The following is a 56396-nucleotide window of genomic DNA, read 5'->3' as shown; positions in this document are numbered from 1 at the left end:
ACATCATGGTCTGCAACGCGCCCTGAGCGCCGGCGGCGCGTGGCCGCTCGCTCGGCGACAAGGGCGGGTCTCGGGGGTATGCTCCGCGGATGAGTACCATCGAGCTCAGCGCGGAGAATTTCGAGAAGACGGTCGAGTCGAACGGCATCGTCCTCGTCGACTGGTGGGCGCCCTGGTGCGGCCCCTGCCGTGTCTTCGGGCCCGTCTTCGAGAAGGCCTCCGAGAAGCACGCGGACATCGTGTTCGGGAAGATCAACACGGACGACCAGAAGGACCTGGCGCAGGCTTTCAACATCCGCTCCATCCCGACGCTCTTCATCTTCCGCGAGAAGGTCCTCCTGTTCGCGGAGGCGGGCTCGCTGCCCGCTTCAGCGCTCGATCAGGTGATCGAGAAGGTGCGCTCGCTCGACATGGACGAGGTGCGGGCGAAGATCGCCGAGGAGGAAGCGAAGGAGGCCGCCGGCGGAGACAGCGCCGGCGAAGGCCCCTGAGGAGAGCGCGGCCCCCGGGGCGGCCCTCCGGCGGGGCGCCCTGCCAGCGCGGGTGAGCCGCTGCTCGGCTGCTCATGACCGCCGACAGCCGTCCGCTCGGCGACGTCGGGTCAGCTCTGGCTGCCGGCCTTGTCCCCGCGATAGTCGGTGGCCCCCTGGATGGCGGGCAGCCAGGGCACGCGGTTCACGGTCCAGAGCTGGAAGGTAGGCGGAGGCACGTCGCCGGGTCGGTCCATCGTGCCGAGGAAGATGTCGAGTTCCCGCGCCCCGTCACGGCGCCAGAACAGCGACGATCCGCAGGTCGCGCAGAACTGGCGGACCGCGGAGCTCGATGAGCGATAGGTCGCGGGCGCGCCGGAGAGCAGCTCGAACTGCTCGTCAGAAAAGGACGCGAACGCCGGCATCGGCGCGCCGGTCTGGCGCCGGCACTGGCTGCAGTAGCAGACATTGACGCTCACCGGCGCGCCGCGCGCTCGGTAGCGGATCGCGCCGCACAAACAGCCGCCGTTGTGGTGAGCCTCGGACATGGCCGTCGCCTCCTGGTTCCTGGATCTCGCGATCGCCAGCCTGGCTCCTCGCGGCGTTTGCCGCAACCGGCGCGCGCGCTCGGCGCGGCGCGGGCCTCATGCGGAGGCCCGGAGCGGCCGGCAGAGCCCATAACCCAGGACGCATCCGAGGCCATACAGCGCGAAGTCCGCCGGATCGAAGCCGCCGTTCGCGCCGAGCAGGAGCCGCCCCGGGGTGGTGCTGCGCGCGGCCCACAGCCACGGGGCCTCGCTCAGCTGGAGCAGCTCGATCCCACACGTCGCGGCGAAGACCGCGAGCGCCAGCCGGTGCGTGCGCGCGGAGATCCACGCGATCTGCGCCGCGGCGATCCACACGACCTCATAGAGCACCGCGCCGGCGCCGTTGCGCAGCCAGGCTGGGCCGCCGTGGAACCGGGTGATCAAGCCGACCGGGATGACCGCGACGATCAGGAGGGCCAGCGCGAGGCGCTTGCGAGCGGCTTCCGCCATGCGGAGAGCCTACAGCGGTTTCCGCCCACCTCTGCACCATGCAGAGCAGAGCGGCGGTCACCCGCACAGGAGACGGGCCCAGATCGGCGTTTTCGGCGCGCAGGCGCACTCCGGTGCGCTGAGCACCGAAAACGCCGAGGTGGGCCCGTATCCGAAGCGGGTGACCGTCGCTCTAGCCGCGCGCAGGGCGGAGCGCTAGCGGCGCGGTGCCGGTGAGCAGCCCCGCCGCGAGGGCGACCACGCCGCCGAAGCCGACGCAGGCGCAGCCGAGCGCGCCCGTCAGGGCGGCGACGCCGCACGCCGAGGCCCAGGACGCCCCGAGCCGCTCCGACCGGCGCAGCACCCGCGAGAGCAGCACGCCGGCGGCGACCCCGCCCGCCAGGCAGGCAGGGACGCAGATGGATACGCACCCTTCCGGGGTGCACAGGTGACCGTAAATGCGCGCCGCGTGCGCCGCTGCGAAGGGCACGAGGCCCGCGGCGACGCCCGGGAGCACGCCTCGCCCGAGCTGCTGCCCGCGCCACGAGAGCAGCGCCGCCGCGACGTAGAGCGCCGCGCCGAGGATCGCGGTGGTGACCGGACGGTCGCTCATCAGCGCCGCCACGAGCGCCACGGCGATCGTCGGCGCCGCTGCCCAGGCGGCCCTCCTCGCCCTCCCCCGCTCGTACGCGCGATAGGCCCTCTCCTTCAGGCTCAGGCCCGCAAGCGCCTCACGTTCCATAGATCCTCCTCCACGCCTCCCGCAGGCGCGCAAACGCGCGCTCGCGGCGCTTGCGCAGCGCCGCGCTCGACACCGACGGATCGCGATCGACCTCCAGCAGGGTCGCCCTCAGCGTCTCGCGATCCGCCTCGGCCAGCGTGCCGAGCACCTCGCGCGCCGCGTCGTCCAGATCCCGGGCGATCGCCGCCTCCTCCGGCGTGGGCACGTCGGCCGCGATCGACGGGACATGCTCGTCCGGAGCCTCCCTCGACCGGGACCGCCGCCGCCGCGTCGTGCGGCACTCCCACGTCGCGATGGCGAGCGCCCAGGTCAGCGCGTCCCCGTCGGGATCGAACGAGCTGGCGCGGTCGAACACCTTGAGCAGCGCCTGCTGGGCCGCGTCCTCCGCGTCCGCGCCGCCCCCGAGCATGCGGCGGCAGAACGCGCCGATCGCCGGCCAGAGGGCGGCATAGACAGGCTCGAACGCCGCGCGATCGCCGTCGGCGAGGCGTCTCATCGACGCGTTGAGCAGCGATCGCGCGCGCGGTTCCAAGGGCGCTGGGTGCTCAGCCGCAGGGGCAGTCCGGACACGGGCAATCCGCGCACGGACAGCCGCCCGTGAGCTGCGTCCCAGCATAGGCCACCGCCGGGATTCCGAGGACGGCCGCGATCAGGGTCACCTTGAGCCAACGACGCATGGGATCTCTCCTTGTCTTCTCTGGCCGGCTGTCCTCGCCGGCCTTCCTCGGCTCTAGGCGCGAGCGGGCCGAGCGTGACACCCCCGGCGATCGAAATCCGGCGGCCAGGCGCCATCGCCGCAGATCGCCGCACGAGCGACGATCTCCGCTCCGCTCGCGGCGCAGGCGCCTTCGTCCAGCCTGGCGCGTCGTTCCGCCGGCCGGGCTCGACGTGCTAGGGTCCCGTGCCTATGTCTGGCCGCTCGTGGTTCGCTGCCCTCGGCGCCCTCTGGCTCGGGTGCACGCCGTCGCGGCAAGACGCCGGCTCGCGCGCTGACGCGGCCGGGAGCGCGGGCGTGGCGGTCGCGGAGCCCTCGCCCTCCAGCGCGCCCTCCGCGCGCTCCAGCGCGCCGGAGCCGCCGCCGGAGGCGCTGGCCGCCTCGGCTCCGGCCGCGCCGGTCCCGGAGGTGGAGGCGGCGCGGGCGCGATCCGCGCGCGTGTACTCCAAGGGCCGCGAGGTGTGGATCCGGTCCGCGCCGCGGCCCAAGGCCCAGTGGATCGGCATGCTCTCGATCGGCGGCTCGGTCCGCCTGAAGAGCGTCGAGCCCATCCGCGGCGCCGGCGGCTGCCCGGCGTTCTACGCGGTGGAGCCGCGCGGTTACGTGTGCGTCGACGGCGAGCGCGCCACCCTGGACACCGCCGATCCCGTGCGCCAGGCGCTGATCCCCCATGCCCCGCGCGCCGATCTGCCGCTCCCGTACCGCTACGGCGAGTCGCTCGGGCTCAAGCGCCTCCTCCGCGTGGACGGCATCGACGCGCCGGCGTGGCCCGAGGGGCTCCACGATCTGCGGCACATGCAGGTCCGCCCGCGCTCGTCGGTCGCCTGGACCGAGGAGGTCGAGGCCGGCGGGGCGACATGGCTCTGGGCATCGGATCTGACGTTCATACCGAAGGACAAGGTCAAGCCCTACGAGCCCGCCACCTTCGAGGGGGTGTACCTCGGCGCCGAGGCGCGCCTGCCGATGGCCTTCTTTCGCCGCAAGGCGCGCTCGAAGTACCGCCTCACGGAGGGAGGCCCGCCCGCGAAGACGGACGCCGTGTGGGAGCGCCTCGCCCGGGTCGGGCTGACGGGCCGATCGAAGCGGGTCGGCGAGCTGATGTATCTCGAGACCCGGGACGACGGGCACTGGGTGCTCGAGCGAGACGCGGTGGTCGTCCGGCCGCGGAAGGCGCGGAACCCGTGGGGCCGCCCGATCCAGCTCGGCGGCGAGCCGCCCTCGGCGCCGGCGGACGGGCGCAGGAACACGTGGGTCGAGATCGCCGCCCTCGACGGCTGGCTCATCGCCTACGAGGACGACCGCCCCGTGTTCGCGACGCTGATCTCGGCCGGGCGCAACGGGGCCGAGGAGCCGGAGAAGGCCGAGCCGTTCGTGCCGCCTTCGACGACCCCGCTCGGCCAGTACAGCATCGGCCGCAAATGGGTGACGAAGACGCTCATCACGCCCCACGTCGACGCGGACGACTGGATCGAGGCGGAGGTGCCGTGGAGCCAGCACTTCTTCAGCAAGTACCTCCTTCACGCCGCCTACTGGCACGACCGCTGGGGCGAGGGGCAGAGCGGCGGGTGCGTGAACCTCTCGCCGGTCGACGCGAAATGGCTCTTCCACTGGACCGAGCCCGCCGTGCCCGATGAGTGGTACGCGGTCCAGGCCACGCGCGACGACCCGTCCACGCGCGTCGTGATCCATCGCTGAGCCGCCGCCGCCCGGCGCGGGGGTGCGGGAGCGCGCCCGCGCCTCGCGCGCGCCTGCCGGAAGCCGCTATTTCGCCGGCGCGCCGGCCGCCTCGGCGCGCTCGCCCCCCTCGCCCGCCGCGGCCATGCGCCGCATGCAGAGCTTGAGTCCGGCGCGGAGGTTGCCGACGGTCGTGACGCCGGAGAGGTCGAGTCCGAGCGCGATCATCGTCTGCGCCACGTTCGCCCGGATCCCCGTGATGATCCCCTCCGCGCCGAGCAGGCGGATGGCCTTGATCATCTCGATGAGGTACCCGGCCGTCCGCGTGTCGACCGCGTCGACGCCGGTGAGATCGAGGATCGCGTACCGCGCGTCCTTGTTCACGATCGCCGAGAGCAGGTTGTCCATCGCCTCGGAGATCCTCAGGCTGTCCACAACGCCCACCATGGGGAGGGTCAGCACCTTGTCCCAGACCTCGATGATGGGCGTCGAGAGATCGCGGATGACCTCCTGCTGCGCCTCGATGAGCTCGATCTTCGCCCGGAGCTCCTGCTCGCGCCGCTTCGCCGCAGAGCCGTCCAGGCTGAGGGTGATCATGCCGTCGGGCTCCCCGCTGCTGTCGCGCACGGGGACGTGCCATGACTCCCACGCGGCGCCGTACGCCTCGTAGACGTTGTACGCGGCTTTGCCCGCGAGGGCCTGCCTGTTGGTCTCCAGGGTCTCCGGATCGTTCGCGAAGAGATCGAGCACGTTCGCTCCGAGGAACTGCCCCGGCTTCGCGCCGACGGCCTCGAGCCCCTTGCCGTCGTGAAACGTGAAGACGCCCGTGCGGTCATACCTGCACACGGTGATCGGAACATGGTCGAGGATGGCGCGGAGAAGCAGCTGCGCCTCACGGAGCTTCGCCTCGAGCTCCTCCCGCGTATCCGCCCCCGCCGTGCTCGACTCCGCATCTCCCTTCATGGGAGCCTTCTACGCGCACGCGCGCTGGCCGTCGAGTGGTCGTCAGCCCGTCGATGACGTTTCGCTTGGCCGGTCATGCGGACAACATCTCACCGCATTGTCGAGGCCGCGTCTCTCGTCGATCCGCCGGCACACGACGCTTCGGCTGTGGCTGTGGGAAGGGGGGGCACGGATGGGCGATGCGCGATGCGCGATGGGCGCGGGCCTCCGCTCCGCGCGCCCGCCCTCGCGCCGAGGAGCCGAGGAGCCGAGCTCCGCGGCGCTGGTTGACGTGGTGTCCGATCGACACCAAGATTCGTGTACAGATTACACGGAGGGTTGAATGTCCGTCTCCTACGAGCACCCGCGGCCGGCGTTGACGGTGGATTGTGTCGTGTTCGGCCTCGATGAGGAGGACCTCAAGGTCCTCCTCATCCGGCGGGAGCTCGAGCCGTTCCGCGGCAGGTGGGCGCTCCCGGGCGGCTTCGTGCGCGTCGACGAGGCGCTCGACGACGCCGCGCGGCGGGAGCTCGCGGAGGAGACGGGGCTCTCGGGGGTGTTCCTGGAGCAGCTCTACACGTTCGGCGCTCTCGGGCGGGACCCGCGCGAGCGCGTGGTCTCGGTGGCGTACTACGCGCTTGTGAAGCTCGGGGATCACCGGGTCAAGGCCGCGACCGACGCGCGCGAGGCGGCGTGGTTCGCGGTGGACGACACCCCGGCGCTCGCCTTCGATCACGACGAGATCCTCCCGGTCGCGCTGGAGCGGCTCAAGGGCAAGGTGCGATACCGGCCGATCGGGTTCGAGCTCCTGCCGCCGAAGTTCACGCTGTCGCAGCTCCAGCGCCTCTACGAGGCGATCCTCGAGCGCCCGCTCGACAAGCGCAATTTCCGGAAGAAGGCGCTCGGCACCGGGCTGCTCGTGGAGCTCGACGAGGTCGAGCAGGACGTCGCGCACCGCGCGGCGCGGCTCTACCGGTTCGATCGTCGGAAGTACGAGCGGCTCGAGAAGGACGGCTTCAGCTTCGAGATCTAGCCGCCTGCCGCAGCCCGGCGGCCCTCGTGCGTCCGATCCCTCCTCGCCCCTGCTCCGGGGCGGACCGAGCGCCTACCGGACGAGATCGCAGGCATGCGAGGCTCGGAGGAACCAGGGTCACGACCGCAACGAACGCCCACCGCCGCTTCATCGACTCGCCCCTCTCCCGTCGCGGGCCCACTGGACGTCGCGAATCTTACGCCCCCGGGCGCCAGCGCGCGGCGCCCGGGGGCGCTCGCGCGTCCGTCGCGGAGCGCGCTCCACCCGAGGAGGGCGGCCGGCTCGCCAGCGCCCGGGTTGACAATGTGTACCACGAACACTAAGCTTGGTGTGTAGTACACACGAACGATCGGGTGCTCGCCGGGTGCGGGCGCTGACGGTCGGCGTTGACCGCCGAGCGGACGGTGGAGCTCCGGCGCCGGGAGGACCGCGCGCCCCGGCCTCCGTCTGCCCGGGTCCGGCCGCAGCGCGCCCTCGCCGGGCGCAGAAGGGAACTCCATGCTTCGCGACGTCGCTTTCTTGGCTGACATGGGAGGGGGCTCGGCCTTCGAGGTCGCCGGAGGGACGGTGACCGGGACCGATCACCTCGTCGCGGGGCGGCCCAACCAGGACGCCTATGCCTTCCGGGCCGAGGGCGGCTCTCTCGCCGCGGTGGTCTGCGACGGCTGCGGCAGCGGCGCGCGCAGCGAGGTGGGCGCGGCGCTCGGGGCGCGGATCGTGACCGAGCAGGTACTCGGCGCGCTCCGGCGCGGCGGAGACATCGATTCGCCCGCGACGTGGGAAGAGGTGCGGCGCGGGGCGCTCGCGCCGCTCCGCGACGTGGCCGCCGGGATGGGCGGCAGCTTCACCGAGGTCGTGTCGACCTTCTTCCTCTTCACCGTGGTCGGCCTCGCGATCTCCGGCGACAGCGCGTGCGCGTTCTCCCTCGGCGACGGCCTCATCGCGCTCGGCGACGAGCTCCTGCGGCTCGGCCCCTTCCCGAGGGACGAGCCCCCGTACCTCGCGTATGGCCTGCTCGATCGGCCGCCCGGCGGCGAGGCGCCGCGCTTCACCGTGCACCGCGCCTTCCCGTCGAGCGCGCTCCGGACTGCCCTGCTCGGGACCGACGGCGCGATCGATCTGCTGGAGTCGTCGTCACGGCAGATCCCGGGGGGCGGCGAGGTCGGCCCGCTGTCGAGGTTCTGGGAAGATGACCGGTATTTCCGGAACCCCGACGCGGTGAGGCGGCGACTCGCGCTCATCAACCGATCGGTGGCGCGACCCGTGTGGAAGGAAGAGCGGATGGAGCGCGAAGGCGGGCTGCTCCGCGACGACACGACGGTGGTCGTCGTGCGGAGGGCGCAGGGCGCCCGCGATTGAGGCGCGGCCCTGCGCGGAGGCGCAGGAGTCGCGGAGGGAAACGACAAGGGCGTCTGCGCTTGATTGCGCTTGATTGGGTTCGATTGCGTCCGGAGGAGGCGACCGTGGACGTTTATCTTGGTTCAAAGCGGGTTCGGCTCGACCCTCGGGCCTCGATCGGCAAAGGCGGGGAGGCGGACGTGTTCGACCTCGGAGACGGCCGCGCGCTCAAGGTCTGGAAGACGCCCGATCACCCGGATTACGCCGGACAGGACGCCGAGCAGCGCGCCGCCGAGGTGCGCATCGAGCGCCACCAGGACAAGCTGCGCGCGTTCCCGCCGGCGCTGCCCGAACAGGTGATCGCGCCCCTCGATCTCGCGACCGACAGGACCAGGAAGCGCGTCGTGGGCTACGCCATGCGCCTCGTGCGCGGCGCGGAGCCGCTCCTGCGCTACGGCGAGCCGTCGATGCGCCACGGCGGGCTCTCGTCGGCCGCGGTCTCCGAGGTGCTCGCGCGGCTCCACCGGGCGGTCGCGGCGATCCACGACCGGGGCGTCGTGATCGGCGACTTCAACGATCTCAACGTGCTCGTCGCCGGCGGCGAGGTGTTCGTCATCGACGCCGACAGCTTCCAGTTCGGCCCGTACCTCTGCCAGGTGTTCACCGAGCGCTTCGTGGATCCGCTGCTCTGCGACCCTTCGCTCCCCCGGCCGCTCCTGTCGAGGCCGTATTCGCAGGACTCCGACTGGTACGCGTTCGCCGTGATGGTCATGCAGAGCCTGCTCTGCGTGGGGCCTTATGGCGGCGTCTTCCGGCCGCGGTCCGCGTCGGCGCGGGTGCCCGAGAGCGCGAGGCCGCTCCGCCGCATCACCGTGTTCGACCGCGAGGTGCGGTATCCGAAGCCGGCCATCCCGTACCGCGTCCTGCCGGACGATCTCCTGGACGCGCTCTATCGCGTCTTCGTCGAGGACCGGCGCGGCGTGTTCCCGCGCCGGCTGCTCGACGCGCTCGCCTGGACGAGGTGCCCTTCGTGCGGCGTCGAGCACGCGCGCCCTGCCTGCCCGGCCTGCGCGGGCGCCGCGCCGGCCGCCGTGAAGGAGTCGACGGTCGTCCACGGCGAGGTGCTGGCGACGCGGATCCTGAGCACGCGCGGGGTGATCCTGGCCGCGGCACTCGGCCCGGGCGGGCTCTCCTACCTCGTGAACGAGGGCGGCCGCTTCGTGCGGGAGGACCGGTCCGTCGTGATGTCCGGCGCGCCGCACCCCGCGACGCGCTTCGCGGTGCACGGGAGCGCCACGTTGATCGGCCGGGGCGGCGATCTCGTGGTGCTCTCGCCGGGGGCCGCGCCCGAGCGGATCCATGTGGACTGCGTCGGGACGAGGCCCATCTTCGACGTCAACGCGCGCGCCCGCTACTGGACGCGCGGCGGGCAGCTCCTGCGCAGCGGGAGGCCGGGCGCCGCCGCGCTCTCGGGCGAGGCGGACGCCGTGCCGATGGGCGAGGTGCTCGCCGGGCAAACGCTGTTCTGGGTGGGCCAAAGCTTCGGGCTCGGCTTCTACCGCGCCGGGAACGTCTCGATAGCCTTCGTCTTCGACGCCGATCGGCCCGGCCTCAAGGACACGGTCAAGCTGCCTTTCCCGGGCGGCAAGCTCACCGCGGCGACCTGCGTCTTCGACGCCGGCCCGAGCTCGCCGTCGAACGACGGCCGCGGGCGCCCCAACGACGGCCGCGGGCGCCCCCGCGCCGGGCGCGCATGGCTGTTCCTCGCCGCCGAGCAAGCCGGCCGGACCGTGCACCGGTGCGTCGTCGTGCGCGAGGACGGCGCGGTCGAGGCGGTCGCCGACGGCGACGGGGAAGGCGGCTCGTGGCTCGGCGCGCTGACCGGCAAGTGCGCGGCTTCCGGGTTCCTGCTCTCGGCGACCGACAGCGGCGTCGTCCGCGTCGAGGTCCGCGGGGGCGCGCTCGTCGAGACGCGGCAGTTCCCCGGCACCGAGCCGTTCGTCACCCAGGCTTCCCGGCTGCTCGTCGGCCCAGAGGGCCTGTTCGTCGTCGACGCACAGGCGATCACCTTGCTTCGTATCTCATGAATCCACGCTGAGCTGACGGCCCGCGCTCGCGGGCCGATCGAGAGGAGAGAGACCATGAAATCGACAGAGCTCCCCCTGCCCGCCTTCTATGACGCCAAGAACGCCGAGCGGTGGGGCTTTCACCCCAATGAAGAGGCGCTGCACGGCGCCGCCGCCGCGTGGCGGAAGGCGCATGGCGTGAAGCCGTCGGCCGCGGACGCGCAGAACGTCCACCTCCTGCTCATCGACGTGCAGAAGGACTTCTGCTTCCCGCAGGGCTCGCTCTACGTCGCCGGCAGGAGCGGCACGGGCGCGGTCGACGACAGCCGCCGCATCGCCGAGTTCATCTACAGGAACCTCGCGTCGATCACGAACGTCACGGTCACGATGGACACCCACTTCGCTTACCAGATCTTCTTCCCGGCCTTCTGGGTGGATCGCGAGGACCGCCCGCTGACCGCGCACCGCGAGATCACGACGGCGCAGATCGACGCGGGGGAGGTGCGGCCGAACCCCGCGGTGGCGAAGTGGCTCTGCGGCGGGAGCTACCCGTGGCTCATGAAGCAGGTCCGGTATTACTGCGAGGAGCTCGAGAAGGCAGGGAAGTACAAGCTTTACCTGTGGCCGCCGCACTGCATCCTCGGGAGCGACGGCCACGCGCTCGCGGGCGTCGTGCACGAGGCGCGGATGTTCCACGCGTTCGCGCGCGGGGTGCAGTCGTGGGTCGAGGTCAAGGGCGGCAACCCGCTCACCGAGAACTACTCGGTGATGCAGCCCGAGGTGCTGACGCGGCACGACGGCCAGCCGCTCGCGCAGCGGAGCACGGGCTTCCTGAGGACGCTGCTCCACGCCGACGCGGTGATCATCGCCGGCCAGGCCGCGAGCCACTGCGTCCGCAGCTCGATCGAGGACATCTTGACGGAGATCGCGCTCACCGACCGCGCGCTCGCCAAGAAGATCTACGTGATGACCGACTGCATGTCGCCGGTCACCGTGCCCGACGGCAAGGGGGGCTTCGCCGCCGATTTCACCGCCGAGGCGGACAAGGCGCTCGCCCGCTTCGCCGCCGCCGGGATGAACCTCGTGAAGAGCACCGACCCGATTCCGTGCCTGGGCGCATGACCGTGGAGGATCCGATGAGCAAGAACAAGGAGAACAACAGCGGAACCAGCCGCGATGGCTCGCTCGACATCGAGCAGCTCTTCGAGGCAGCGCGGGACGACGGCGCGCTCTCGCCCGAGGCGATGCAGGCGCTGCACATCACCGATCTGGGCGCGCAGATCCAGGCCGGCTTCGGCGTGCAGGTGGACGACGTGGCGTCGTCGGAGGTGGTGCTGGTCACGGTGATGCCCGACGACTCGGGATCCATCAAATTCGCCGGCAACGCCCCGTCGGTGAGGGACGGGCACAACCTCGTGGTGGGCGCCCTCTCCGACTCCAGGCAGCGCGACTCGATCCTGGCGCACAACCGTTACCTGAACGGGGCGGTGCTGTATCCGTACTGCCCTATCGCCCAGGCCGTGAAGATGGACACGAAGAACTACGATCCCATGCTCGGCACGCCCCTCTACGATCAGACGGTGGTCTTGCTCGGAACGGTGATCGCGAAGGCGCAGGAGTTCGCGCTGAGCGGCGTCCCGGCGCGCACCGTCACGCTGATCATCTCGGACGGCGCCGACGCGGGCTCGACGTGGGCCAAGGCCAGGGACGTGTGCGCCCTCGTCCGTGACATGCGGCGGGCCGAGGCCCACATCGTGGCGGCGATCGGCATCGACGACGGGAACACCGATTTCCGCGCCGTCTTCCGCGACATGGGGATCGAGGACCGCTGGATCCTGACGCCGAAGAGCGACGCGGCGGACATCCGCAAGGCGTTCGCGCTGTTCTCCCAGTCGGCGGTGCGCGCCAGCCAGGGCGGCGCGTCGTTCTCGAAGACGGTCGCGGGCGGCTTCGGCGGGTGAAGCGCGCGCCCCCGGCTCGCCGCGCGCCTCCCCGCGCGGCGGCGAGCCCTCCACACCTCTCGGCTGCTTCGGCGGAGGACCCGGATCAGGCCGCGGCCTCCCAGGGGACGACGCCGTAGCGGCGGCGCAGCTCGTCGAGATCCACCGCCATGTCGGACCAGAAGTCCCAGTCGTCCATCAGGTCGATGCTCATCTTCGTTCCGCGAACGAACGATCGCACGAGCTCGTCGGCGAGCCCGGGCGTCGCGAGCATCCCCTGCTGCGACGGCGCCAGCACGGTGAGCTGGACGCCCTGCTGGAGCTGCACCAGCAGGAACACGAGGATGCCGAACGGGTTCTCGCGGCGATACCCCGCCTGAAAGGCGATCGTCATCGCCTCTCCGCGCAGATCCGTGCCGTAACCGGCGAGGATGTGGCTCAGGTCGTGCGTGAGCACGCCCTCGGGCACGCCGCGCTTCTCGCCGGGGAACGAGAAGCCGTTCTCTCGATAGAAGGTGAAGAGCGCCTTGCCGAGGGTGCCCTCTCTGTACGCCTCGAGCGAGCGGTAGCGCGCGGCGACTGGCTCGTTCTCCAGGATGCCCGCGAAGCTCGCGACGTTCCTGGCGAGCCCATAAAGGCCGCCCTCATCGAGCATGCGCCGCACGTTCTTGCCGAGCAGCGAGCTCCGGCTGATGTCGATGCGCAGGAGGAGCAGCCGCTGCTCGTGGAGGTGGTGGAGCTGGCGGACCGCGTGCGGCCGCGCCCCGAGCGCCGCGGCGAAGCGCTCGACCTCGAGCAGCTCGCGCTCGTCGACGCGCTCGCCGCACAGGGTCATCGCGCAGAGACCGCTGATGAGCTGCTCGCGCAGCGCGGGATCCTCGACGGCGCGCGCGAGCTCCTCGGGCGCTATCGGGGCGAGCGCGTCGATGTCGAGGTCGGTGTGAAGGAGGTGCCGTTGCACCGCGGCGATCGCGTCGCGCCGCGACCCGTCGAGGGGGCCGGCCGAGGTAAGGACGACCTTGATGGCACGCAGACCCGCGTGCGCCTGTTCTTGGCTCGGGATGAGGTAGGTCATGCACGAGAGCATGAGACCGAGCGCGCGTCCCGTCCTTGACCGGCGGCGCCAATGTCTTGACCGGGCGCGCCGCCTGGGCGGACGATGTGGGTTGATCATGACGGTCGTACGGTGGAAGGCATTGGAGCGGCGCGTGGTCCAGCACTCGCCGTGGCGGAGGATCGAGGACGTCACCTTCGAGCTCCCGGACGGGCAGGTCCGCACGTTCTCGCTCAAGAAAGAGGGGCGAGTCGTCTGCGTCCTCGCCATCTCCCGCGAGAAGAGGGTGATCCTGGCGCGCCAGTACAGGCCGGGGCCCGATCGGATCCTCGACGAGCTCCCAGGCGGCGGCGTCGAGCCTGGCGAGGCCCCGGAGGCGGCGGCGGCGCGCGAGCTCCTCGAGGAGACGGGGTATGTCGCCGGGCGGCTCGTGCCGCTCGGCCGCCCGCTGGAGTGCGCTTACTCGACCATCGAACGACACGCGTTCCTGGCCGTGGACTGCGCGCGCGACAGGGCGCAAGCGCTGGATGAGACGGAGTTCATCGACGTGGTAGAGAAGCCGATCGAGGACTTCGTGCAGCAGCTGAGGGAGGGCGCATGCACCGACCCGGAGGTCGGGTGGATGGGGCTTTACGAGCTGGGCTGTCTGAGAGCGAGCGCCTGAGCCTCGCCACGCGGCAGCGCGGCGGAGGCGCGCGGACGTCGGCGCCGCGATGCCCTCCGGTCGCTGGCCGCGCTAGGATGGAGCTCATGCGCAGGCACGATCACGTCCTCCTCGCTCCCGGTGCCGGCGCCTCCGGTCGCACGGTCCACGCGCCTCCGGCCGGCAGGGCGCGCCCGCACGTGCCGCACGTGGACGACCGGCTGGCGCCGCCCGAGACGCGGGTGGAGTACCTCCACGGCGTCGAGGTCTACGCCGCCCCGGCCGATCCGCCGCACGCGACGCAGCATTTCGATCTGACCTACGTCCTCGGCGCCCACGTCGCCGAGGGCTACCGGGGCGCCGTGGACATGCTGACCCGGACCGATCTCGGCAGCGACTATGCGGCCGACGCCAGCGTCTTCGCGCAGAAGCCCGACCGCGCGGGCCGGCGGCGGCTGGAGGAGCTGGCGTTCGAGGTCAGCGACAAGCAGGCCCTCGCCGTTCCGACCACCAAGGCGCGCCTGCTGATCGCTCGCGGCGTGCGGCGGGTGTTCTGCATCCTGGTGAAGCAGCGCCGGGTGATGGAGTGGTCGCGCGAGACCGACGGCTGGCGCCCGCTGCCGAAGGATGCGGTCATCGAGGATCCCTGCCTCGTGCGCCCGCTGCCGATCCAGGCGCTCCTCGAGGCCGCGTCCTCGGACGACGCCGTGGCGCGCGCGCTGCTCGACAAGCGCGTGCCCGCGCTCGAGGCAGCGCTCGCGGAAGGCGAGGCGCGCGGCGAGGCCCGCGGTGAAGCGCGCGGCGAGGCCCGCGGTGAAGCGCGCGGTGAGGCCCGCGGTGAAGCGCGCGGCGAGGCCCGCGGCGAGATCAGGATGGCGCAGGAGGCCATCCTCACGGTGCTGGAGTCGCGCGGAGTTGCCACGCCGGCCGACGTGGCCCGCGCGATCGCCGGCTGCGAGGATCTGGGCAAGCTACGGCGATGGATCAAGCGCGCGGCGACCGCGACGACCGCCGCCCAGGTCGTCGCCGGCTCCCGGCGCAAGCGCTGAGCGAGGGCCGCCGCGGCGCGGGCGCGCGCTGGACGCCCTCCCCCCGCGCCCCGTTACTCGTGATCGCCCCCGCCGCGGCGCACGTGCTTCTTCTCGCCCGTGCGCCGCTTCTCGTCGAGCCGCCGCGCCTTCGACGCACGCGTCGGCCGCGTCGGCCTTCGCTTCACCGGCACCTCGAGCGCGCGCAGGATCAGCGCGCGCAGCTTCTCGCGCGCGTCGTCCAGGTTGCGCAGCTGGTCGCGCGTCAGCTGGCTCACGATGAACAGCCGCCCCTCGGCGTCGAGCCGGCCGCGCGCCAGCTCGCGCAGCCTCGCCTTGGCGTCGTCGGCGAGCTCCGGCCACGCGCCGAAGTCGAAGCGCAGCTCCACCTTGGAGGCGACCTTGTTGACGTTCTGACCGCCGGGCCCCGACGCGCGAACGGCGCTCCAGCTGAGGAGCGCGGCCGGGGCGGTCAGCGCATCGTTGACGACGAGGGGATCGGACACGGCGGCTCTCCTGCCCTGCGGGCGGCGCGAGCGCCGCGCGGAGCGGCTGACGCCTAGCACGCGCGCGCCGCGCCCGCCGCGCTGCGCGCAGGGCGCGGCCTGCCGGCGAGGAGCGCGTGTGCGATAGAGTCGCCATGCAGGGCCCCCCTGATCACGCCGCCGCGCCGCCGGGCGCCCCTCACCGAAGCCGCCCGCCGCCTGCGCGGCTCCGCCTGCTTCGCTGCCTCGGCGTCGCCTCCGGTCCGGCCGCCGCCCTCGCGATCGCGCTCGTCCCGAGCGGGCTCCACGCCGTCCCTGGTTATGGCCACCGCCCTGCGTACGCGGCCGCGGTCGCGGCGTGGATGGCGCTGTGGTGGCTCTTCGAGGTGCTCCCCGTCGCGCTCACCGCCTGCTTGCCGCTCGTGCTCTTCCCGCTGCTCGGCGTCTTCGGCCGCGGGCTCGCGGGCGACGCGGCCCGCGCCGCCGCGCCGTTCGTCGACGCATACATCTTCCTCTTCCTCGGCGGCATGGCGATCGGGGCCGCCATGGAGCAGTGGAGCCTTCACCGCCGGGTGGCGCTCCACATCATGCGGGCCGTCGGCACGGACCCGAAGCGCCTCCTGCTCGGCATGCTGGTCGCGACGAGCTCCATCTCGCTCTGGATCTCCAACACAGCGACCGCCGTGATGATGGTCCCTATCGGGCTCGCCCTGCTCGCGCAGCTGGAGTCGGCCGCCGGGGGGCGCAGGCTCACGCACTACGGGACGGCCATCATGCTGGCGGTGGCCTACGCCTCCAACGTCGGCGGGATCGGCACGAAGATCGGCACCGGGACGAACTCCATCTTCTGCGGCTTCCTCGCCGACAAGCTCGGCCACGATCTCGGTTTTCTGCGGTACATGGCGATCGCCCTGCCGTTCGTGGTCCTCTTCGTCCCGCTGCTCTGGCTCGCCCTGTGGCGCGTCGGCAAGCGGGACGGGCTCGGCCCCGGCCGTGCGCGCGACGCGATCGACCGCGAGCTCGCGGCCATGGGCCCGATGAGCCGCGGCGAGAAGACCGTCGCCGCCATCTTCGCGGCGGCCAGCGCGCTCTGGATCCTCGGCGATCCGCTGCGCGCCGCGCTCGCGCCCCCCCTCCAGGCCGCGCTCAGGGGCCTGGGCGCCGCGCTCGGCTCGGGCGCCGCGGCCGGCTTCAAGGTGCAGGGCAAGCACTACGAGGCGACCGTGGCCGTCCTGGCGGCGCTCGGCCTGCTCGCCCTGCGCGCCCTCTCGCTCGCCTCCGTGCGCAGGATGCCCTGGGGCACGCTCGCCTTGCTCGGCGGCAGCTTCGCGATGGCGGCCGGCATCGAGGGCGGCGGGCTCTCGGCGTGGATGGCCGCGAAGCTCACGGTCGTCGCCGAGGCGCCGCTGCTCGCGCAGCTCGGGCTCGCCAGCGCCGGCACGATCGCCCTGTCGGCGCTGGCCTCCAACACCGCCACGGTGAACGTGGCGCTCAACGTGCTCCCGCAGGACCTCGGCGTGCTGTTCGCGGCCACGATCGCCGCGTCCTGCGACTTCATGCTGCCGGCGGGCACGCCGCCCAACGCCATCGTGTTCGGCAGCGGGTACGTGCGGCTCCCGGTGATGATCCGGACAGGCTTCCTGCTCAACGTGGCTGCCGCCGCGATCATCACGGTCTACGTGTACGGCTACGCGCGGCACCTTATCGGCGGCTGAGCGCAGGGGCAGCGCGGTGCAGTTTTGTGTATAAGCGCCGGCGCAGGGGATCACCGGGCGCCTCGCAAGCGGAAAGAACGCCGATGAAGGAAAAGGTCATGAACGCGACAGACGGCCTGTGGAGCGCGCCGGCGCCGGCGGCACGGACCGCGGGCACGGGAGGGCCGCGGGGATGAAGATCGCCACGTCGTCGTCGACCGCTGCGGGGGCGAGCGCCGCGTTCGCCGAGGCCATGTCGGCGCTGCGCGCGGGCCTCGGCGCGGAGCCCGATCACGTCTTCCTGAGCTACACGGCCTCCTATGACGTCGACGAGCTCGCGCGCGCCACCGCGGCGCTGCCGCCGTCGGTCCGCGTCCACGGATCGAGCTCGTGCCAGTCGGTCATGACCGCCGCCGGCGTTCATGGCGCCCCCGGCCCCGGCCTCGCCCTGCTCGGGGTCGCCGACGCGCAGGGCGCCTATGGCGTCGCGGCCGAGCGGATCGACGGCGCCCCGCGGGCCGCCGGCGCGCGCGCCGCGGCGCGTGCGATCGAGGACGCCGGGCGCTCCGGCGAGCTCCCGGCCCTGCTCTGGCTCAGCGTGCAGACCGGCGCGGAGGAGGACGTCCTGCTCGGCATCGAGGACGTCGTGGGCCCCAACGTGCCCGTGTTCGGCGGCTCCACCGCGGCGGACTCCATCGTCGGCAGGCAATCGCAGATGGAGCGCGGGCTGGCCCACGAGGGCGCGGCGCTGCTGACCGCCCTCTACCCGTCCGGGGAGATCTCCTATGCGTTCAGCAGCGGCTATGCCCCCACCGAGCACCGCTGTCGCGTGACCCGCGCCGAGGGCAGGCGCCTGCCCGAGATCGACGGGCTCCCGGCCGCCGAGGTCTACAACCGCTGGACCGGAGGCCTGATCTCCGCGCAGCTCGGCGGCGGGACGATCCTGGAGCACACGGCGCTCCACCCCCTCGGGCGGCCCTCGGGCTGGATCGGCAAGGTCCCCCAGTTCTTGCTCATCCACCCGGACACCGTGCAGCAGGACAACTCCATGACGCTCGGCGCCAACATCAACGAGGGCGACGAGCTCGTGCTCATGCAGGGATCGCGCGAGAGCGTGATCGGCCGGGTCCGCTCCGTGGTCGACGCCGCGCTGGGGGCCGCGCCGCCCTCCTTCCGCGTGCGGGGCGCGCTCGTGATCTTCTGCGCGGGGTGCATGCTCGCCGTGCGCGGCGAGCTCGATCGCGTCGTGCAGGGGGTGGCCGCGTCGCTCGGGGAGACGCCGTTCCTCGGCAGGTTCACCTTCGGCGAGCAGGGGTGCTTCACCCGGGGCAAGAACCGGCACGCGAACCTCTCCATCAGCGTCGTCCTGCTCGGAGACTGAGCTGTGATGGACGAGGCTGCCCACGAGACGATCGCCGAGCTTCGGCGCGCGCAGGAGGAGGAGCGAGCGCTCCGGCTGGAGGCCGAAGGGCTGGCGGAGGTGCTCCTGCGCTTCACGGAGCCGGGCAGCTTCACGGAGACGCTGGCGCGCGTCGTCGAGGCGACCGCGCAGCGGCTCGGGGCCGCCGCCGGGCTCGTGATCGCGTTCGATGAGGGGGCGGACGGCCGCGCCCTCGTCGCGACCGATCCGGGCCTCTCGGCGACCGAATGGGAGGCCGGGCCCGCGTTCTCGCGCGCGCTCGAGGGCCGGCCGGTCGCCAGCTTCGACCTCCGCCAGCTCGCCGAGTGGCAGCGCCAGCCGGAGCCCGTGCTCGCGCGCTACGGCTCCGCGCTCCACGCGCCGCTCCACGCCGGCCCCCTGCGGTCGCTGCTCGTGCTGGTCCATCCGGACCGCGCCTTCTTCGACGCGCGCCACGTCAGCCTCGTGCGCCGCCTCCTGCCCGCGGCGTCGCAGGCGCTCGCGCGCGCCCGCGCCGAGGAGGAGCTCGCGCGGGCGCGCGACCTCGCGTACGAGCGGGAGATCACCGAGAAGCTGACGCTCATCGAGCACCAGCGCGCCGCGATCCGGGCGCTATCCATGCCCATCATCGAGGTCTGGAGCCGGATCCTCTGCGTCCCCGTGATCGGCTTCGTCGACGAGGAGCGGTGCGCGCTCCTCATGGAGCGGCTCCTCGCCGCCGTGACGGCCAGGAGGGCGCGCGCCGTGGTCATCGATGTCACCGGGCTCGACCGGATGGAGGCGAGCGCGCTCGCGCTCTTCCTGCGCGTGGCGACGGCGGTGCGGCTGCTCGGCAGCACCTGCGTGCTCGCCGGCATCGGCCCGGACGTCGCCCGGGATCTCGTGCGGGAGGGCGTGGCGCGGGGCGACGTCGTGACGTACCGCCGCCTGCACGACGCGCTGAGGGAGCTGCTCCCGCCGTCGAGGCGGTGATCCGGTCGAGGGCGCGGCTCAGGAGACCTTGCGCCGCGCCGAATCCCACCCGCGCCGCACGGCGCTCTTCGCCTCGTCCCAGGTGCGCCCGCTCTTGAGGTCGTTCCACTCCTCCCTGAGCTTGCTCTCGACCCGATCGTCCCAGTCGGTGTGATCGTTGTAATGGCTCGCCGCGCCCCAGCCGTAGCGCAGCCCCGGCTCGACCTGGTCCCAGTCGGTGTTCGGGGCGTAGCGCGGCGGGATCGGCTGCTTGCCGAGCGCCTGCTTCACCGTATCGCCGACGTCCTGGTTGAGCTCCTGCCCCTTGGTGCTGGTGAAGTCCGCCTTGGTCTGCTCCCAGTCGCGGCGCAGCGCCTCCTTCACGCGGTCCCAGCCGGACGTCTTGTGATCATCCCACCACCTCGGATTGACTGCATGGTTCATCGGTACCTCCATCGACTCCGTTGAACGAGCGCCGGCGCGAGGGCCGAGCGCTGCCATGAGCCTGGCGATACACGAACGGTGCCGCCCCGAGCCTTTGCCGGAAACCGATGGGAATCGGGCTGTTCGCAGCGATGTGCGCCGTCCCGGAGTGACGCTCTCCGCCGCCCCCGGCGGAGGCTCGCCTGCGTCAGGCCGTCACACGTGAGACAAGGTGCCTCGGAGGGTCAACCGGGCGCGCGCACAGGAAAGCGCTCGGCCATCCACGCCTGCCACGCGGGCTCGTCGCGCGCCGCCGCGGCGGGCGCCCGGTCGCCGTACAGGTACAGCCGGATCGGCAGGAAGATCTGCCCGGCCATGGGAAGGGCGAACAGGTGGGCGATGCCCGGCGCCGGCTCCTCGAGCCGGAGGAGCAGCTCCGGGTGCTCGCTCGGACCGACGCGCTCGACAACGCCGGCGAACGGCGGCGCGCCGGCGGCGGAGCTCACCCGCTGGCCCTCCGCGGCGGAAGCGAGCCCGAGCGGGCCGATGAGCGCGCCCCATGTCGCGGCCTTGGGCTCGGATCCGGCGCCCATCAGCTGGAACGCCGCGCAGGGCTGGCCACGGAAATGGGCCAGATAGAGCCGAAGGATGCGGAAGAAGGCCGCCCAGCCGTGCATGTGGCCCTCGAACTGGTTGTCCCAGTCGTCGGTGCTCGCGAACCAGCTGTGCACAACGCGCACGACGCACGTCCCGCCGGACCGCGCCTCCACGATCCACTCCGTGGCGACCTTGGGGCCGCCGGGTCCCATGTCCTCCGGGGCCTCGGCGGTGAACCGGCGAGGCGGCTCCCAGGCCGTGATGGTCGCGACCGAATCCATGCTCGTGCCCGGGCCGAAGTGAGAGACGGTCGTGCCGCCTTCGCGCTCCTCGAGCTCGCTCGGCACGAACCACGACGAGATCCCGGGCCCGGTCGCGATGGCGCGCCACACCTCTTCGGGGCTGCCGGGGACCTCGACTTCGGCCTCGACGCTGCGACGGCCGGACGCGTCTTTTCTCACGGGCATGATGACTCCTTTCGTGGTGCTTCGTTCGGTGTGGGTGTGGGGTGAGCGACGATCACCAGGCGGTGCGATCGCCCGCCTGGCGCCGCGTCGTCGTGGTAGCGCGCGACGAGCGCCGTCACCGCGCGGGTGAGCTCGCCGGTGAAGGCGGCGCGCTCCGCCGGAGATCGGAAGCGGACCTCGGCGTCGATCGACAGCGACGCGAGGCGCTTGTCGACCTCCCGCGAGCGCCGCAGGAGCTCGCTGACCTCGCGCACGACGCGCGCGCCCAGGGCGATGAGGTAGGTCGCGGAGAGGCGGTCCGAGGCGCGCTCCGGATCCGCGGCGACAGGCCCGAGCGCGCCGGGCGACACGACGTAGGAAGCCGCGCTCGCGACCAGCAGGCGCTCCGTCAGCCCACCCCATTTGCGCGTCCCGGCCATGCGCACGAGCCCGTGCGCCTCGAGGGCGCGCAGGTGGTAGTTGATCTTCTGGCGCGCGATCCCGAGGCGCGTGGCCAGCGTCGCGGCGGACGCGGGCGCCGAGAGCTCCGAGAGCAGCCGGCTCCTGACAGGCTCGAGCGCTGCCGCAGCCGCGGCCGGATCCTCGATGACGTCGACGTCGAGCACACCGCCGTGGGTATCATTGACAATTTTTTTTGTCAATGACCGCAGGCCATACTTTCCCCGCCACGGCGAGGGGCGCGATCCCTCGCCGTCGGGCCCCGAGCCCCCGCCTACGTCACCGACCGGCGGCGGCGTCCGGGGAGAGGGCGTTCAGGTCGACGCCGCTTGCCTCGATGGCCCGGTAGCTCACCGCGAGGCGCTGGGCCCAGGCCTCCACGCCCTCGTCGCTCAGCAGGCCGTCCTGGCGGATCTCGAGGAGCACGCAGGGCAGGCCGCGGGCCTCGCCGTGCGTGGGGATCCCGTAGTCGCCGCCCTCGGTCACGCGGTAGGGCTCGTTGTCGCCGACGCAGAGCCCAGGCTCGCGCCGCAGCGCCTCGAGGAACGGCGCGGCGAGCCTGCGGTCGCGCCCGTAGAGGACGGCCGCGTGCCACGGCCGGTCCTGGCCGGGCATCGCGGGCGTGAAGCTGTGCATGCTGAGGATCGCCGTGCGCCTCCGGCCGTCCCGCCGCGCGTCGAGGAGCGCGGTGATCGCGCGGTGGTAGGGCCAGAAGCACGCGTCAGCCCGCGCGCGGGCCTCCGCGGCGTCGATGGCGTTGCCGGGGATGGACACGCCGCAGCTGATCTCGGGGATGGACGTCGGCGAGCCCAGCGGCCGGTTGCAGTCGATGACGAGCCGCGAGTAGCCGGAGAGCACGAGCGGCGCGTCGAGGAGCGCGGACAGGCGGCGCGAGAGGCGGGCCGCGCCGATGTCCCAGCCGGTGTGCTCGCGGAGCGCCTCGTGCTGCCTGCCCAGCTCGGGGAGGCTCCTCGGAACCGCGTTGGACGCGTGGTCGCAGAGCAGGACCGCGCTGGAGCGGCCCTCGGGGTTCACCACCTCGAACGCGGGCGGCTCATCGGGCGCGAGGATGCGCAAGGCTGGAGAAGGAGGGCTCATGACGTCTCGCCCAAGACATAGCAGACACCGGCGCGCCCGCGCCGCGCGCGCGCTCGCGCCGCGCGCGCTCGCGAGGGCGCGCGGCAGCACGCGCGGCGCGCTGGCTCAGTGCGGCGACGTCATGCACGCGCGCAGCGCGAGCTTCGCCCGGTGCAGGAGCACCGCGACGTGGCCGGCCGAGATGCCCAGCGCGCGCGCCACGTCCTCTCCGGGTTGCTCCTCGAGCATGCGCAGCGTCACGACGGCCTTCTGGATCTCGCAGAGCTCCTCGACGCACGCGCGCAGGCGGACGTGCTCCTCGGCGCGCGCGATCGCCTCGTCGGTCGCCGGGACGTCCCCCGCGGCCTCCGGGTGCGCGTCCACGTCGTCGTGCGGCCGGGCGCGGAAGTGACGGCGGCGCCGGTTGCGCGCGGCGTTCCGCACCGTCCCGGCGAGCACGCCCCCCCACGCGCCGACGTCCTCCGGGAGGGCGCCCCGCTGCGCGAGCGTGAGCAGCGTGCAGAGGCCCTCCTGCACGCAGTCGACCGCATCTTCTGGTGTCACCCCCTCCGCGCGCGCCAGCGCCGCGAGCGCCGAACGCTCGGAGCGCACAAGGTGCGACACATGGTTGAGGAGATCGTCCGCGTCCTTGATGGCGCCCATGGTCCAGGAGGTCAGGTGTCGAGCCGCGCCCACATTACAACGGGCGAGGGCTGTAATGGATGCCGCCCTCGAGACCTGCCAGGGCATGGAGGTTCACGCCATGTCCACGAATCCTGTCCGCGAGATCGATGAGGCGAGCTTCGACGCCGAGGTGCTGGAGGCCGGGGTGCCCGTCCTCGTCGAGCTCACCGCGCAGTGGTGCCCGCCGTGCCGCGCGCTCGCGCCCATCCTGCACAAGCTGGCGGAGGAAGGCGCAGGGCGCCTGAAGGTGGTGGCGGTCGACGGCGATCGGTGCCCGGCGATCGCCCGCCGCCTCGGCATCCGCGCGTTCCCGACCGTCGTCGCGTTCGCCGGGGGCAAGGAGGTGGCTCGTCACGTGGGGCTGACCACGAAGGACAAGCTCCTCCGGCTGATCGAAGGAGGCGGGCTCCCCGGCGGTGCGGGGAGGGACCGAGCGCCCTCGCCGTGAGGGCGGCTCGATCGCGCGCCTCCGCGGGCAGGCGGCCGCGATCGGCCCGCGATCGGCGCGTGAAGGGGCTCGGGCGCGCCCGGCGCGATCCGCCTGGGGCTTACCGCCGTGGCCTTTCGGGCTGCCGGTGCGTACCGCGCTGCCTCTCGGCGGCGGGGAAGCTGACCTTGCGGGTCGTCGACTCGTCCCCGGAGACATCGAACGGCCCCACCGCCTGCGGGTCGCTGACCGGCCTGCCGTTGTCGTCGACGAGCGAGAGCGTCCCGACATAGTCGTCGGCGACGAGCTGCACGCTCGCGTCGAACCGCTCGCAAGGGACCACCTGCCGCGTGACCTCGTTGTTCTTCGTGTTGATGAGGACCAGCTCGACCGCGGTCGCGCCGCGCGCCTTGCACTGAGCGGCGTCGGTCTTGTCCTCGATGGACCACTGGACGGTCACGAACCCCATGTCTTCAGGCTGTGCGCCTCCTGGCTCCGTCTCGCCGGTCGTATTTTCCGTGCACGCGACCACCATCGCTGCACATAGCCCTGCCAGAGCGTAGACACTTCGCATACCTACCTCGCTGTGCTCGCTGCGGACTCCAGCGCCGCGCCCCGCATCCAGCAACGCGGATGCCACGCGGCCTCGCGGCGAGCCTGCGAGCCCGGCGCTCTCAGGCAGGGCTTGAAATGGCCGAGCTGGTTCGCCATGTTCGCCGTCCGATCGAACGCGAGCGGCGCCTCGCAGCAGCGGCGCCGGGCGGCGGGCGGCGTCGAGCGACGCCGCCGAGGAAGCACGACCCCGATGCGCACGCCCGAAGATGCTCGCGACAGCCGCCAGGAGGCCGCGTTGGGCGTCGCCTACGGGATCGCGGCCTACAGCTCCTGGGGCCTCGTCCCCGTCTTCTGGAAGCAGCTCCGGCACGTCGGCGCGGTCGAGCTCCTGGCCCATCGCACCGTGTGGAGCCTGCTCTCGTTCGTGGCGCTCACGCTGGCCACAGGGCAGGGCCGCGCGCTCGGCGCGGCCCTGCGCGACCGGCGCGTCGTCGCGGCGATGGCGGTGACCGGCGCGCTCGTGTCGGCGAACTGGGTCCTCTTCATCTACGCCGTCGCGGTGGGGCGCGTGCTCGACGCCAGCCTCGGCTACTTCATCAACCCGCTGCTCAGCGTGCTCCTCGGCATGCTCTTCCTGCGCGAGCGGCTGCGGCCCGCCCAGTGGCTCGCGCTCGGCCTCGCGGCCTCGGGCGTCGTGTACCTGGCGGTGCGCGCCGGCTCGATCCCCTGGATCGCCCTGGGCCTGGCGAGCACGTTCGGGGTGTACGGCCTGCTGCGGAAGGTCGCCGCCGTCGGCTCGCTCCCCGGCTCCACCCTGGAGACGTCGTTCATCGCCCCGCTCGGCGCGGCCTACCTGGCCGCCCTCCACGTCGAGGGCGCCGGGGCCGCGGGCCGCGCCGATCTGCGGACCCACTTCCTGCTCGCCGCGACGGGCATCATCACGGCCCTGCCGCTCGTCTGGTTCACGAACGCGGCGCGCCGGCTGTCGCTGACCACCGTCGGCTTCCTCCAGTACCTCGCGCCGAGCGGCCAGTTCCTGCTGGCCGTGCTGGTCTATGACGAGCCGTTCACCACGGCCCAGGCCGTGAGCTTCGCCTGCATCTGGACGGGGCTCGCGGTGTTCAGCGCCGACGCCGTGCTTCGCGCGCGCCGTTCGGGGAGGACGACCGCGTCCTGAGCGCGCCGGAGGCGAGGCGGGAGGAAATTGAACCGCCGAATGAGCTCCGAAGAGACCGCACCGGCATCTACCAGCGGCAGTATATCGAGTCGGCCCGCCGCTTTCCCGACGTCCCGCCGCTCAGCGCGCGGCAGATCGAGGCGCTCGACCTGTTCGATGCCCTCGCCAACGACCCCGCGCTCCACATGACCATGGAGCTCCGCCCGGGCGACATCCAGCTCGTGCACAACCCCACGCTGCTCCACGATCGCACGGCCTTCGAGGACTGGCCCGACCCGGATCGCAAGCGGCATCTGCTCCGCCTCTGGCTCGCTCCGCCCGGGGCGCGGCCGCTGCCGCCGGTGTTCCGCGAGCGCTACGGCGCGCTGACCCCCGGCGACCGCGGGGGCATCGTCGTACCCGGCACGCGGCTCCACGCCCCGCTCGATCCGGCGTGAGCGGCCGCGCCCGCGAGCACCGGGGCGCTCACCGCTGCTCGTCCGTAGGTGTCCCCACGTGAGCTCCTGCTCGCGGAGAAGCTCGAAGCCTCAGCCTCACCGCCGCGTGCGCGCGCTGCATGCCCATGGCGCGTGCGCTCCGCGAGGCAGCTCACCGCCGCGTGCGCACGCCGCACCCACACGGCGCCGGCACGCTCCTCGCAGCGCATCCCCTTCCCATGGCTCCCTTGCCTCCGGCCCGAGCGGCAGAGGAATGCGCCGGCAGCGATTCCAGTCCCGCGCCCGGCGGCGAGGCGCGCGTCCCGGCCGCTCCGCCCGCCGCCCCGGACGCGCCCGCCGCCCGCCGCGCGCGGCGAAAGGCCCTGCTCCACGCGGCGCTCGGCGGCCTCGGCCTGGCCGCGCTGGCCGCGCTCATCCGCCACGTCGGCGCGGCGGAGATGCTCGCCGCGGTGACCCGCGCCGCGCCGTTCGTGCCTTTCCTGATCGCGCTGGAGGCGGCGCGCATCGGCTGCGAGGCGCTCGCGACCGGCGTGCTCTGCGCGCCGCGGCGCGTCCCGGCCGCGGAGCTCCTTCGCATCCACGTCATCACCTACCCTGTCATCACGCTGATGCCGGCCGGCCGCCCCGCGGGCGAGGCGGTCAAGGCCGCGCTGCTCTCCCCCCACGTCGGCGCCGCGCGCGCGGCCGCGATCGCCACGGCGAACCAGTCGCTCGCGCTCCTGTCCTCGGCTCCACTGTCGCTCCTCGCGGCCATCGCCCTCTTCCACATCGGCGGCGCCTCTCCGCTCGCCCTCGGCGTGCTCGCGCACGCCGCCCTCCTGGTCGCGAGCGGCCTCGGCGTCGCCTTCGCCGCGCGGCAGCGCGCCGCCTCGGCGTGGATCACCCGGCGGTTCGCCCGCGCCGGCCAGCTCGCCACCGCCTTCCAGGAGGCCGTCCGCGAGCGCCCGCCCGTCCCGGCCTGGCCGTTCGCTGCCTGCCTCGCGGGCCGCGCGCTCCAGGCGGTGCAGTACGGCGTGCTGCTCGCCGTCGTCGGCGCCGAGAGCGGCCCCCTCCGCGCGCTCGCCGCGTACGGCGTGGGCGCCGCCGGCACGGCCGCCGGCGACCTCATCCCGGGCCAGATCGGCGCCACCGACGGGGCCTTCACGCTCGCCGCCTCGCTGCTCGGCCTCACCGCGAGCTCCGCCGTCGCGATCTCGCTGCTCGTCCACCTCCTCCAGGCGGCCTTCGCGCTCGCGGGGATCGCCGTCGCGCTCGTGTGGCGCCGCAGCCCTCCGGCGCCCTGAGCCGAGCTCGGCTGGGACCAGGGGAGTCGCGCGCCTCCGGCGTGCGCTCAGCCGCGCTCGCGCTTGATGCGCTCCAGCTCCGCCAGGGCCTCGGCCAGCCGCCGCTCGGCCTCGTCGGCGCGCAGCCGCTCCTCGTCGGCGCGCTGCTGCTCCTCGTCGGCGCGCTGCCGCTCCTCGTCGGCGCGCTGCCGCTCCTCGTCGAGCCGCAGTCTCTCCTCATCAAGGCGCAGCTCGGTCCGCTCGATGCGCGCCTCTAGGTCGCCCAGCATCGTGCCGAGCCTGGCGAGCAGCTCGTGCGTCTCCGGCAGCGCAGTCTGCCCGCGGAAGAAGCGCAGCCGATCCCCCTCCAGACCCAGATCCAGGTCGAGCACCGTGCTCGCGAGCCGGCCCTCCTGCGGGACGATCGGCTGGTAGCGCGCGCTGCCCTGGGCGAGCCGGAAGCCGCGAAGCCGGCGGCGCCGCCGGTCGAAGACGAAGTACTCGGAGATGCCCAACGACGCGTAGCGGGTGACGTTGTCCTCAAGATCCTTCTTGCTCTTCCCGCTCCAGAGGATCTCCAGCGCCAGGTCGACGCCCTTGCCCTCGGCGCTCACGGACCAGTGGGCCCGCTCCTTCACCTCCACGTCGAGCACGGCGATGAGATCGGGCGCGAACATCCGCTCTGCCGGGTAATAGACCGGCAGCTCGCACGCGAGGTACACGCGCCGCCCGATGCGCTGGAAATACCCGCCCAGCGCGTCGCGGGCCGCCACCTTCGGGTTGAAGTGGAAGTCGCCCTCGGGAGGACTCGCCTCCGAAACATCGAACTCCGACGGGAGCGTGTCGAGGACGCGCTGCCGCTCCTCCAGCGTCATGCGGTCCCAGAGGTCCTGCGGGGGGGCCCGAGGATCGTCGGGGTCGATCTCCCAGGACGTCGGCGCGCGCTGCATGGTCCGAGCATAGCGAGCCCGCGCGGACGCGACCAGCCAGGGCCTGACAGCCCCGCGCTCAAGCCACGCGCTGGAAGCAGGCCGCCGTTCGGAGAGATGCCGCTCGCCGGCTTCCGGCTCGCAGCGCCGCGCAGCCTCGCGTGCTCGAGGATCTGTAGAAGCCGCAGAACCGACACGTGCGCGTCCGAGGACGCCTCCGGTGCCGAGGCAACGGCGCGCAGGAGGGCTCGTCTGTTCTCCGCTGCTCGAGGCCCCACCGGGCGCGCGCGAATCCCGCGAGGATCCGATCCACGACGTCGTGCAGTGCTCGTCGATCCGGCGCGAGGTTCAGCATAGGATGCAACGGTCAGCTGTTGCCTGCGCACGGTGCCGCCGGCCCATGGCGGTGGCCGGGGGAAGAGGGCGCAGGCCGAGGAGAGGGCGACTGATGAGGAAGCGGGTGTAGGGCAGGATGGCGACGCTCTGCGTTCGGCATGTTGCGGCGAGCGATCCGCCGCAGTTCGAGGTCGCCCGGCCCGCTGGGCGCGCGGCGCAACCGGTCGCGGTGGTCCCGCCGGCCGAATTTCCGGTGGAGGGGCGGCCGAACAGCGACCTTCTCGGGGAGCTGCAATGGTACCTTGAGGGCTTCCTCGACTATCCGTTCTCGCCGGAGACGGAGCACGCGGAGCGCGTCCTCACGGCGCTGCGCACGTGGGGGCAGCGGGCGTTCCAGGTGCTGTTCGATCGCGCCGATGCGGGCGGGATGCTCGCCGCGGCGTCAGCGGGAGGGTATCACAAGCTGCTGCTCCAGATCTGGAGCGATGACCCGAAGGTGCTCGCCTGGCCCTGGGAGGCGCTCCGGGATCCACAGGGCCGCGCGCTGTCGCCGGCGTGTCAGATCGAGCGACGGCTCAACCGCGCTCAGGACCCGCCCCCGGTGCCGGCAGAGCTGCCACGGGACCGCGTGAACATCCTGCTGGTGATCGCCCGGCCATACGAGGGGGACGTCCAGTTTCGATCGATCGCCCGGCCGCTGGTGGAGCTGATCGAGAAGCAGCGCCTGCCGGCGCGGGTGCATGTGCTCCGGCCGCCGACGCTGGATCGGCTCCGGGAGCACCTGCGGGAGCGGCCCAACCACTATCACCTGGTGCACTTCGATGGACACGGGGCCTATGGCCCTCAGGAGGCGCCGACGGGCCCGCATGCCTACGGAGCGCCGGAAGGGCGGCTGGTCTTCGAGGACGATCACGGGAAGCAGGCGCCGGTCACGGCGGAGGTGCTCAGCAACCTGCTCCAGGAGCACCACGTCCCGGCGATGGTCCTGAATGCATGCCAGTCCGCGATGCTGGATGAGCAGGCGGGGGATCCGTTCGCGTCCGTGGCGACCGCGCTGATCAACGCGGGGACGCGCAGCGTGGTGGCGATGTCCTACGCGCTGTACGTGAGCGGGGCCGAGCAGTTCCTGCCGGCGTTCTACCGGCGGCTGTTCGAGACGGGCGCCTTCGTCGAGGCCGCCCGCGCCGGACGCCAGCAGATGTTCGCGGCGCGGGGGCGCGTCTGCGCGCGCGGCCGATTCGACCTCGAGGACTGGCTCGTGCCTGTCGTCTACCAGCAGGATACCGAAGCCCTGACCTTCGCTGCAGTGGCCCAGCCGCCGGCATCCGCGCCGGGGCGCCTCCCCGAGGAGGCGCTCGACGGTGAGAACCCGTACGGGTTCATCGGGCGCGACGGGGCGCTCCTCGAGATCGAACGCGCGCTCCGGCGTCCGGTGCCGGCGATCCTGATCCATGGCCTCGGCGGGGTCGGCAAGACGACGTTGGCGCGCGGTCTCGTCGCGTGGCTCGCTGCGACCGAGGGGCTCGGCGACGGGTGCCGCTGGCTCTCGTTCCATGACATCCGGAGCGCCGAGTATGTATTCAACCAGCTTGGCGGACCTGTTCTTGGCGACGCGTTCCTTGCCTTGCGCGACGTGGAGCAGAAGATCGAGGCGCTGGTCCGGTTTTACAAGAAGCACCGCTTCCTCCTCGTGTGGGATAACTTCGAGGTGGTCGCCGGCTCTCCGGAGTCCCCGACCACGTCCACGATGTCGGAGGGTGATCGGCAGCATCTGCGATCGTTCCTGCAGCGGCTCCGCGGGGCGCCAACCAAGGTGCTGATCACCAGCCGGAGCGAGGAGGCGTGGCTGGGCACGGATCAGCGGCGGAAGGTCTCGCTCGGCGGCCTGCACGGGGAGGAGCGGTGGGCTTACTGCGAGGCGCTCCTGGGGGATCTCGGGATCGCGGCCGACCGGACGGACGAGAAGCTGGTCGATCTGATGGACCTGCTTGGAGGGCATCCGCTCGCGATGCGGGCCATTCTTCCTAGGCTCGAATCGTGTAGCGCCGGGCAGATCGCCAAGGTGCTCCAATCGAATCTGGCGGCGCTCGGGGAGGAAGGGGACGAGGCGCTGAGGAAGCTCCATGCCACCCTGCAGTTCGTGGAGGCGGGGTTGCCGGAGGATCTGGGACCGCTGCTCGTCCCGCTCGGGCTGCATGAGCGGTACGTGGACGGCGGCTACCTGGCCGCCATGGCGGCGCGGGTCGATGTTGCCTGGACGAGGGAGCAGATCGATCGGTTCCTCGGGGCGCTGGTCCATGCGGGGCTGCTTCGCAACGTGGGCCGAGCGGTCTATGAGATGCATCCGGCGCTCTCGGGGTTCCTGCGTTCGGGAGCGGCGTCAACGACGCGCGATCCGGTGCGCGATGGCTGGCGCCGAGCCTTCGTGGACGTGATGGGAAGACTCGCCGATGCGCTGGCTACTCGGGAGCTGCATGAGCAGCGTGCGGCCTTCCATGTCCATTCCGTCAATTTCTATAGCGCTTTGGTAGAAGCAGAGCGGCTTGACATGGCCACACATCAGGTGGCACTGACGCTAAGCATTGCAGATCACGCGTACAACACGCGAAGCTTCGCAGAAGCGGAACAACTCTCCCAGCGGCTCTCAAAGAATTCTAGAGATGCCGGAGACAGTGTGTTCGAAGCGGCGGCGTATCACCAGCTCGGGCTCGTCGCGCAGGAACGCCGGGATTTTGCGACGGCCGAGCACTGGTATCTCAAGTCGCTCGAGATTAAGGAGAAGCACGGCAACGAGCGCGATGCGGCGAGCACCTATCACCAGCTCGGGAGCGTCGCGCTGGAGCGCCGGGACTTTCGGTCGGCCGAGCGCTGGTATTTCAAGGCGATCGAGTTCAAGGAGAAGCACGGCAACGAGCGCGACGCGGCGAGCACCTATCACCAACTCGGGATGGCCGCGCAGGAGCGCCGGGACTTTCGGTCGGCTGAGCGCTGGTATCTCAAGGCGCTCGATATCTTTGAGAAGTATGACAACGAGTACGATGCGGCAAGCACCTATCACCAGCTCGGGAGCGTCGCGCTGGAGCGCCGGGACTTTCGGTCGGCCGAGCGCTGGTATTTCAAGGCGATCGAGTTCAAGGAGAAGCACGGCAACGAGCACGGTGAGGCGAGCACCTATCACCAGCTCGGCATCATCGCGCAAAAATGCCGGGACTTTCGGTCGGCCGAGCGCTGGTATCTCAAGGCGCTCGAGATCTCTGAGAAGCACGGCAACGAGCACCTTGCGGCGAGCACCTATCACCAGCTCGGGATGGTCGCGCAGGGGCGCCAGGACTTTCGGTCGGCCGAGCGCTGGTATCTCAAGGCGCTCGAGTTCAAGGAGAAGCACGGCAGCGAGCACCGTGCGGCGAGCACCTATCACCAGCTCGGGACCGTCGCGCAGGGGCGCCTGGACTTTCGGTCGGCCGAGCGCTGGTGTCTCAAGTCGCTCGAGATCTCTGAGAAGCACGGCAACGAGCACGGCGTGGCGATCGCCTATCTGCAGCTCGGGATCGTCGCCGGTCTCCAGAGCAGCTTTCAGGATGCCGGTCGATGGCTGATAAAGTCTATCCAGGAGTTCGCCAAGTGCCACGACCCTGAGAATGCTCACAAATGCCTGTCGAATTTCCGAATCTTCTACGACCTTGCCCCCGCCCCCGATCAAGCCGTTCTGAAACAACTCTGGGAAGCTGCCGGCCTGGGCGAGCTTCCCCCTCCTCCTGACCCCTCCTCGTGATCCACCGGAGCCCATCCATGAACGACCGACTCGCCACCCTCGACGACGCCACCGCGGCGCGCCTCCTCACCACCATCGCCACCCCGCGCCTGCGCGACGGCACCCTCGCCACCGAGCTCACGCCGGACCTGCGTGCCGCCCTGGAGACGACCTACGGCGTCGCCGCGGCCCCTACCTCCGAGGGCGATCTTGCCCGCCTGGTGCTCCAGCTCCTTGCGACCGATCCCGCGATGCAGCCCGTCATCGCTGCCCTGCTCGACGGCCCCCAGCCAGAACACTTCGGCGCGCCCAGGGCTCCGGCGAAGACCGGTCGATCGATCGGCGTGCTGGTCGCGGCGCTCCTGCTGCTGCAAACCCACGTGCGCTTCGAGCGGGACCCGAGCGGGACCTGGAAGGTGCTGGTCGAAAAGCAGCCGACCAGCGAACAGCTCCTCGGGCCGATCGTCCAGAAGATCCTCGCGCTCCCTTCCGCCGGAAAGGCGCCCTGATCCCTGGTCGCAGGCGGCGCGCCCCGGTTGCAGGCGACGCGCCCCGCCGGCAGCGCCCGGCGCGCCGAACCGGCCCGGAGCCTCATCGAGCCGAGCGTGATGCCGCGCGGGCGCTCCGCGGCCCTCAGCCGCGCTCGCGCCTGAGGCGCTCCAGCTCGGCCAGGGCCTCGGCCAGCCTCCATTCGGCCTCCTCGGCGCGCTGCCGCGTTTCCTCGAGCCGCCGCTCCGCCTCATCGAGCCGCTGCTCCGCCTCTTCACGCAGCGCCATGTGGTCGTTCACCATCGCGCCGAGCCTGGCGAGCACCTCGCGCGGCTCCGGCAGCCGGGCCAGCGCGTGGTAGAAGCACAGCCCGTCGCCCTCCAGGCCCAGGTCCAGGTCGAGCACGGCGCTCGCGAGCAGGCCCCCCTTCCGGGTGATCGGCTCGTAGCGCGCGCTGCCCTGGGCGAGCCGGAAGCCGCGCAGCCGGCGGCGCCGGCGGTTGAAGACGAAGTACTCGGGGATCCCGAGCGACGCGTAGCGGGCGGCGAGGTTCTCGATCTCCTCCTTGCTCCGCTCGTTCCAGAGGATCTCCAGGGCCAGCTCGACCCCCTTGCCCTCGGCGCTCACGGACCAGCAGGCGCGTTCCTTCTCCTCGACGTCGCGCACGGCGATGAGATCCGGCGCGACCATGCGCCCTGCCGGGTAGTAGACAGGCAGCTCGCACGCGAGATACACGCGCTTGCCGATGCTCTGGAAGAACCCGCCCAGCGTGTCCCGGGCCGCCACCTTGGCGTTGAAGTGGAAGTCGCCCTCGGGCGGGCTCGCCTCGGAGATCTCGAACTCCGACGGGAGCGCGTCGACGACGCGTTGCCGCTCCTCCGGCGTCATCCGGTCCCAGATCTCCTGCGGCGGGGCCCGCGGATCGTCGGGGTCGATCACCCAGGATACCGGCGCGCGCTCCATGGTCCGAGCATAGCGAGCCCGCGCACGCGCCACCACGGCACGCGCCCGACCCGGCACGCGCCCGACCCGGCACGCGCTCGGGCTCGGCCCGTCGGGGGCGTTCCTGGGCCGCGCCGAGCAGCGCCGCCTCCCCCGCTCGCGCTGCTGGCGCCTCAGGCCGTGCCGAGCAGCGCCGCGCTCCCCGCGCGCGCGGCCTTGCGCCCGGCGGGGTCCGCACCCCCGCTTGCGCTCTGCACTGCGTCCCGGGAGGGGTCCGGCGCCCCGGCCAGCGCTCTGCATTGCGGTCTGGAGGGGTCCGGACCCCCCTTCTGGCACAAATAGGAGGGTGTGCGGAGGCTCTTTGGCACAGAATTTCGTCGAAGAATGCGTTTTCTGGCACAATCTTGCCCTGAAAATCGCTCCGCCGAGCGTTCTCGAGGGGTCCGGACCCCGGTGTGTCGCAATGCATTGCGTTTGTGCCGGTGCCGGACCCCCTTCCCTTGGCACAGAACAGCGCCGTTCTGGCACAGAACCAGGACGCGCCGCTCCCTCCGGGGGCCGCCCGCGGCGTCGGTCCCCCGGCGTCGGCCCCCCAACCTGGGTCGGCTCCCCAACCTGGGTCGGCTCCCCAACCTGGGTCGGCTCCCTGGGTCGGCTCCCTCGGCTCCCTCGTCCCGTCCCTCGACCGGCCGCCCGGCAACCGCCTCCCTCCCGCGCCTCGCGGCGGGGCGGCGCTCGCGACCGCGGCAGATCGCTGGCCACCCTCCGGCGGTTCGTCCTACGGTGTGCCGTCATGACGGAGACGACCGGCGGCCCTGGACGGGACGTGCTCACCCAGAAGGAGGCCGAGGAGCGCGCCGCGCGCATCGGCAGCGCGCGCTACGAGCTCTCCCTCGACCTCTCGCGCGGCGCCCGCGGCTACCGCGGCGAGGCGATCGCCTACTTCGACGTCCGCGGCCGCGGCGACACCTTCATCGACTTCCGCGGCCGGCGCATCGAGCGGCTCGAGATCAACGGCGTCGAGGTCGAGCCCGCGTGGTCCGACTGCCGCATCCTCCTCCCGGGGAAGCTGCTCGACCCGGAGACGCGCGTGCGCGTCGTCTACGAGAACGACTACGATCACACGGGCGACGGCTTCCATCACTTCCGCGACCCGGAGGACGGCGAGGACTACCTCTACTCGGACCTCGAGCCGTTCAGCGCGCACCGCGTGTTCCCCTGCTTCGATCAGCCGGACATCAAGGCGAGCTACCGGCTCTCCGTCACCGCGCCCGAGGACTGGGAGGTCATCGGCAACGCCCGCGTCACCCGCACGTTCGGCGCGGGCCTCGGGCGCACGACGCGGGTGTTCGAGGAGACGACCCGGTTCAGCACCTACATCTTCGCGCTGATCGCCGGCCCGTACAGCGGCGTCCGCGACGAGCACCGCGGCATCCCCCTCGGCCTCTACTGCCGCAGGTCGCTCGCGAGGCACCTCGACGCCGAGGAGCTCTTCGCGATCACGAAGCAGGGCTTCGACTTCTACCCGGAGTTCTTCGACTACCCCTACCCCTTCACCAAGTACGATCAGGTCTTTGTCCCGGAGTTCAACGCCGGCGCCATGGAAAACGTCGGCGCCGTGACCCACAGCGAGCGCATGATCTTCCGGGACCCGCCGACGGACCACCAGCGCCTCACGCGCGCGGAGGTGCTCCTCCACGAGATGGCCCACATGTGGTTCGGCAACCTCGTGACCATGCGGTGGTGGAACGATCTCTGGCTGAACGAGAGCTTCGCCACGTACATGGCCTTCCTCGCGATGGAACAGGCGACCCGGTTCCAGCCGGCCGTGTGGAAGGCGTTCAACGTCATGAAGAGCTGGGCCTACCGGCAGGACCAGCTCGTGACGACGCACCCCATCGCCGGGGAGCTCGCCGACACGGAGCACACGTTCCTGAACTTCGATGGCATCACGTACGGCAAGGGCGCCGCCGCGATGAAGCAGCTCGTCGCGGCGATCGGCCTCCCGGCCTTCCGCGAGGGGATGCGCCGGTACTTCAAGCGCTACCAGTACGGCAACGCGACGCTGCGCGAGTTCCTGTCCGCGCTGGAGGAGGGCTCCGGCCGCGACCTCGGCGCGTGGTCGCGCCTCTGGCTCGAGCAGGCGTCCCTCAACACGCTGACGGCCGAGTGGGAGCCCGAGGGCGACCGCATCGGCCGGCTCCGCGTCCTGCAGACGGCGCCCGCCGACTACCCGACCCTCCGGCCGCACCGCATCGACGTCGCGCTCGCGCGCGAGCGCGAGGAGGACGGCGCGCTCGTCATCGACTCGGTGCCCGCGGAGATCGACGGCGCGGCGACCGAGGTCGCCGCCGCGCGGGGGCAGCGGGCGCCGCTCCTCGTGTTCCCCAACCACAACGACCTCACGTTCGCGAAGATCGCGCTCGACCCGGCCTCGCTCGCGTTCGTGCGCGAGCACATGGGCCGCGTGGACGATCCGCTCCTGCGCCAGCTGCTCTGGTCGTCGCTCTGGAGCATGGTGCGCGACCAGAAGCTCGCCTCCCCCGCGTACCTCGCGCTGGTGAGGGACAAGCTGCCCGCCGAGCCGGACCTCTCGCTCGTCGACCCGGTGCTCACGAACGCGGTGACGGCGCTCGCGCGCTACGTGCCGGATCCCCTGCGCGAGGCCGAGGCGAGCGCGTTCACCGGCCTCGCCCTCGCGGCCCTGCGGTCGGCCCCCCGCGGCGACGCGCAGATCGTGTGGGCGCGGGCGCTCTTCAACGCGGCGTACTCCGCGCCGGATCTCGCGCTGGCCGCGCGCCTCGCGGACGGCGAGATCGAGGTGGACGGCCTCGCGATCGACCAGGAGATGCGCTGGACGGTCGCCGTGAAGTGGATCGCGCGCGGCATGAAGGGCGCGGAGGAGCGGCTCGCGGCCGAGCGCGAGCGCGACCCGTCGGACCGCGGCCAGCGCGCCGCGCTGCGCGCCGAGACGGCGCGCCCGGATCCGGCGGTGAAGGCCGCGGCGTGGGCGCGCTTCCACGAGGACGGGTACGGCTCGCTGCACCTCACCAGCGCGGCGATGTCGGGCTTCAACTGGTCGTTCCAGCGCGCGCTGCTCGATCCGTACGCGCAGGCGTTCTTCGAGCGGGTGCAGCAGATCTTCGAGACGCGGACGCACGAGCTCGCGTCCGCGTATTTCACGCATCTGTTCCCCTCGTACCGCGTCGATCGGGACCTCGTCGCCCGCGCGGAGGCGCGGACCGCGGCGCTCGGGCGGGCCCCGGACGGCGCGCCGGCGGCGCCGCGGCTGCCGATGCTGGTCCGGATGCTCCGCGAGGCGAGCGACGACCTCGTGCGGGCGCTCGCCTGCCGGGAGCTGGCGGCGGCGAGCGCCGAGGGGCACCGCCCGGGGGGCGGGGACGCCCCCGGCTGAGCGAGGAACCAGGGAGAGCGGCGCTCGAGGCGACGATGATCGTGCAGCTCGGGAAGACGTCCCACACGTGGACGCGCGCGGACCTCGAGGCGAAGCTCGCCGGCCACGCGCGCGTCCTCATCGACGTCGGCACAGGCGACGGCCGCTTCGTGTACCGCTCGGCCGGCGCCCACGCCGATACGTACTGCATCGGCATCGACCCCGCGGGGGAGCGGATGCGCGAGGTGTCATGGCGCGCCAGCCGCAAGGTCGCCCGGGGCGGCCGGCCGAACGCGCTCTTCGTCGTCGCGTCCGTGCAGGCGCTGCCCGAGGAGCTCACCGGGCTCGCCCACACCCTCACCCTCAATTTCCCCTGGGCCTCGCTGCTCTCGGCCCTCGTGCTGCCCGAGGCGCCGGTGCTCGAGGCGCTGCGCCGGCTCGTCCGACCGGGCGGGGAGCTCATCGCGCTGCTCAACCAGAGCGTCTTCGACGACCGGCCCTACGCGGCGCGGCTCGGGCTCCCCGAGCTCTCGGACGCGTGGGTCGATGACACGCTGCGCCCCGCCTACCGCGCGGCGGGCTTCGAGATCCGGGCGAGCGAGCTCGTCGAGGGGGACATGCCGCACCAGACCAGCTGGGGACAGCACCTCACGCTCGCCTCGGGCCGGAGGACGCGCCTGCTCACGGCCGAGGCGATCGGCTGAGCTCGTCGGTCGACCAGGCCAGTTCCGTGCGCCAGCGATCCCTGGCGGGACTGTTCCGCGGCGGCGAACCGTGGACGCCGGCGCCCGTGGTCACTGCGGTGCTGCGATCGTGATCGAGGGATCGAACCAGTAGTTACCGATATATTCTCCGCCGATCGCGCAATAGAACTCGAGGCCGTACTGGAGCGTGCCCGGAGTGGCGAGCGCCGGAACAAGGATGTACGGGTTGCGCTTCACCGGCGAAGTCAGGCTGGCGTCATGGCGGGTGACCAGGTAACTGGTGTTGTCATTCTCCGGCGCCCACGGAGAGTTCGAGCCGGCGACATAGTCGTAACCATACGAATTGACGCGAGTGTCCCGGAAGCTGATGTCTCCGATGACCGCATCCCCGCCGGTGAGGTCATCGAGGTTAATCGGGCTTTGATCCCAGCTCATCGCGACGAACCCCACCGGGGCGCAAGCCACACCGATGTTGGAGTTCGAGTCCTGGACGTAGATGAGAACCTCCTCGTTGAAGTACACAGTCACGGGAGTGTCCCCGCTCTGGTTGGTGTAGGTGCTGGGGTCGTCTCCTCTCCCGAACTTGAGAGGAGGGTGCGGGCCCGGATAATTGTTGGGATTACCAAACTGCCCTCCAGGATTCTGCTTGTTGATGGTCCCCCCGATCCGCAGATTTCTGCCCCTCACCTCGTGACGCCTGGGGCGAGCGCGGGCGGCCGGGAAGTTCGCCAGCGCGAGGCGCGGCGGTAGAGATCGAGCCCAAGCGGTGCGCTGGAAAGAAGAAGGCCCTGGGTAGCGACCAGGGCCTTCCGGGGATCGGCGACAGACCGATGTTCGGCCTGTCTCGCACGACCCAGCCGCCGAGGGCAACTTCCCGGCGCCCTGGTCCGGGGACTCGTGCAAGACAGCTTCCGGCTCGCCCGCTGCGGGCTCTGCGCCGTGATCTTCTTCGTCTGCGGCCGGTGTGATCGAGGGCAGCTCTACTGCGGCAGCGGCTGCCGCGACACGGCTCGCCAGCGGGCGCAGCGCGCGGCTCGGCTGCGGCACCAGAGCTCCCACGAGGGGCGCCTCGATCACCGTGATCGCCAGCGTGTCTACCGCGCCCGACGGGGCCGGCGCGTGATGGATATCGGTTCCGACAACTTGCCCGCATCCGCCAGCGTATGCCCGCGGATCGGCGCGCCGACGTCGAAGGACGACGTGGCCGTCGCCGGCCCGCAGGAGTCGAGGGATGGACGAGTTGGTGATGACGATCTCCGCGACGCCGCAGGAGACGCGGGTGCTGCTGACGCAGGGGCCCGACGAGGTGATGAAGGCCCGGCTGCGGTCAGTGGCCACGCCGGCGCATCGGTTCGCCGGGCCGATGCTGTGCGAGTCAATGGCGCTCTGGCACGACCAGAGGGTCCGTGCTGTCGTTTCTGCGGAGTCCGAGGACATCTTGTTCGCGCTGGGTTTGTGCGACGGCCTCGGCGTCGCGCGCGCGACGCTGCACTACGTCGTCGAGCCTCTGTTCATGGACGCCCCGCCCCGCCGCGGGCAACGCCTGCCGGGACTCGGTAACTTCCGCGGCGAGCATCGCCTTCGCAGGAGCCTCGGTCGATGACGATCGACGAGGCCAAGGAGGCGGAGATCCGCCGCCTGCACTTCGCCGAGCACTGGAAGATCGGCACCATCGCGACGCAGCTCGGCCTGCACCACGACGCCGTCGAGCGCGTGCTCGGCCTCGGCAAGGGGGCGCGCTCGCGGCCCGTCGTTCGCGACGCGGATGCCGCGGTGAGCGAGGTGCCTTTGCCGCTGCGCGGCTACGAGGCCTTCGTCATCGAGACGCTGACACAGTATCCTCGGCTCCGCGCCACGCGCCTGTACGACATGCTGGTGGAGCGCGGCTACGAGGGCAGTGTGCGCACGGTGCGACGGCATGTTCGGCTCGTGCGCCCGGCGCCGAAGAGCGAGGCCTTCCTCCGCGTCGAGCCGCTCATCGCCGAGCAGGCCCAGGTCGACTGGGCTTACGTCGGCAAGCTGCGCGTCGCGGGCGGCACGCGCCAACTCTGGGCCTTCGTCATGGTCCTGTCGTACTCGCGCGCGATCTGGGGTGAGCTCGTGCTCGACCTGTCCGCAAGCTCGCTTCGCCGCTCGCTCGTGCGCGCGTGCTGCTACTTCGGCGGCGCGACGAGACAATGGCTCTTCGACAATCCCAAGACCGTTGTCCTCGAGCGCCACGGCGACGCCGTGCGCTTCCACCCGGACCTGCTCGCGCTCGCCGGTCAGCTCTGCGTCGCGCCGCGGCTCTGCGCCGTGCGCAAACCGCAGCAAAAGGGCAAGGTCGAGCGAGCGATTCGCTTCCTGCGCGACCGCTTCTTCGCCGCGCGCACGATTCGTGACCTCGAGCGTGGCAACGCCGAGCTGCTCGTCTTCCTCGACGAGATCGCCAACGTGCGCCCGCACCCGCGATGGCCTGAGCGGCGCGTCGACCAGGTGCTCGCGGAGGAGAGGACGCGGCTGCTCGCGCTGCCCGATCCGCTGCCGGAGACGGACCTCGTCGAGCCCGTGCCCGTCGACAAAACCGCCTTCGTGCACTTCGACGGAAACCGCTACTCGGCGCCGTCGATCCACCACGGCAAGACGCTGATGCTCGTCGCCAATGACACGACCGTGCGGCTCTCGGACGGCGGCACGGAGGTCGCGCGGCACGTGCGCTGCTGGGGACGACACCAGAGCATCGAGGCGCCCGAGCACCGTGCCGAGCTGCTCGACCACAAGCGCGCCGCGCGCGAGGCCAAGGGGCGCGATCGGCTCGGCGCCGCGATCCCCGGCTTCGAGATCCTGCAAGAGCGCTGGGTGGAGGCCGGTCGCAACGTCGGCTTCATGACGGCCAAGGCCCTGCGCCTTCTCGACCTGTACGGCGTCGAGATCCTCGGCGCTGCGGCGCGCGAGGCCATCGCCCGCGGCACCCACGATCCCGGTGCCCTCGCCGTGCTCTGCGAGGAGCGCCGCCGCGCCGCCAACGGCCCTGTCCCCGTCGACATCGCTCTCGGAGCCCACGTCCCCGATCGCGACGTGATCCCCCACGACCTGGAGTCCTACGATGCCCAACGATGACGTCGCTGAGCTGGTTCGCTCCCTCGGCGTACGCGTGTCGCGCGAGGCGCTGCTCGCGCTCATCGCGCATGCCACCACGGCGCGCCTGTCGCCGGTGCAGACGTTCGAGGAGCTCGCCGCCATCGCCCACCGCGAGCGCGCCGAGCGCAATCTCGCCGCGCGCGCCAAGGCGGCGACCATCGGCACCTTCAAGCCCCTCGATCGCTTCGACTGGAACCACCCGCGCACGATCCAGCGTGAGCTCGTCGAGGAGCTCATGACGCTCGACTTCATCGCCAAGGGGCACAACATCCTGCTCCGGGGTCCGAGCGGCGTCGGCAAGACGATGCTCGCCCAGAACCTCGGCATGCTCGCGCTCCAGCGCGGCTATACCGTGCGCTTCACGACGCTGTCGGCCGCCCTCGCCGATCTGCTCAAGCAGGAGTCGCTGCCGGCCCTCGAACGACGGCTGCGGAAATACACGGCCCCGTCGCTGCTCATTCTGGACGAGATCGGCTATCTGCCGTGCAGCCGTCAGTCTGCCGACCTGCTCTACAACATCATCAGCCGCAGGCACGAGAGCCGCTCGCTCGTGCTGACGACGAATCTGCCGTTCAAGCAGTGGAGCACGGTCTTTCCGGGCGCAGCGTGCGTCTCGGCGCTGATCGACCGCTTCGTCCAGCACTGCCACATCCTCGACATCGACGCCGACTCGTGGCGGCAGAAGGAGTCGCTGGCCATGAGCGAGGCGCGACCCAAGCCGGGGCCGGAGGCCCCCGAGCCGCCCGCGGCAGCGAAGAAGCGCTGACCCGGCCGACGCCAGGTCAGATTTCCGCGGCGCCCGGGGTCAGATTTCCGCGGGCGCCGCGGTCATTTTTCTGCGGACGCGCGCGGCACGTTTCCGCGGATCTGCGTGGTTAGATTCCTGCGGATCTCCGAGGCCATCTACATCTGCTTGAGAGCATTGCTATCGATCAGAAAAATGATGTGCATTGTCATGTTGTTCTCTTCCATCCGTGGGCGTTTACCGCGCGGACCTGGGACGCAGGCGCGGCAGCGGCGCTCCCCTCGGTCAGCTAGCAGCGCTTGAGCGCCTCGCTTCTCTGGCGCAGCGTCACAGCAAGCGACGTGCCACCAGGACCGGCCTTTCGGTCCCCCAGCGCAAGGGCGCTTCCTCCGCAGGAACCCCCCACAGGCGCCTGGGCGTCCGACCTTCCGGCACGCCTCGCCGCCCCCGTCGCGCTGCAGGCCTTGTTTCCCGCCGGGAAGCGCCGCTTCATTTCGAGACGCAAGGCCTCGTCTCCCCCGCGCGGGTTTCGCCCGACGCGCCTGCCGCAGATCCGACTGGATCTCCGCCGGCGCTCCACCGGTCGGCTCGGTCCGAGATCGCCCTGAAGCCTCACCGAGAGCAGCGCCGAGCCGTCCAATGGCGGCTGGCATCGTCATTGCAACATTCGCATCACGGTGGTTGCCCTCGGCCACGACCCGACCTCGGCCAATCCGAACCCGGAACGTCAACTCCTCCAAATGCAGGAAGCGCAGCGATCATGACAAGATTCTCTCGAATGCTCAGGGCGGCAGCCGCCTTTCCATTCATCGCGGGTGGAGCGATGGCTACGATGGATTGCTCTTCGAGCGGCCTGACGAAAGACCCTCAGCGACCGCCGCAGACGGATGCGGCAGCACAGTCGGGCGCTCATGCAGATCAGGCGAAAAACGTCCTTGCGGCGGCTCAAAATGGCTTGCCTCAGTCGCTGCCGCGGCCAAGCAGCCTGGTGTACAGCGCCCAGTTCGCCTGGCAACAGTTCCTCGCATTGAACCGCGTCGCTGCCCAGCCGGACGGCCAGACCATCCGGCGAGGGACCCCCCAGGGCGAGGCTCTGGGTCAATCGAATGATCTCCTGGTCTGGCAGACCTATGCCCACAAGACCGAGCTCCGGCCCAATGGACCGCTCACGCTCCCCTGGGACAAGCTGGGCACGCCCACGTACACGAATGCTTACCAGGTGGCGCTCTCCAAGGGGACCAGCGACGCAGAGCTGGGTCTCTGGAACAACCTCGACGAGGATAGCGAGATCGCCTCCTGCCAGATCTTCGGCCAGTACGCGCGACAGCCGCGCGCTCGGAGGCAAGATTCGCTGATCTTGTTCGAGGCGAAGGTGAACCGGGACGAGTACGAGTACATCCGCAACAAATACCCTGATCAGAACACGGGCAACGTCGGCGATATCGCGAAGTGCGACGGGACCGGAGCCCACGGGAGCCTGTGCGCAGCCCAGCTCAGCGCGCGGAACGACATACGGAATGGGAAGTACGACCATGCGGCTCAATGCAGCTGCCCGCCGAGTCAAGCGATCTGCCTCCCCTGCGGCGACGGTACGAACGACGGGGCCATCGAGATCAAGGCCGCATGGCGAAAGCTGCTCCCGTCCGAGGACGCCACCCAATATTACACCTCCAAGGCCCTCTACTATCAAGACGAATACGATCCGGGGTCACAGACCTACAAGTACAAGTACTACAACGACACGTTCGCGCTGATAGGGCTTCATATCATCAGAAAGCTGCAGAATTACCCGGACTTCGTGTTCACCTCGTTCGAGCACGTCGGAGAGGCCAATGCAGGCGATGAGTACGTCACGCTCGACGGCGACGGAGCGGAGACGTCAGCGCCGGCGCCCGCGACGCGGCAGAGCCCTGACCCCAACACGGACCGCAAGAAGAACCACGCGATCCCAGCGGACATCCAGAAGGTGAACGATCTCATGCGCCAGCAGCTGCAAGGTTTCCGCTCGGTCTGGGCGAACTACCAGCTCATCGGCGTGCAGGCCGACGTGACCGACTGCGGCATCATCGGCGCCCCTCCCCCGAAAGCGAATCCCACCGATTCGGATTCCATCAAAATGGAGGCTGGGCTCGCCTGCATCAGCGCGCAGGACGGCAACGTGGGCAAGTGCCTGCAGGAGGATGCCAATTACTACATGGCCAACCTGTTCGTCGAGTCGGACAAGTTCCTCAACAACTTCAGCGGCCCAGGCTTCGGCGGCAACACGTTCGGGAGCTGCGACAACATCGTATACAACAAAGCGACGTACAACATGGGGGGCTGCAAGGGATGCCACGGCGTCGCGCAGACCGCGTTCGGGACTGACTTCAGCTTCCTGCTCGACTTTGACAACGGCAAGCCGGGCACGGCACCGGATACGCTCCAGCCCCCCTATGCCGACATCAAAGGGTTGAGGGTCTCCTCGAGCAAGGTCAGCGTCACGCCCGTACCAGGCTCCGGGCAGGTGTGCGCGTCCTTGACCGACTCCTTGACCGACCCCTCGACCGAGAGGTGCATCGACTATTGCAGACACCAGTGCGAGACGAAGGCTTGCATCGCTTACAACGCCAGCAAGGCGGGTTGCGAGCTCTTCACCCCGGACGTGCCGATGTCGTCGCTGTCGCTGGCTGACGCTCAGGGATACTATGCCCTCCTCGCGCCGGGGACGATCCGTCCTCCCACGATCAAGACTGGGCAACCGCAGAAGGCGGTCTTCCCTGGGGGGTATCTCCACCGCTCCAGTCGTAAACACTGAGTTCAATCTCGACAACGAGCCCAAGGAGCCAGCCATGGCAATCCAGCAGACCTGTCAGCAGATCCCGCTCACGCCCGCGATGCGTGAATTGATCGACGAGCTCAAGCGCCTCATGGCCAATCCTGTGGTCGAGGCGGCGTTCAACGAGGCCGTCGCGCACGTGCGGCCCTTCGTGGAGGACGGGTCGAAGAACCCGTGGGTCGGAGCGACCGCCGAGTACTTCGTGAGCTACTTCGAGCAGTGGTTCACGTTTCTGCCCGAGCCCACTGGAGGCCTGGGGAAGATCGTACCTTTCACCTACTTCTACCTCGACAACAAGTCCGCGTTCGCCTTCCTGAACACGTTCAAGAGCCGCACGATCAGCAAGGAGTACACGACCGAGATCTTCAACTGGACCGTCAAATTCATCAAGGAGCGGGGGCGGTTCATGGACTCTCCGGAGTCGCTCAAGTTCATCGAGGCCTGGCTGAAGGATCCCGGGACTCACATCGAGGACTTCATCGTCCCCGAGGGCGGCTTCAAGTCGTTCAACGACTTCTTCACGCGCAGGCTCAACCCAGCGAGAGATCCCCGGCCCGTCGCGGCGCCTGATGACGATTCGGTGCTCGTGGCGTCCGCCGACTCGGAGATCAACTTCATCCTCTCGGACCTCACGCTGACGAAGAAGCTCGACGTGAAGTCACGTCAGCTCAACATCACGCAGCTCCTGAACGGGTCGAAATACGCAGCGAAGTTCGAGGGCGGCACGGCCGTCTCCTGCGTCCTCATGCCCCCCAACTACCATCGCTACCACGCTCCTGCCTCCGGCCGGATCGTCGAGGGGGTGGAGGTGCCTGGAATTTACAATGGCATCATGGACGGGGATCACTGGTTCAACACCATCTTCAACGTCGGCGAGAGCACGACGGACTTCAGCATCTTCGAGGACTTTCATCGCTCCTACTTCGTCATCAGGACCGAAAAGCACGGGTACGTCGCCGTGATCCCGGTTGGCCTGAACACGATCAGCGCGATGTATCCGTCGCTCGTCAACAACCGGTCGACGCTGGTCCCGGTCGGAGGCGAGCCGGTCCCGGTCAAGAAGGGCGACGAGCTCGGGCACTTCGCGTACGGCGGCTCCCTGAACATCCTGCTCTTCCAGAGAGGCGTGTTCAACGCCGTTTCGGTCCTGATGGGGAGCCGCCTTGGTTCCCTTGGCATGCCATCCACCCCTGAGGCATTCCCGAGGACTTGAAGAGTCGAGCAGCGCCGCGCTCTCACGACGGCACGCGTGAGACAAACGAACTCCAGCGCGGCCCCGGGGCGGTTTCGGCGCTGTCGAGCAGGACATCGAAGTTCGAGGGCGTTTGAGCGCGTTCTTTGCGGGACGTGGCGCAACGCACGGCGAAGCCCTTGCGCTCGACTCGCGCCGGAAGGTCGCCTCGCGCCGCTGGACCATCCGCGAAGCACTACCGGGAGACCCACGATGGCGATCAATGAGAAGCCGATCCTCACGGACTCCTCGCCCCCGGGGTGCACCTGCGGGTGCGCTGCTCCTTCGCCGCGCTCGGCCGGCGTCTCCACGCTGGCCAAGCGCGCCGGCCGGCACCTCCCGCTCTTACCCGCCATCGGTATCCGTTCTGTAGACCACATCGTCGCGAGGTGCGCGCCGTCACCGTAGATTCGCGACGCGATGCGAGAGCAAGAGCGGCCTGCGACGAAGGGGGGCTTGGCCCAGCGAGTCGGGGAACCGGCAGTCGACGCCGACGTCGCCGCCCGCGTGCAAGTCGCCCGCAGGCGTGCGGCGGCGAAGCCGCGCGCCGCCGATGCCTCTGCCGGGCCCGAATCGTTGACAAGGCGCCGGAAGCCACGCGTCGACCGCGCAAGCGCCGAAGAGCCGGCACCAGCGCGCCAAAGCCGGCGACCGGTGCGCCCGGCGGGCGGCAAGGCGGCGACGTTGCCCACGGCAGCGGACGGCGACGCTGAGGAGCGATCAGCTGGGCGTCGCGTCCGGCGCCCGGGGCCACGGACTGGCCGCGAGCCGTTGCCGAGCGTCGGCGTTCTCGAGGGTCTGCTTCCAGGACTTGGGAGCGAGCTCGATGACCCGCTCGGGAGGCCAGGTGGGCAGCAGGATCAGCACGTCGCGCAAGTAGGCCCAGGGCTCGATGCCGTGCAGCGCGCAGGAGGCGATGAGCGACACGATGGTGGCGTTCCACTCGGCACCGTCCTTGCTGCCCACGAAGAGCCAGTTCTTACGGCCCACGGCTTCACGGCGGAGCTCAAGCTCGCTCCGGTTGTTGTCCAGGCGGAGCCGACCATCCTCGAGGAAGCGAGTGAGCGCGGTCCATTGGTTGAGCGCGTAGCCGATGGCGCCTGCGATGGGGCTCCTCGGGAGGACGAGCAGGTCCTCTGTCTCAAGCCACGCGCGGAAGGCCACGAGCACGGGCTCGGCATCCGTCCGGCGCTGCTCGGTTCGACGGTTCGGAGCCAGCTCCTTGGTCGCCTTGTCGATCGCGTAGAGCTTGCGAATGAAGCCGATGGCTACCGTCGCGCGGTCCCGGTCGGAGGTCATCGCCTCGAAGAACTTTCGCCGGCAATGGGCCCAGCAACCGACCTCGGTCACCCCCTCGGTGCGGAAGAGCTGCTCGTAGACGTTCGAGGCGTCGGCCTGGACATAGCCCTTGTAGCCGCGAAGGAACTCCTTCGGACCATCCTGGTTGTGATGCGGCGTGAAACGGAACAGGACGTGATCTCGGTCCGCCACCAGGACCCAGAAGTGGCCCCGCCGACACTTCTCCTTTGCTTGCACGAGCACGCCGGTGGCGTCGATGGCTATGCAGTGCGCGTTCAGGGCGTCCTTGGCCATCGCCTCGACGACGATCGCGAGCTTGCCGGCGCACGATTCGACCCAGCCGCACAGCGTCGAGCGCGAGAGGTGAAGGCCCCAGCGCTCGAACATCTTCTCCTGCCGGTGAAGCGGCAAGTGGTCGGCGTACTTGCTCACCAGCACGTGCGCGAGCAACCCCGGACCGGCGAGGCTGCGCGGGACAGGGCTGTCGGGGACGTCGGCGATCGTGATGCCTTGCTCGGGCTCACCTTTGACCGCGAACTTCGGCCTCACGATCTGCAGTCGCACGAAGCTCGCGGGCCGCCACTCCAGCGTCTCCGACACCTCCTCGCCGATGCGGACAAGCGCGGTCGCGCGCTCGTCCTGCGCCTCCGGCGGCAACAGCTCGATCCGCTCGACCGGCAGATGCTCGGGCAGCCGTTGCCGCCCGTGCGGGCGAGCTTGGCGCCCCTTGTCCCCGCCTCCGGAGGAGCCGTTCGGCGCCGCGCCATCGCGACCGTCGGGTGAGCCGGTCGCGCCCGCATCCGGCTGCGCCCCGGTGCCCGCGAGCATCTGCACGATCGCATCGAAGGCGAGCTGCATCTGCCCGGGGTCGACGTGCTCGGCCTTCTGGCCGAAGATGTGCCGGCGAAGCCGCTCCAGCTCGATGCTGGCGAGCTCGTAGAGCTTGCGGTACTCGTCCCGCTCGTGGGCAGCGCGCGCGAGCTTGTCCTTGAGCTCGCGAATCTGCTCTTCGACCGGCTTGCTCACGGCGCGGTAAGTACTCGTGAGCTCTTGCTTTTTGAAGGGGCTTGTGGAGGAAAATTTATGTCGCTCGAGGCAATGCAACCGTGGGGCTACCCAGGAGCGTGCGAGGCTGTCAGGCGAGATCAGGGGACCGGAGGCGGTGCGGTCTCGGCGAACGGGACCGCTCGCCGCAACTTCGAAGGCGACAGGGCGATGCCTTCCAGGATCTTCGCGAGCTCGGCGGCGTCAATGAGGACGCTCGTGGCTCCCGGAGTGACGGCACGCGGGGCTCGAAACGCCCCACGCTCGAGCCTTTTGTAAAGTAGACAGTACCCGCTGCGGTCCCACCAAAGGGCCTTGCAGCGATCGGCTGCCCGGTTGAAAAAGAGAAACAGCGCTCCGGAGAGCGGGTCTTGTCGCAGCACCTCGCGCACGACGGCAGCGAGACCATCGAACGAGCGCCGTAGATCGAGCGGCTCGGTGGCAACGTAGATCGAGACGCGGCCAGGGATCATCGCGCCCCCCCGAGCGCACGAACAACGCGCGCCAGCGTAACCTCGTCGAACGACGGCGGGACGCGGACGACCGCCCCGTCCGGCAAGACGATCTCCAGCGCCGCGCCCGGCGAGGGCGTCGTGGATGCTGGCGGGGCGACCACCACGGGCAGCAGCGTCGGAAGCGTCGCCTTCTCCGAGCGCTGCCGGTACTCGCTCCGCTTCATGCCCAGTCGGCGGCTCCAGGAGTACAGTGTGCCGGCGTTGACCCCCTCCTGCTCCGCGAACACGCGGGCGGAGTGCCCGCTCTTGTGCCAGCGCGCCACGCGGTCGCGCCAGGTGCGTGTGCTCTCGTCCATCGGTACCTCCGGCGCGGGTTTCTAAGCGGCGCAGAGGCTCGAAGACAGGATGTGGTCCGCAGAACGCGTACCGCCATCGCGCTGGTGCTGCTCCCGAAGTGCCCTTTGTGCGTGGCGGCGTATCTCGGGATCCTGGGCTCGCTGGGCGCCAGCGCCTGGCTGCGCGACGCATGGGGGCTGCCGCTCGGCGCCGGGCTGCTCGCCTTCGCGCTCGGCGCGCTCGTGCTGCGCGCGCTGTCGAGCCAGGACTACCGCCCCATGCTTGCAGGCCTCGCGGGCGCGTCGGCCCTGCTCGGGGGCAAGTTCGTGCTCGACGCGCCGCCTCTCCTCTGCGCGGGCGCTTTGCTCCTCATCGGCGCCTCGCTCTGGAGCGTACGCCTCGCCTCCCAGAGGACGGGGCCGTCCCCCTCGCAAGACAGTGCGGCGAAGGGAGCGCAGGGCTCGTCGCTGCCCTCGCCGCCGTGAAGCACGGAGCGCGCGGAGAGCCCCGCGCCGCCCTGAGACCGTACAGGTCAGGCTCGCTCTGACAGACGAAAAGGAAACGCGCTGACATGACCACAGGGATACGGCGGTCCATCTATGTCCTCCAGCAAGAATACGCGGAGGGCAACACGAAACCCCTTGAAGACGTGCTCTATGCCTGGAGGGGCATCCAGCGGCTCGACCCGCATGAATGGAACTCGTTCTTCGCCTTGGGGGGGCCTCCACGGAGAGCCTTTCTTGCTGCGACGCGCGGTCGATCGACTGCCGCCGGAGGATACATACGCATACTGGGGAGGGTACTGCAACCACGGCAACATCCTGTTCCCGACCTGGCACAGAGCATACCTTTACTGTCTCGAAAAGGCGCTGCAAAGCGTCGTACCGGGCGTGATGCTGCCTTTCTGGGACGAGACGGACGACCACTCTCGCCACAACGGCGTCCCGGCTGTCTTTACTCGGCCGACGGTCGACCTCCCGAGCTACGGCCTGATGGGTATCCCCAACCCGCTGCGGTCGTTCACCCTGCCCATCTCGGTCTCCGACAACTACTGGGGGGACCAGAACGCAAACGCCGACGAGGCGCACCCGTACTACAAGCGGGCCGGCTACACGACGGTGCGGTACCCGCTCTCGGGGCTGGTGGGCAACTTCGGGGACTCCGAACTGACGTACGCCCACAACCAGAAGTATCCCGACCAGAACACGAACGACACGCTGCTCAATAACAACATCATGGCTTGGCTGAACGGCCCCGAGCCCACGGACCCACCTCCTCCCGAGGGCGCCAGCCTCTACGCGTCGTACAGGGCGTGTCTATTCGCGCCGAACTACGCGGTCTTCTCCAACACGACCTCGGCGGCCGCCTGGAACGCGGATATCCCCCCCGATCAGCCCATGGTGGTGTCGGTGGAGGAGCCCCACAACGACCTCCACCTGGCCGTCGGCGGGTTCGACGCGCCGCAGATAGCTGCTGGTGGCATGGGGCTGGTCAGCGGCTCGAACGGGGACATGGGAGAGAACAACACGTCCTCCTTCGATCCGATCTTCTTTTTTCACCACTGCAACATCGACCGCATGTTCTGGCTCTGGCAGAAGCTGCATGGCCAAACCACGACGCTCGAAGTCTCCGACGACATGACAGACTACCCGGGCACCAGCTCGAATGACCTGCAAGGGCCGACCCCCGGCGTCCCGCCCGGCACTCAGCTGACCCTCGACGGAACCGCGCTCAAGCCGTTCAAGAACCCGCGCACGAGCAAGCCCTACGTCAGCACGGCCTGCGTGGACATCGAGAACCAGCTCGGCTACACGTATGGACCGGGCTCATTCGACGATTTATCCATCGATGACCAGCCCAGCGCGGCGGCGGTAGAGCCCGGGTTCAGCGCCAGGAAGCTCATGGTCAGGGGCATCGATCGCGCCCTGTTCCAGGGGTCGTTCCTGCTGACGGCGCACGCGACCGTCACGGACGACGGCGGCAAGACCAAGGAATACTACCTGGGCTATCACTCTGTCTTGAGCCGCTATAGCGTGAGCAGCTGCGCGAACTGCCGCGCTCACCTGGAGGTCATCGCCCACTTCTCCCTGAAAAACATGCCGGAGGACGAGGTCGATCGCGCCATCTTCACCGTGAAGGTTCACCATCGCGGGTCGGTGCTGCCTGCCGGCTTGAAGACCGTTCTCAAGGTCCGCGGCTGACGGCCGGCGCCGGCGCTCGTGGTGAGGATAGGCGCCTGGGCCTGCGTCAATCCGCGGTGCCCCCTGCGTCGGCGATAGCCCGCCCGCGGCGCGACGGTGAGGGCGCGCTCGAGGCTGGACGATGGCGCTGCTCTGGCCGCCCGCCGGAAGTCTTGGCCCGGGGCGGGCAGGCAGAGCGGGCTGAAGGCGCCGCGAGGCGCGCCGGCGACGCCGCGGCGCGAGCGGCCGCCGCGGCGGGCGATGGCGCGGAGCGCGGGCGAACGCCGCAGGTTCGTCGCCCGCGCCGCGCGCCGCCGCGGCGCTCAGGCGAGCGCCCGGCGAGCTATCGCCTGCTCTCGTGCTGCACCGCCTCCCGCTCGGTCACCCGGCGGATGGTCTGCGCGGTGTGCCTGTCGTCCTCGCTCTGCGCGATATCCGACAGGCTGATGATGCCGACCAGGCGGCCGTCCGCCTCGGTGCACAGGACGCGCGACTTGTGGTGCTGCCCCATCAGCTGCTCCGCTCGCTGCACGTCGTCGTCGGGCCGGCACGCGACCACCCCGCGCGTCATGACGTCGCCCGCCTTCGTGTTCAGCGGCCGGCTGTGAGCCAGCACCCGGATGGCGAGGTCGCGGTCCGTCAGCGCCCCGAGCACCCTCCCGGCGCTGTCGCAGACAGGAAGGAAGCCGATGTTCGCGTCGCGCATCTTGCACGCGGCCGTCTGGATGGTGTCGTCGGCCAGGACGCTCTGGATGTCTTGCTTCATGATCTCCTTGCACAGCATGGTTCCCTCCTTCGGTTCCGTTGCAGCGCTCGGCAGCGTCACCGCGCACAGAAGGACCTTAGGGGACCATCGCGGGCGGGGGATGGAGCATCATGATGAATGCGGCGTCGGGCACCGCTTGATCGCGCCTCCGGCCGGCGAGCGCGGCAGGCGGCGTCATGGCGGTGCGCCGCGGCGCCGGCCAACCTGGGGTGCGAGACACCATGTCAGAGCGGATCACAGGGGCGGTCATCCGCCGGGCGCAGCCGGCCGACGCGGCCGCCATCGCACGCATCGAGGTCGACTCCTGGCAGGCGGCCTACCTCGGCCTGGTGCCGGCGGCCGATCTCAACACCCTCTCCGTGCCGGCGCGCGAGGTGAGCTGGCGGCACATCCTGAGCCGCGACGCCGCGACCGGGACGCGGACCTGGGTACTCTGCGCCGAGGGCGCCGGGCTCGGCTTCGCGAGCGCCGGACCGACGCGCGACGACGACGACCCGGGTGACGTCGGCGAGCTCTACACGATCTACCTCCTGCCCGCCGCGTGGGGGCGCGGGCTCGGCGCCGCGCTGCTCGACACGGCGCAGGCCGACCTGGCCCGGCGCCGCCACAGGACCATGACGATCTGGGTCCTCGAGGGGAACACCCGCGCGCGCCGCTTCTACGAGCTCTCCGGCTTCAGCCGCGACGGCGCGCGGCGGTGGGCGCGGGTCGGCGCCGGCAGCCTCCCGGAGATCCGCTACCGGCGAGCGCTGTAGCGCCCCGCATCCCACGCCGAGGGCGGCGCCGGCCCGTGCACCCAGCGCCGGCATCGAGCCCCAGCGCCCCGGCACGCTAGCCGAAGCGCACGACGATGCTGCTGTAACCGCCCCGCGGGTCGTACTGGGAGGTGATCTTTCCCCAGGGATACTCGTACGGCGGCGCGCCGAGGATCGACACCAGCCAGGCGTCGTGGCTGGCCTTGCGCTCCGCCTCCTCCTTCTCGGACCAGTCGTTCCAGAACGCCTTCGACTCGGCGCCCACCTCGAACAGCTCGACCCACGCGATCTTGCCGCTGCAGAAGTGCAGCGTGATGCGGAAGGTCCGGAAGCCGATGCGCTGGCGCGACGTCCGGTATCCGCTCCACGGCTGCGACTGGCTCAGGGCGTTGGCCATCCGCGCGAGCGGCGACGACAAGAACTGCGCTTCCGAGTACGAGGGCCCGATGCGAAGCCCGGATGTGAGCTCGATCTCGCCCGTCTGTCGATGGATCATCCAGCCCTCCGACGCTCGGAACAGCATACACCACAGCTCGCGGACCGGCGCGGCTCAGCCGAGCCCCGCCGGCGTCCGTGCGCCACCGCCGCGCGAAGACCCCACCCCGCCTCTCCGAAGGTGGGTGTTCGACCGAGATTCACCCCTGTCGATCGCTCGCCCGGCTGCTCGGAGGACAACAGCCGCGGTCCCTCTCGCGCAGCGCGAGGGACGCCGCCGCTGTCCTCCGGTGTCGACACGACACCCACGATGTCGCGGGTGACCGAACAGACCGAACAGACCGAGCAGGCCGAGCAGACCGAGCACGCACTTTCGCCATGGGCATAAGGCAGTGTCGCGCAATGCGGTTTTCCTGCTCGTGACAACCCGCATAACCGGTAATATCGGTCACGGATCGCGCCGGGCCCCACCCGAGGTCATCCGAGGTCTTCTTGCCGCGTTGCCCTTCCTGCCATCGCCGACTCGCAGTGCTCACCTCCTGCCCGACGGACGGAGCCACGGCGCCGTCCCGCCCAGCGCCTGTCGATCTCGACGCCGAGACGCCGCCGTCCGTCGCGGGCTTCCTCGTCGGCCCGCCGCTCGCGGCGGGCGCCTTCTCGGTCCTCTGGGCCGCGACGCGGGCGGAGGACGGCGCTCCCGCCGTGCTCAAGATCAGCAGGGCCCACTCGCTGCTCGCGCGCGAGCGGTTCCGCAGCGAGGCGTGGGCGCTCGAGCAGCTCGGTCCCCCGGCCTCGCCTCGCCTGTTCCAGAACGGCGTGCTCGAGGACGGCCGCGCGTACATCGCGATGGAGCGGCTCCGCGGCGAGACGCTGGCGGCCCACCTCGAGGGAATGCCCGCCGCGCCCGACCTGCGCTCCGCCCTCGACGTCGCGCTCGGCGTGCTGAGCTGCCTCCAGGTGGTGCACGAGCGCGGCCTGGTCCACCTGGATCTCGCGCCCGAGAACGTCTTCCTCGAGCCCGACGGCGGCGTGCGGCTCCTCGACTTCGGCCTCACGCAGCGCGAGCGCGGCGTCGTCTGCCACCCGGCGGACAGCGCGCTCACCACGCTGGGCGCCATGCTCGGGACGCCCGAGGTCGCGTCCCCCGAGCGGCTCCGGGGCGAGCCGCTCGACGCGCGCGCGGACCTCTACGCCTTCGGCGCGCTCCTCTTCGAGCTGCTCACGCTGCGCCCTCCGTTCGCCGGCGATCCCGCGGACGTCGCGCAGGGGCACCTCGGCCGGCTCCCCCCCAGGCCGAGCGAGATCGCCCCGGTCCCGCGGTCCATCGAGGCCCTCGTCCTCGCCTGCCTCGCCAAGGAGCGCGCGCGCCGCCCGGCCGACGCCGCGGGCCTCCGGGCCGCGCTCGCGTCGGCGGGCGCCGAGGCGCTCGCCCTGATCGGCGGCGCCGTCGGCGCCGCGGCGACCACGGGAGACGACGCCGCCACCGGCTCCACGGACCGGCACGACACGGTGGTGCTCGCCCTGGAGGCCCGCGGCGCCGAGGCCGAGGTCCGCGCCGCCGTGGCCCGCCACGACGGGCACCTCGCGCGGCAGCGCGGCTACCGCTTCGTCGCGATCTTCCCCGGCCCGAAAGAGGCGGCCGCGGAGCGCGCGCTCCTCGCGGGGCGGGAGATCGTCGCTTCGGTCGGCGCGCCCCTCGCGATCCACATCGCGCCGTTGAAGCTCCGCCGCGACGCCGAGGGCGTCCACGCCGCCGGCATCGCCGTGGAGCGGCCCGAGTCGTGGCTCCCCTCGGATGCGTGGCGCGGCATCGCGCTCAGCGCCGAGCTCGTCACCGCCCATGCCGGGTTCGACGTCGCCGCGGCGAGCGAGGACGGCCGCTACTTCTTCGCCCCGGACGCGCCCCCGCCCTCGGGCCATCGCGGCGCCGCGCGCGCCGCGCCGCCGCTCGTCGGGCGCGGCGAGGCCCAGAGCGCCGCCGAGGAGAGCCGCGAGCGTGCGCTCGCGGGCCTCGGGCCCGGCCTCTGCGCGCTGATCGGCGAGCGCGGCGCCGGCAAGTCGCGCCTCGCCGAGGAGATCGCCGAGAGCAGCCGGCGCGCGCACCCCGGCGCGCTCGTGATCTCGCTGCGCGCCGAGCCGGAGCTCGCCGCGCGCCCCGGGGGCGGCCACGGCCGGACCGCGGCCGCCTTGCTCGCCGAGGTGCTCGGCGCGAGGGACGGCGCCCTCGCGGCGCCCGGCGACCCGCGCGCGTTCTGCGTCGAGCGTCTCGGAGAGCCGCTCGGCGGCGAGGTGTGGCCCGCCGTGGCCGCGATCCTCGGCTGGCCGGGCGGCTCCGCAGGCCGGCCGCCGCCGCGCCGCGGGAGCGTGATCCGGGCGCTCGCCGAGGGGCTCCGCCGGAGGGCGATGGAGCGGCCCGTCGTCGCGATCGTCGACGACGCGCACCTCGCCGACAGCGCCACGCTCGACGCGCTCGACCTCGCGACGCGGCGCGAGGCGTCGGTCTCGCTCTGGGTGCTGCTCGCCGGCGCCCCGGCGCGCTGCGCGCCGACGCCGCGGCGCCACGCGCTGAGCGCCCGCGGCCACGCGCGCGATCACGTCGCGCTCCCGCCGCTCGACGACGCCGCGGGGCTCCTGCTCTGCGCGGAGCTCCTCCGGCCCGCGGAGCCTCCGCCGAGCGCGACGCTCCGGCGCATCTGCGCGTGGGCCGGCTACAACCCCCGCGCCCTCGTGGAGCTCACCCGGGCGATCAAGCGCGCGGGCCTCGTGCGGCTGCGGGCGAGATCGAGCGGCCACCAGCTCGCGACCGCCGAGCTGGAGAGGCTCCCGCCGTCGCCCGCGTGGCAGTGGTTCGCCGCGAGGCAGCTGGAGGCGCTCCCGCCGGAGCTCGCCGCGTGCGCGAGGCTCTGCGCGGTGCTCGGCTTCGAGCTCTCGGAGGACGTGGCGGCGAGCGTGCAACGCGCGCTCGAACACGAGGACGCGGCGGCGGCGAGCGTCGACCGCGTCGACGTCCCGAGCGCGCGCGTCGACGTCCCGAGCGCGCTTCGCGCGCTCGTGGCGCGGGGGCTCCTCGTCCCCCGCGGCGCGCACGGCGCCGCGCACGGCGAGGGCGCCCTCTGCGGCGGCGCCAGCTACGCCTTCCGGAGCGCGCTCTTGCAGGAGGCCATCTACGCGCTGCTCGCGGAGGACCAGCGCGCGGCGATGCACCGGCACGCGCTCGCCGTCTGGGAGCTCATGGCCGAGGCCCGGCCGAGGGCGCCGGATCTGCTCGAGCCGATCGCGCGCCACGCCGCGGCCGCCGGGGCGCGCGCGCGCGCGGCGCACGCGTACCTGCTCCTCGGCGATCTCCAGCGCGACCGGCACAACAACGCGGTGGCGGAGGGCCACTACGCGTCCGCGCTCCTCTGGGCCGACGGCGACGATCAGCGCCAGCGGTACCTCGCGCTCCTCGGCCGCGCGCGCGTGCGCTACCGCGTCCTGCGCACCGGCGAGGCGCTCGACGATCTCCGCTCCGCGGGGGCGCTGGCCCGGACGATGAAGGACCCGCGGATGATCGCGGAGGCGCTGCTCGAGGAGGCGACCGCGCTCGACTGGGCGGGCGCCTGGGAGGAGTCGGCGGCGCGCGTCGAGGAGGTGATCCCGCTGCTCGACGCCCGCGAGGGCCGCGCCGACGCCGCGCTCGCCGCGCGCTTCGAGGTCGCGGCCGGCCGCTCGGCGTTCCGCAAGGGCAACCTGGACGACGCCCTCGAGCGGCTCACGCACGGCGTGGAGCGCGTCCGCGAGGCCGATCACGACACGCACGTGACCGGGCTCACGCTGCTGGCCTGCGTGCTCGCGCGGTCCGGCCAGCTCGAGGAGGCGGAGCGGCGCTTCGACGACGCCGTGCGCAGCTGCGAGGAGCGCGGCGACCGGGGCCACCTCTGCGCGGCGCTCGTCCGC

General features: G+C 71.2%; 51 protein-coding genes and 1 pseudogene (2 of these 52 running past the window's edge). 30 read left to right on the top strand and 22 right to left on the bottom strand.

The genetic code is table 11. The features are described from left to right. Positions 1-26: the end of a hypothetical protein gene (locus WMF39_RS12795; RefSeq protein ID WP_437745804.1), read on the top strand. It extends 421 nt beyond the left edge of the window; 26 of the gene's 447 nt are visible here — the last part of the coding sequence; its start codon lies off the left edge, out of view; its stop codon occupies positions 24-26. A 63-nt stretch (positions 27-89) separates the two neighbouring features. Next, positions 90-491 (top strand): thioredoxin, encoded by a 402-nt coding sequence (gene trxA / locus WMF39_RS12790; protein ID WP_437745803.1) that lies wholly within the window; start codon positions 90-92, stop codon positions 489-491. A 110-nt stretch (positions 492-601) separates the two neighbouring features. Here the strand turns inward: trxA and WMF39_RS12785 are convergent, their stop codons facing one another. From WMF39_RS12785 to WMF39_RS12765, 5 genes are all read right to left on the bottom strand, one after another. Continuing rightward, positions 602-1018: a GFA family protein gene (locus WMF39_RS12785; protein WP_437745802.1), complete on the bottom strand. Its 417-nt coding sequence runs from the start codon at positions 1016-1018 to the stop codon at positions 602-604. 96 nt (positions 1019-1114) lie between these two features. Then, a complete protein-coding gene (locus WMF39_RS12780; protein ID WP_437745801.1) occupies positions 1115-1507 on the bottom strand; it encodes a DUF2809 domain-containing protein in 393 nt (130 codons plus the stop codon). A 172-nt stretch (positions 1508-1679) separates the two neighbouring features. Beyond that, the gene (locus tag WMF39_RS12775) at positions 1680-2228 is read right to left on the bottom strand and encodes a hypothetical protein (RefSeq protein ID WP_437745800.1); all 549 of its coding nucleotides are present in this window, start codon (positions 2226-2228) and stop codon (positions 1680-1682) included. Continuing rightward, positions 2218-2724, bottom strand: a complete 507-nt coding sequence (locus tag WMF39_RS12770) for an RNA polymerase sigma factor (RefSeq protein WP_044968331.1) — start codon at positions 2722-2724, stop codon at positions 2218-2220. The genes WMF39_RS12775 and WMF39_RS12770 overlap by 11 nt, the downstream gene beginning before the upstream one ends. Positions 2725-2773: 49 nt before the next feature. Next, the gene (locus tag WMF39_RS12765; RefSeq protein WP_269454239.1) at positions 2774-2905 is read right to left on the bottom strand and encodes a hypothetical protein; all 132 of its coding nucleotides are present in this window, start codon (positions 2903-2905) and stop codon (positions 2774-2776) included. A gap of 230 nt (positions 2906-3135) precedes the next feature. Here WMF39_RS12765 and WMF39_RS12760 point away from each other — a divergent pair, with 230 nt between their 5' ends. Next, on the top strand, positions 3136-4638 hold the full coding sequence (locus WMF39_RS12760) for a L,D-transpeptidase (protein WP_437745799.1): 1503 nt from the start codon (positions 3136-3138) through the stop codon (positions 4636-4638). Between the two features lie 66 nt (positions 4639-4704). On the opposite strand, the gene WMF39_RS12755 is transcribed toward WMF39_RS12760, so the two are convergent. Next, entirely contained in the window at positions 4705-5580 is an 876-nt protein-coding gene (locus WMF39_RS12755; protein WP_437745798.1) for an STAS domain-containing protein, read from the bottom strand. Positions 5581-5902: 322 nt separating this feature from the next. Between WMF39_RS12755 and WMF39_RS12750 the strand changes: the two genes are divergently transcribed. The 5 genes from WMF39_RS12750 to WMF39_RS12730 all read left to right on the top strand — a co-directional run bounded on the left by WMF39_RS12750 (position 5903) and on the right by WMF39_RS12730 (position 11957). Continuing rightward, the gene (locus WMF39_RS12750) at positions 5903-6592 is read left to right on the top strand and encodes an NUDIX hydrolase (protein WP_437745797.1); all 690 of its coding nucleotides are present in this window, start codon (positions 5903-5905) and stop codon (positions 6590-6592) included. Positions 6593-7090: 498 nt separating this feature from the next. Continuing rightward, positions 7091-7951, top strand: coding sequence for a protein phosphatase 2C domain-containing protein (locus tag WMF39_RS12745; protein WP_437745796.1), 861 nt, complete (start codon positions 7091-7093; stop codon positions 7949-7951). A 104-nt stretch (positions 7952-8055) separates the two neighbouring features. Continuing rightward, positions 8056-10017, top strand: coding sequence for a hypothetical protein (locus WMF39_RS12740; RefSeq protein WP_437745795.1), 1962 nt, complete (start codon positions 8056-8058; stop codon positions 10015-10017). 54 nt (positions 10018-10071) lie between these two features. Then, positions 10072-11118, top strand: a complete 1047-nt coding sequence (locus WMF39_RS12735) for a nicotinamidase (protein WP_437745794.1) — start codon at positions 10072-10074, stop codon at positions 11116-11118. A gap of 14 nt (positions 11119-11132) precedes the next feature. Then, positions 11133-11957, top strand: coding sequence for a hypothetical protein (locus WMF39_RS12730; RefSeq protein WP_437745793.1), 825 nt, complete (start codon positions 11133-11135; stop codon positions 11955-11957). Between the two features lie 85 nt (positions 11958-12042). Here WMF39_RS12730 and WMF39_RS12725 read toward each other — a convergent pair whose 3' ends face one another. Further along, positions 12043-13023: a hypothetical protein gene (locus WMF39_RS12725; protein ID WP_437745792.1), complete on the bottom strand. Its 981-nt coding sequence runs from the start codon at positions 13021-13023 to the stop codon at positions 12043-12045. An 85-nt stretch (positions 13024-13108) separates the two neighbouring features. Here WMF39_RS12725 and WMF39_RS12720 point away from each other — a divergent pair, with 85 nt between their 5' ends. Further along, on the top strand, positions 13109-13654 hold the full coding sequence (locus tag WMF39_RS12720) for an NUDIX hydrolase (protein ID WP_437745791.1): 546 nt from the start codon (positions 13109-13111) through the stop codon (positions 13652-13654). 86 nt (positions 13655-13740) lie between these two features. Beyond that, a complete protein-coding gene (locus WMF39_RS12715) occupies positions 13741-14682 on the top strand; it encodes a Uma2 family endonuclease (RefSeq protein ID WP_437745790.1) in 942 nt (313 codons plus the stop codon). A 53-nt stretch (positions 14683-14735) separates the two neighbouring features. Here WMF39_RS12715 and arfB read toward each other — a convergent pair whose 3' ends face one another. Further along, on the bottom strand, positions 14736-15167 hold the full coding sequence (gene arfB, locus WMF39_RS12710; RefSeq protein WP_437745789.1) for an alternative ribosome rescue aminoacyl-tRNA hydrolase ArfB: 432 nt from the start codon (positions 15165-15167) through the stop codon (positions 14736-14738). Positions 15168-15301: 134 nt separating this feature from the next. On the opposite strand from arfB, the gene WMF39_RS12705 reads away from it, so the two are divergent. The 3 genes from WMF39_RS12705 to WMF39_RS12695 all read left to right on the top strand — a co-directional run bounded on the left by WMF39_RS12705 (position 15302) and on the right by WMF39_RS12695 (position 19211). Next, a complete protein-coding gene (locus WMF39_RS12705; RefSeq protein WP_437745788.1) occupies positions 15302-16861 on the top strand; it encodes an SLC13 family permease in 1560 nt (519 codons plus the stop codon). A 172-nt stretch (positions 16862-17033) separates the two neighbouring features. Further along, entirely contained in the window at positions 17034-18221 is a 1188-nt protein-coding gene (locus WMF39_RS12700) for an FIST signal transduction protein (protein ID WP_437745787.1), read from the top strand. Positions 18222-18227: 6 nt separating this feature from the next. Further along, a complete protein-coding gene (locus tag WMF39_RS12695; protein WP_437745786.1) occupies positions 18228-19211 on the top strand; it encodes an STAS domain-containing protein in 984 nt (327 codons plus the stop codon). A gap of 18 nt (positions 19212-19229) precedes the next feature. Here WMF39_RS12695 and WMF39_RS12690 read toward each other — a convergent pair whose 3' ends face one another. The 5 genes from WMF39_RS12690 to WMF39_RS12670 all read right to left on the bottom strand — a co-directional run bounded on the left by WMF39_RS12690 (position 19230) and on the right by WMF39_RS12670 (position 22855). Then, positions 19230-19634, bottom strand: coding sequence for a hypothetical protein (locus tag WMF39_RS12690; protein WP_437745785.1), 405 nt, complete (start codon positions 19632-19634; stop codon positions 19230-19232). A 224-nt stretch (positions 19635-19858) separates the two neighbouring features. Next, positions 19859-20677 (bottom strand): SRPBCC family protein, encoded by an 819-nt coding sequence (locus WMF39_RS12685; RefSeq protein ID WP_437745784.1) that lies wholly within the window; start codon positions 20675-20677, stop codon positions 19859-19861. Further along, positions 20668-21282: an ArsR/SmtB family transcription factor gene (locus tag WMF39_RS12680; RefSeq protein WP_437747971.1), complete on the bottom strand. Its 615-nt coding sequence runs from the start codon at positions 21280-21282 to the stop codon at positions 20668-20670. The genes WMF39_RS12685 and WMF39_RS12680 overlap by 10 nt, the downstream gene beginning before the upstream one ends. A 112-nt stretch (positions 21283-21394) precedes the next feature. Beyond that, complete coding sequence (locus WMF39_RS12675; protein WP_437745783.1) at positions 21395-22213, bottom strand: N-formylglutamate amidohydrolase; 819 nt, start codon at positions 22211-22213, stop codon at positions 21395-21397. Positions 22214-22318: 105 nt separating this feature from the next. Then, on the bottom strand, positions 22319-22855 hold the full coding sequence (locus tag WMF39_RS12670) for an RNA polymerase sigma factor (protein WP_044964694.1): 537 nt from the start codon (positions 22853-22855) through the stop codon (positions 22319-22321). 100 nt (positions 22856-22955) lie between these two features. On the opposite strand from WMF39_RS12670, the gene WMF39_RS12665 reads away from it, so the two are divergent. Beyond that, complete coding sequence (locus WMF39_RS12665) at positions 22956-23324, top strand: thioredoxin family protein (RefSeq protein ID WP_437745782.1); 369 nt, start codon at positions 22956-22958, stop codon at positions 23322-23324. Between the two features lie 100 nt (positions 23325-23424). On the opposite strand, the gene WMF39_RS12660 is transcribed toward WMF39_RS12665, so the two are convergent. Next, positions 23425-23772 carry a hypothetical protein gene (locus WMF39_RS12660; protein WP_437745781.1) on the bottom strand — a complete coding sequence of 116 codons (348 nt, stop codon included), beginning with the start codon at positions 23770-23772 and terminating at the stop codon, positions 23425-23427. Positions 23773-24108: 336 nt separating this feature from the next. Between WMF39_RS12660 and rarD the strand changes: the two genes are divergently transcribed. The 3 genes from rarD (at position 24109) to WMF39_RS12645 (ending at position 26755) form a co-directional block, all read left to right on the top strand. After that, on the top strand, positions 24109-25035 hold the full coding sequence (rarD, locus tag WMF39_RS12655) for an EamA family transporter RarD (RefSeq protein ID WP_437745780.1): 927 nt from the start codon (positions 24109-24111) through the stop codon (positions 25033-25035). Continuing rightward, positions 24954-25472 carry a TauD/TfdA family dioxygenase gene (locus WMF39_RS12650; protein ID WP_437747970.1) on the top strand — a complete coding sequence of 173 codons (519 nt, stop codon included), beginning with the start codon at positions 24954-24956 and terminating at the stop codon, positions 25470-25472. Before rarD ends, WMF39_RS12650 begins: the two co-directional genes overlap by 82 nt. A 218-nt stretch (positions 25473-25690) precedes the next feature. Then, on the top strand, positions 25691-26755 hold the full coding sequence (locus WMF39_RS12645; RefSeq protein ID WP_437745779.1) for a lysylphosphatidylglycerol synthase domain-containing protein: 1065 nt from the start codon (positions 25691-25693) through the stop codon (positions 26753-26755). Between the two features lie 47 nt (positions 26756-26802). Here WMF39_RS12645 and WMF39_RS12640 read toward each other — a convergent pair whose 3' ends face one another. Further along, on the bottom strand, positions 26803-27684 hold the full coding sequence (locus WMF39_RS12640) for a Uma2 family endonuclease (RefSeq protein WP_437745778.1): 882 nt from the start codon (positions 27682-27684) through the stop codon (positions 26803-26805). A 451-nt stretch (positions 27685-28135) separates the two neighbouring features. On the opposite strand from WMF39_RS12640, the gene WMF39_RS12635 reads away from it, so the two are divergent. Next, positions 28136-31771: a tetratricopeptide repeat protein gene (locus WMF39_RS12635; RefSeq protein WP_437745777.1), complete on the top strand. Its 3636-nt coding sequence runs from the start codon at positions 28136-28138 to the stop codon at positions 31769-31771. Positions 31772-31788: 17 nt separating this feature from the next. Next, a complete protein-coding gene (locus tag WMF39_RS12630) occupies positions 31789-32259 on the top strand; it encodes a hypothetical protein (protein ID WP_437745776.1) in 471 nt (156 codons plus the stop codon). 124 nt (positions 32260-32383) lie between these two features. Here the strand turns inward: WMF39_RS12630 and WMF39_RS12625 are convergent, their stop codons facing one another. Continuing rightward, entirely contained in the window at positions 32384-33202 is an 819-nt protein-coding gene (locus WMF39_RS12625; RefSeq protein ID WP_437745775.1) for a Uma2 family endonuclease, read from the bottom strand. Between the two features lie 772 nt (positions 33203-33974). Here WMF39_RS12625 and pepN point away from each other — a divergent pair. Both pepN and WMF39_RS12615 read left to right on the top strand, forming a co-directional pair. Further along, positions 33975-36596 (top strand): aminopeptidase N, encoded by a 2622-nt coding sequence (pepN, locus tag WMF39_RS12620; RefSeq protein WP_437745774.1) that lies wholly within the window; start codon positions 33975-33977, stop codon positions 36594-36596. A 35-nt stretch (positions 36597-36631) separates the two neighbouring features. Further along, positions 36632-37279, top strand: a complete 648-nt coding sequence (locus WMF39_RS12615) for a class I SAM-dependent methyltransferase (RefSeq protein ID WP_437745773.1) — start codon at positions 36632-36634, stop codon at positions 37277-37279. 90 nt (positions 37280-37369) lie between these two features. On the opposite strand, the gene WMF39_RS12610 is transcribed toward WMF39_RS12615, so the two are convergent. After that, positions 37370-37807: a hypothetical protein gene (locus WMF39_RS12610; RefSeq protein WP_437745772.1), complete on the bottom strand. Its 438-nt coding sequence runs from the start codon at positions 37805-37807 to the stop codon at positions 37370-37372. A 703-nt stretch (positions 37808-38510) separates the two neighbouring features. Here WMF39_RS12610 and WMF39_RS12605 point away from each other — a divergent pair. The 5 genes from WMF39_RS12605 (at position 38511) to WMF39_RS12585 (ending at position 45172) form a co-directional block, all read left to right on the top strand. Then, positions 38511-38882, top strand: coding sequence for a hypothetical protein (locus tag WMF39_RS12605; protein WP_437307435.1), 372 nt, complete (start codon positions 38511-38513; stop codon positions 38880-38882). Then, positions 38879-40378 carry an IS21 family transposase gene (gene istA / locus WMF39_RS12600; protein WP_437740574.1) on the top strand — a complete coding sequence of 500 codons (1500 nt, stop codon included), beginning with the start codon at positions 38879-38881 and terminating at the stop codon, positions 40376-40378. The genes WMF39_RS12605 and istA overlap by 4 nt, the downstream gene beginning before the upstream one ends. Then, positions 40365-41165 carry an IS21-like element helper ATPase IstB gene (istB, locus tag WMF39_RS12595; RefSeq protein WP_437740573.1) on the top strand — a complete coding sequence of 267 codons (801 nt, stop codon included), beginning with the start codon at positions 40365-40367 and terminating at the stop codon, positions 41163-41165. Before istA ends, istB begins: the two co-directional genes overlap by 14 nt. A 967-nt stretch (positions 41166-42132) precedes the next feature. Beyond that, positions 42133-43938: a hypothetical protein gene (locus WMF39_RS12590; RefSeq protein WP_437745771.1), complete on the top strand. Its 1806-nt coding sequence runs from the start codon at positions 42133-42135 to the stop codon at positions 43936-43938. Positions 43939-43972: 34 nt separating this feature from the next. Further along, the gene (locus tag WMF39_RS12585; protein WP_437745770.1) at positions 43973-45172 is read left to right on the top strand and encodes a phosphatidylserine decarboxylase; all 1200 of its coding nucleotides are present in this window, start codon (positions 43973-43975) and stop codon (positions 45170-45172) included. A gap of 738 nt (positions 45173-45910) precedes the next feature. Here the strand turns inward: WMF39_RS12585 and tnpC are convergent. From tnpC to tnpA, 3 genes are read right to left on the bottom strand one after another with little or no spacing between them, the layout of a single operon-like run. After that, positions 45911-47593 (bottom strand): IS66 family transposase, encoded by a 1683-nt coding sequence (gene tnpC, locus WMF39_RS12580; RefSeq protein ID WP_437740543.1) that lies wholly within the window; start codon positions 47591-47593, stop codon positions 45911-45913. A gap of 41 nt (positions 47594-47634) precedes the next feature. Continuing rightward, the gene (gene tnpB / locus WMF39_RS12575) at positions 47635-48006 is read right to left on the bottom strand and encodes an IS66 family insertion sequence element accessory protein TnpB (RefSeq protein WP_437740544.1); all 372 of its coding nucleotides are present in this window, start codon (positions 48004-48006) and stop codon (positions 47635-47637) included. Next, positions 48003-48344 (bottom strand): IS66 family insertion sequence element accessory protein TnpA, encoded by a 342-nt coding sequence (tnpA, locus tag WMF39_RS12570; protein WP_437740545.1) that lies wholly within the window; start codon positions 48342-48344, stop codon positions 48003-48005. Before tnpA ends, tnpB begins: the two co-directional genes overlap by 4 nt. Positions 48345-48395: 51 nt before the next feature. Here tnpA and WMF39_RS12565 point away from each other — a divergent pair, with 51 nt between their 5' ends. Beyond that, entirely contained in the window at positions 48396-48809 is a 414-nt protein-coding gene (locus WMF39_RS12565; protein ID WP_437745769.1) for a hypothetical protein, read from the top strand. Between the two features lie 86 nt (positions 48810-48895). After that, a pseudogene (locus WMF39_RS12560) lies at positions 48896-50525 on the top strand (tyrosinase family protein). 322 nt (positions 50526-50847) lie between these two features. On the opposite strand, the gene WMF39_RS12555 reads toward WMF39_RS12560, so the two are convergent. Continuing rightward, positions 50848-51288, bottom strand: a complete 441-nt coding sequence (locus WMF39_RS12555) for a CBS domain-containing protein (RefSeq protein WP_437745768.1) — start codon at positions 51286-51288, stop codon at positions 50848-50850. Positions 51289-51491: 203 nt separating this feature from the next. Here WMF39_RS12555 and WMF39_RS12550 point away from each other — a divergent pair, with 203 nt between their 5' ends. Further along, entirely contained in the window at positions 51492-52025 is a 534-nt protein-coding gene (locus WMF39_RS12550; protein ID WP_437745767.1) for an N-acetyltransferase family protein, read from the top strand. A gap of 76 nt (positions 52026-52101) precedes the next feature. On the opposite strand, the gene WMF39_RS12545 is transcribed toward WMF39_RS12550, so the two are convergent. Further along, positions 52102-52521, bottom strand: coding sequence for a hypothetical protein (locus WMF39_RS12545; protein ID WP_437745766.1), 420 nt, complete (start codon positions 52519-52521; stop codon positions 52102-52104). A 467-nt stretch (positions 52522-52988) separates the two neighbouring features. Between WMF39_RS12545 and WMF39_RS12540 the strand changes: the two genes are divergently transcribed. After that, positions 52989-56396, top strand: partial view of a serine/threonine-protein kinase gene (locus WMF39_RS12540; RefSeq protein WP_437745765.1) — the 5' portion only. Its footprint extends 639 nt past the window's final position; the window shows 3408 of its 4047 coding nt (coding positions 1-3408); the start codon lies at positions 52989-52991; its stop codon lies beyond the right edge, outside the window.

Origin of the sequence: Sorangium sp. So ce1504 (genome assembly GCF_051521635.1) — a bacterium.
Classification (GTDB): domain Bacteria; phylum Myxococcota_A; class Polyangia; order Polyangiales; family Polyangiaceae; genus Sorangium; species Sorangium cellulosum_B.
This window is presented reverse-complemented; position numbering and strand designations above follow the sequence as displayed.

Coding starts and splice junctions, on each gene's coding strand:
- trxA (WP_437745803.1), top strand. CDS start 90: ATGAGTACCATCGAGCTCAGCGCGGAGAATTTCGAGAAGACGGTCGAG.
- WMF39_RS12785 (WP_437745802.1), bottom strand. CDS start 1,018: ATGTCCGAGGCTCACCACAACGGCGGCTGTTTGTGCGGCGCGATCCGC.
- WMF39_RS12780 (WP_437745801.1), bottom strand. CDS start 1,507: ATGGCGGAAGCCGCTCGCAAGCGCCTCGCGCTGGCCCTCCTGATCGTC.
- WMF39_RS12775 (WP_437745800.1), bottom strand. CDS start 2,228: ATGGAACGTGAGGCGCTTGCGGGCCTGAGCCTGAAGGAGAGGGCCTAT.
- WMF39_RS12770 (WP_044968331.1), bottom strand. CDS start 2,724: ATGAGACGCCTCGCCGACGGCGATCGCGCGGCGTTCGAGCCTGTCTAT.
- WMF39_RS12765 (WP_269454239.1), bottom strand. CDS start 2,905: ATGCGTCGTTGGCTCAAGGTGACCCTGATCGCGGCCGTCCTCGGAATC.
- WMF39_RS12760 (WP_437745799.1), top strand. CDS start 3,136: ATGTCTGGCCGCTCGTGGTTCGCTGCCCTCGGCGCCCTCTGGCTCGGG.
- WMF39_RS12755 (WP_437745798.1), bottom strand. CDS start 5,580: ATGAAGGGAGATGCGGAGTCGAGCACGGCGGGGGCGGATACGCGGGAG.
- WMF39_RS12750 (WP_437745797.1), top strand. CDS start 5,903: ATGTCCGTCTCCTACGAGCACCCGCGGCCGGCGTTGACGGTGGATTGT.
- WMF39_RS12745 (WP_437745796.1), top strand. CDS start 7,091: ATGCTTCGCGACGTCGCTTTCTTGGCTGACATGGGAGGGGGCTCGGCC.
- WMF39_RS12735 (WP_437745794.1), top strand. CDS start 10,072: ATGAAATCGACAGAGCTCCCCCTGCCCGCCTTCTATGACGCCAAGAAC.
- WMF39_RS12730 (WP_437745793.1), top strand. CDS start 11,133: ATGAGCAAGAACAAGGAGAACAACAGCGGAACCAGCCGCGATGGCTCG.
- WMF39_RS12725 (WP_437745792.1), bottom strand. CDS start 13,023: ATGCTCTCGTGCATGACCTACCTCATCCCGAGCCAAGAACAGGCGCAC.
- WMF39_RS12720 (WP_437745791.1), top strand. CDS start 13,109: ATGACGGTCGTACGGTGGAAGGCATTGGAGCGGCGCGTGGTCCAGCAC.
- WMF39_RS12715 (WP_437745790.1), top strand. CDS start 13,741: ATGCGCAGGCACGATCACGTCCTCCTCGCTCCCGGTGCCGGCGCCTCC.
- WMF39_RS12705 (WP_437745788.1), top strand. CDS start 15,302: ATGCAGGGCCCCCCTGATCACGCCGCCGCGCCGCCGGGCGCCCCTCAC.
- WMF39_RS12700 (WP_437745787.1), top strand. CDS start 17,034: ATGAAGATCGCCACGTCGTCGTCGACCGCTGCGGGGGCGAGCGCCGCG.
- WMF39_RS12695 (WP_437745786.1), top strand. CDS start 18,228: ATGGACGAGGCTGCCCACGAGACGATCGCCGAGCTTCGGCGCGCGCAG.
- WMF39_RS12690 (WP_437745785.1), bottom strand. CDS start 19,634: ATGAACCATGCAGTCAATCCGAGGTGGTGGGATGATCACAAGACGTCC.
- WMF39_RS12685 (WP_437745784.1), bottom strand. CDS start 20,677: ATGCCCGTGAGAAAAGACGCGTCCGGCCGTCGCAGCGTCGAGGCCGAA.
- WMF39_RS12675 (WP_437745783.1), bottom strand. CDS start 22,213: ATGAGCCCTCCTTCTCCAGCCTTGCGCATCCTCGCGCCCGATGAGCCG.
- WMF39_RS12670 (WP_044964694.1), bottom strand. CDS start 22,855: ATGGGCGCCATCAAGGACGCGGACGATCTCCTCAACCATGTGTCGCAC.
- WMF39_RS12665 (WP_437745782.1), top strand. CDS start 22,956: ATGTCCACGAATCCTGTCCGCGAGATCGATGAGGCGAGCTTCGACGCC.
- WMF39_RS12660 (WP_437745781.1), bottom strand. CDS start 23,772: ATGGGGTTCGTGACCGTCCAGTGGTCCATCGAGGACAAGACCGACGCC.
- rarD (WP_437745780.1), top strand. CDS start 24,109: ATGCGCACGCCCGAAGATGCTCGCGACAGCCGCCAGGAGGCCGCGTTG.
- WMF39_RS12645 (WP_437745779.1), top strand. CDS start 25,691: ATGGCTCCCTTGCCTCCGGCCCGAGCGGCAGAGGAATGCGCCGGCAGC.
- WMF39_RS12640 (WP_437745778.1), bottom strand. CDS start 27,684: ATGCAGCGCGCGCCGACGTCCTGGGAGATCGACCCCGACGATCCTCGG.
- WMF39_RS12635 (WP_437745777.1), top strand. CDS start 28,136: ATGGCGACGCTCTGCGTTCGGCATGTTGCGGCGAGCGATCCGCCGCAG.
- WMF39_RS12630 (WP_437745776.1), top strand. CDS start 31,789: ATGAACGACCGACTCGCCACCCTCGACGACGCCACCGCGGCGCGCCTC.
- WMF39_RS12625 (WP_437745775.1), bottom strand. CDS start 33,202: ATGGAGCGCGCGCCGGTATCCTGGGTGATCGACCCCGACGATCCGCGG.
- pepN (WP_437745774.1), top strand. CDS start 33,975: ATGACGGAGACGACCGGCGGCCCTGGACGGGACGTGCTCACCCAGAAG.
- WMF39_RS12615 (WP_437745773.1), top strand. CDS start 36,632: ATGATCGTGCAGCTCGGGAAGACGTCCCACACGTGGACGCGCGCGGAC.
- WMF39_RS12605 (WP_437307435.1), top strand. CDS start 38,511: ATGGACGAGTTGGTGATGACGATCTCCGCGACGCCGCAGGAGACGCGG.
- istA (WP_437740574.1), top strand. CDS start 38,879: ATGACGATCGACGAGGCCAAGGAGGCGGAGATCCGCCGCCTGCACTTC.
- istB (WP_437740573.1), top strand. CDS start 40,365: ATGCCCAACGATGACGTCGCTGAGCTGGTTCGCTCCCTCGGCGTACGC.
- WMF39_RS12585 (WP_437745770.1), top strand. CDS start 43,973: ATGGCAATCCAGCAGACCTGTCAGCAGATCCCGCTCACGCCCGCGATG.
- tnpB (WP_437740544.1), bottom strand. CDS start 48,006: ATGATCCCTGGCCGCGTCTCGATCTACGTTGCCACCGAGCCGCTCGAT.
- tnpA (WP_437740545.1), bottom strand. CDS start 48,344: ATGGACGAGAGCACACGCACCTGGCGCGACCGCGTGGCGCGCTGGCAC.
- WMF39_RS12555 (WP_437745768.1), bottom strand. CDS start 51,288: ATGCTGTGCAAGGAGATCATGAAGCAAGACATCCAGAGCGTCCTGGCC.
- WMF39_RS12550 (WP_437745767.1), top strand. CDS start 51,492: ATGTCAGAGCGGATCACAGGGGCGGTCATCCGCCGGGCGCAGCCGGCC.
- WMF39_RS12545 (WP_437745766.1), bottom strand. CDS start 52,521: ATGATCCATCGACAGACGGGCGAGATCGAGCTCACATCCGGGCTTCGC.